Genomic DNA, 55,649 nt, shown 5'->3' with positions numbered 1-55,649 from the left:
CCGCGCTCGGCTATCCGCCCCGCGTCGAGGACGACGATCTGGTCCGCGTCCCGCACCGTCGAGAGCCGGTGCGCGATGGTGATGGTCGTACGACCCTCGGAGAGCGCGTCGATGGCCTGCTGGACCGCGTGTTCGGTACGGGTGTCGAGCGCGCTGGTCGCCTCGTCGAGCACGAGGACCGGCGGGTCGCGCAGGATGGTGCGGGCTATCGCGAGGCGCTGCTTCTCACCGCCGGAGAACCGGTATCCGCGCTCGCCGACCAGCGTGTCGTACCCGTCGGGCAGGGCGGCGATGTGGTCGTGGATCTGTGCGGCCCTGGTCGCCGTCTCGATCTCGTCGTCCGTCGCCTCCGGCTTCGCGAAGCGGAGGTTGTCGGCGACCGAGGCGTGGAAGAGATACGTCTCCTGCGACACGACGCCCACCGCGCGGGCGAGGGTGTCGAAGGTCAGGTCGCGTACGTCGATCCCGTCGAGCAGGACCCGGCCGCCCGTCACGTCGTACAGCCGCGGCACGAGATAGCTGAGGGTCGACTTGCCCGATCCGGTGGGACCGACGACGGCGAGACTGCCGCCCGGGGGGACGGTCAGGTCGAGGCCGTGGAGGGTGTTCCCGTCCTTCTCGTCGTAGCTGAAGTCGACGCCGTCGAAGCGCACTTCACCCCGGACGGGGTGAAGCGCGACCGGCCGCTCGGGTTCGGTGATGTCGACGGGCAGGTCGAGATATTCGAAGATGCGCTGGAAGAGCGCGAGCGACGTCTGCATCTGTACGCCGGTGGCGAGCAGGCTCACGGCGGGGCGGAAGAGTCCCTGCTGGAGCGAGACGAACGCGACGAGTGTGCCGATGGAGACGGCGGTGCCGCCGGACTGGAGGACGAAACCCGCCGCCCAGTAGATGACGGCGGGCATGGCGGCCATGACGATGCCGATGACGGACATCCGCCACCGCCCCGCCATGTTCGACCGCACTTCCAGGTCGACGAGTTGCTCGGACTCCTCGGCGAAGGACTTGGTGAGCGAGTCGGCGCGCCCCATCGTGCGGCCGAGGAGGATGCCGCTCACCGACAGCGACTCGGTGACCGTGGCGGCCATCGTCGCCATCTGCTTCTGCCGTTGGAGGGTGATCCGTTTGCGCTCACGGCCGACGCGGCGGCTGATCCATACGAACACCGGCAGCAGGAGCAGCGAGACGACGGTCAGCCGCCAGTCCAGCGCGAGCATCGCGACGACGGTGGCGATGACGGCGGTGAGGTTGGAGACCAGCGACGTGGCGGTGGAGGTGACCGTCGCCTGCATGCCGCCGATGTCGTTGGCGATCCGGGACTGGACCTCGCCGGTGCGGGTGCGGGTGAAGAACGCGAGGGGCATGCGCTGCAACCGCGCGTAGACGGCCGTCCGCAGGTCGTGCATGACACGCTGGCCGACCGTCGTGGAGATGAGGGTCTGGATGACGCCGAAGACGCCGCTGAGGACGGCGGTGAGGATCATGCCGAGGGCGAGCAGGCTGAGCAGCCCGGTGCGGCCCTGCGGGATCGCGGTGTCAAGGATCTCGCGCAGCATGAAGGGCGAGGCGACGGCCACGAGGGACGAGGCACCGACGAGCAGGCCGACGACGGCGAGCCGGCCGCGGTAGGGGCGGAAGAGCCGGAAGATACGGCGCAGCTGCGCCGGCGGCTCGGGCAGCGACGGATCCGCGGGTCGGGCCGAGGGCTTCCAGGTCGGCTGTTCTGACTTCATGGGCTCCTTCGAGCGGTGCGCAGGGGTACGGGAAGATCTTCGAGGAGCATAGCTCACTGTTACCTAGGTTCACAATGTACGTAGTCCTGTTATTATTCCGCCATGAGCACCCCCGACGCCGACGGCCTGCTGGCCGAACAGCTCCTGAGGCTGACCCGCCGACTCCACCGCGTCCAGAAGCGCCACCTGGAGCCGATCGGGATCACCCCGGCGCAGTCCCGTCTGCTGCGCACGGTCGCCTTCTACGACAGTCCGCCGCGGATGGCGGATCTCGCCGAGCGCCTGGAAGTGGTGCCCCGCGCCGTGACGAGCCTGGTCGACGGCCTGGAGACGAGCGGCTGCGTCCGCCGCGCCCCGGACCCGACCAATCGCCGGGTGATCCGGATCGAGCTGACCGAGACCGGCCGCGGCGTGCTGCGGGCGCTGCGCGACGCGCGCAGGTCGGCCGCCGAGGACATCCTGGCCCCGCTGACGGCGGACCAGCGCGACGTGCTCGGCGTACTGCTGTCGGCGCTGGTGGGCGGGCCGGTCGACGGTGTGCCGGAGCGGCGCCGCTGACGGACGTCGGCGAGGGGTGCCGCTGAGCGAGTTCCGGCCACCGCTCCGCCGGGTCACCCGAGGCGTGTCCCGAAGAGTCCAAGGGTCCGATCGAAGAGTCCAATCAAGGCCCCTTGCGCACCACCAGCCCCAACTACCAAGGTCCCTACCGAGGTTCAATTCCGCCGCGCACGTCAGCTCCTATGGAGGCTTCATGAACGACGCAGCACCGCAGAACCCCGGCAGGGATCAGGACGACGACAACGGCGGCTCGGTGAGCCGCCGTTCCGCTCTCCGGACGACGGCGGGTGTCGCCGGCGCCGGGCTCGGGCTCACCGCCCTGGGCAGCGGCACCGCCTCCGCCGCGCAGCCCGCCGAAGCGGCCACGGCCGCCGCCGCACAGGCCGCCCCCGACAGCGCCGAATCCGCCGTCCCCGAGCGCCAGGGCCGCACCATGGCCGGTGTGCCCTTCGAAAGACGCGCCACGGTCCGGGTCGGCATCATCGGTCTCGGCAACCGCGGCGGCAGCATGATCGATCTGTTCCTCGCGGTGCCCGGCGTCCAGGTCGTCGCCCTGTGCGACACGGTGCGGGACAAGGCCCGGAGCGCCGCGGCCAAGGTCGTCAAGGCCGGGCAGCCGGCGCCCGCCGTCTACACGAAGGACGAGCACGACTACGAACAGCTCTGCGCACGCGGCGACATCGACTTCGTCTACGTGGCCACTCCGTGGGACTTCCACTTCGAGATGGCCAAGACGGCGATGCTGAGCGGCAAGCACGTCGGCGTGGAGTGTCCGGTGGCGATGCGCCTCGACGAGCTGTGGAAGCTGGTCGACCTCTCCGAGCACACCCGGCGCCACTGCGTGCAGCTGGAGAACTGCGCGTACGGCAAGAACGAGATGCGCGTCCTACGGATGGCGCACGCGGGCCTGTTCGGCGATCTGCTGCACGGCGCCGGCGCGTACAACCACGATCTGCGCGGCCTGATGTTCGACCCGGACTACTACGAAGGCCCCTGGCGCCGGCTGTGGCACACCCGGCTGCGGGGCGACCTGTACCCGAACCACGGCTTCGGTCCCGTCGCCAACTACCTGGACATCAACCGCGGCGACCGTGCCGTCAGCATCACCAGCATCGGGACGCCCGCGCTCGCCCTCGCCCAGTACCGCGAGGAGAACATGCCGCCGGGCGACGCCAGTTGGAAGGAGACGTACGTCAACAGCGACCGGACGATCAGTCTGGTCCAGACGGCCAAGGGCCGGGCCGTCCGGCTGGAGCACGACGTCTCGACACCGCATCCCTACAGCCGTATCAACAGCCTCGGCGGCACCAGGGGCGTCTTCGAGGACTATCCCGAGCGCATCTACATCGAACCGGACCACACGAACGACGAGTGGGGCGACTTCGGCGCGTACGCCGAGTGGGACCACTGGCTGTGGAAGGAGCACGCGAATCCGCCGGGCGGACACGGCGGGATGGACTACATCATGGTCTTCCGTCTGATGCAGTGCGTCCGGCTGGGGCTCGTCCCCGACTTCGACGTGTACGACGCGGCCACCTGGACCGCCCCCGTACCGCTGAGCCACGCGTCCATCAAGGCGAACGGCAAGCCCCAGCAGATTCCGGACTTCACCCGCGGCGAGTGGAAGAAGTCCCGGCCCGGCATGGATTCCGAGAAGCCGTCGGAGAAGCGGTAGACACGGCGGACCACCGCGGAAGCACGGCAGTCCCGGTCGGCGCGAACGCGCCGGCCGGGCCTCGTCGCGTTCACTCCCACGTGGCCGAGAGGCGAATAATCGATTGCCCCGGACCGTGCCCAAAGGGCAACCTTGCACGGTTTGCGCCACTCCACCACTCACTGGGACGTCATGCAGATTCGCGATCTTCCGTATCCCGATCCGGGGAAGCCCGATGCCCGGTCAGGCCCGCGCTTCCTGTACTGGCTCGGGCGCAATCAGCTGCGTGGCCAGCTCAAATCGCTCTCCTGGGGACTGCTGCACCAACTGGGCGTCGCCGGGATGCCGGTGGGCGCGGGGCTCGCCGTACAGGCCGCCGTGGACCGCTCGGGCGGGCGGCTCGCGCTGGCCGGCGTCGTCATCGCCCTCTTCGGCGCCGCGATATCCGTCGGCGACACGATGCTGCACCGTGCGGCGGTCACCAACTGGATCACCGCGGCGTCCCGCGTCCAGCAACTGCTCTCCCGCAAGACCGCCGAGCTGGGTTCGGCGCTGACCCGCCGGGTCGCGGCCGGCGAGGTGGTCGCCGTCTCGACGGGCGACGTCGAGAAGATCGGCTGGTTCGTGGAGGCGCTGTCGCGCTTCCTGGCGGCGGCCGTCACGGTCGTCGTGGTGTGCGTCGGTCTCGTCCTGTATCTGCCGTCGATCGGCGCGATGGTGGCCATCGGAGTGCCCGTACTGGCCCTGGCCGTACTGCCGCTGCTCCCCCGCGCCACCCGGCGCGCCGACGTCCAGCGCACCAAGGCGGGCCGGGCCACCGAGCTGGCCGCCGACACCGTGGCCGGGTTGCGGGTGCTGCGCGGCATCGGCGGCGAGGAGCTGTTCCTCACGCGCTACCGCGGAGCCTCGCAGGAGGTACGCGAGGCTGCCGTCCGCAGCGCCCGCATGTGGGCACTGATCTCGGCCATTCAGGTCTTCCTGCCGGGCGTCCTGCTGATCACGGTGGTCTGGTACGGCGCGCTGCTCGCGGGCGACGGCCGGATCTCGGTCGGTGAACTGGTCACCGTCTACAGCACGGTGACCCTGCTGCTCCTGCCGCTCAGGCGCTTCGAGGAAATCGCGATGGCGTACTCCTTCTCACGCCCCTCGGCCACGCGTGCGGCCCGCGTGCTGCGGCTGGAGCGCACCTCCTACGAAGAGGAGCGCGGCGGTCTCGCCGACGCCCGGCCCACCGGCGACCTCTACGACCCGGCAACCGGTCTGCTCGCCACCGCCGGACAGCTCACCGCCGTCGTGTGCGGCGACCCGGACGCGGCCGGGCGGCTCGCCGAACGACTGGGCGGGCACGCGGCCGAGGAGGAGAAGAGCCCGTCCGTACTGCTCGGTCCGGTGGCGCTCGACGACCTCCCGATGGACGCGGCGCGCGCCTGTGTCCTGGTTCAGGACAAGGATCCGGTGCTGCTGTCCGGCACGCTCACCGAGCTGCTGGACGTGCCCGCGTCCGGCGGCGTACGGCCCCGGGACGCGCTGGACGCCGCGCAGTGCGGGGACGTACTCGCCGCACTCGTCCAGGCGTCGGTGGACGGCAGCGGCGACCCGCTGCGCTCGCGCATCACCGAGCGCGGCCGGTCACTGTCCGGCGGGCAGCGTCAGCGGCTCGCGCTGGCCCGCTCGCTGGTCGCCGACCCGCAGGTGCTGGTCCTGGACGAGCCGACGTCGGCCGTGGACTCGCACACGGAGGCACGGATCGCGGATGGCGTGCGGCGTCTGCGGAGCGGCCGTACGACGGTCGTGTTCGCGTCCTCGCCGCTGCTGCTCGACCGCGCCGACAGCGTGGTGTTCGTCCACGACGGGAAGGTCGCCGCCGTGGGGGCGCACCGGGAGCTGCTGCGGGACGATCCGCGCTACCTGAGCGTCGTCACGCGCCGGACGGACGAAGAGACGCACGACGAGACGGAGAACGGCACGGACGCCAACACGGACGCCAACACCGGCGACGGCACGGACGGCGCCGCACACGTGCCGACACCGCTGAAGACACACGAAGAGCTGGCAGAGATCGAGGAATCCGCATGATCGGCGTGGCACCACCGGCGTACGACCCGGCGGCACCGGAGGCCGCCACCACCCTGCCCGTCGCCCGCCCGGCGACCGTACGGGCCTATGTCCTTGAGCTGATACGGCGGCACCGCAAGGCGTTCGTCCTGCTCGTCGTCGTCAACGCGGTCGCGGTGATCGCCTCCATGACAGGCCCGTATCTGCTCGGCGGCGTCATCGAGGATCTGTCCGAAGGCGCCGAGGGGGCCAAGGAACTCCATCTGGAGCGCACCGCGGCCATCTTCGCGGGCGCGCTGATCCTCCAGACGCTCTTCACCCGGATGATGCGGCTGCGCGCCGCGATGCTCGGTGAGGAGATGCTGGCCGACCTGCGCGAGGACTTCCTCGTACGGGCGGTACGGCTGCCGCCCGGTGTCCTGGAGCGGGCCGGCACGGGCGATCTGCTGTCCCGGATCACCACCGACATCGACCGGCTGGCCAACGCGATGCGTGAGGCCGTGCCGCAGTTGGCGATCGGCATCGTGTGGGTGCTGCTGCTGATCGGCGCGCTGGGCGTCACGGCACCCCCGCTGGCGCTCGCGGTGATGGTGGCGCTGCCGCTGCTGGTCGTGGGCTGCCGCTGGTACTTCAAGCGGGCCCCGGCGGCATACCGGTCGGAGGCGGCCGGCTACGCGGCGGTCGCCGCGGTGCTCGCCGAGACGATCGACGCCGGCCGGACCGTCGACGCGCACCGCCTGGGCCGTCGCCGCGTGGCGCTGTCGGACCAGCGCGTCAAGGAGTGGACGGCGTGGGAGCGTTACACGCTCTGGCTGCGGTCGGTGCTCTTCCCGGTCATCAACCTCACCCACGTCACGATCTTCGCGGCGACTCTGGTGGGCGGCGGTGTCTTCGTGCTCCAGGGCTGGATCACGGTCGGGCAGCTGACCACCGGCGCGCTGCTCGCGCAGATGCTGATCGACCCGATCGGTCTCATCCTGCGCTGGTACGACGAACTCCAGGTGGCGCAGGTGTCCATCGCCCGCCTCGTCGGCGTCCGCGAGATCGAACCGGACGACGGTGACGAGAACGTCGTGCCGAACGGCAGGGACGTCAGCGCCGACCGGGTCGACTTCGGCTACCGCGAGGGCGTCGACGTACTCCACGAGGTGACGCTGGACGTCGCCCCGGGCACCCGCGTCGCACTGGTCGGCCCGTCCGGCGCGGGCAAGTCCACGCTGGGGCGGCTGCTCGCCGGGATCTACGCGCCCCGGAGGGGCCGGATCACGCTGGGCGAGGCCGAGCTGTCCCGGATGCCCGCGGAGCGGGTGCGCGGCCATGTCGCCCTGGTCAACCAGGAGCACCACGTCTTCGTGGGCTCGATGCGCGACAATCTGCGGCTCGCCCGCCCGGACGCGGCGGACGCCGAGCTGTGGGCGGCGCTCGGCGCGGTCGACGCGGACGGCTGGGCCCGCGCGCTCGACGGCGGGCTGGACACCGAGGTCGGCTCCGGCGGCACGACGCTGACGCCGGCTCAGGCGCAGCAGATCGCCCTGGCGCGGCTGGTGCTGGCCGACCCGCACACGCTGGTCCTGGACGAGGCGACGTCGCTGCTCGACCCCCGCGCGGCCCGGCATCTGGAGCGGTCGCTGGCGAAGGTGCTGCACGGCCGTACGGTCGTGGCCATCGCGCACCGGCTGCACACCGCGCACGACGCGGATGTGATCGCCGTGGTCGAGGAGGGCCGGATCAGCGAACTGGGCAGCCACGACGAGCTGGTGGCGGCGGACGGCGCGTACGCGGCGCTGTGGCGCTCCTGGCACGGCTGAGTGGTCCGGGCCGGGCGCAAGCCCGGGCTCGGTGAGCGGCGTCCGGGCGGGCGCGGGGGGCTCGCCCGGACCCGTGGGCAGGTCGTACGGTCCACTCGGTCACGGTCTGCCCGGTCGCCGTACGGGCTCCATGCTCCACGTACCGGTACGGCGACCGGTCGCCGTGGACCGGCGTTCAGATCACGTTCAGCGCCGCCGCGCCGCCCACCCCGCCGAGCAGCATGAACACCGGCATCAGCACCTTCAGCTCCACCCAGCTCCCGGCCCTGAACCGGATCGCCTTCGGCGGCCCGATCGGATACCAGCGCTTGCGCCCCACCGGGATCGGCCACAGGATCGGGCAGCCCGACACGGTCAGCGAGTCACCGATGTCGTGCACCAGCGCGCCCAGGACGATCGGCAGCCCCAGCCACAGGTACTCCTGGCCGGGCGCCGTGAAGAGCCAGTCCGAGCCGTTGCCCGGTTTGTCCAGGACGCCGGCCAGGATCCACGCGCTCGTCGCGCCGAGCAGCCACACGAGCACGTCGCTCGACACCCGCGCGGCCCGCCACAGCAGCCCCTCGACGGCGAGCACCATATGGATGAAGAGCAGCGCCAGCACCGCCCAGCGACCGCCGAGGACCGCGAGCGCGGAGGCGCCGCCGCCGATCATGACGGCCCAGAGCCAGGTGTGGGTGAGGGTGCGGTGGCCGCCGGTCCTGCGGGCGTCGGCCGGTTTCTTCGTCGCTTTGTAGACGGCGTAGGAGAGCTTGTCGACAATCTCGCACAGGGCCTTGGACACCGGACCGAACGCCCGCGAGATCGTGGCCGACTTGTGGTCCAGGTCGGGGGCGAGCGCCGCCCCCGCGCAGATCAGCGCGCCGACGACCAGCACCGGCCAGGGCATCGCGCGGTCGATCGCCGCCGCCGCGGCCCCCACCCCCAGCCAGGCCGCCGCGCCCGACAGCGAGTGCGCCGGTCCCATCATGGTCGTCCCCGCATGGTCGATCCCCGCCCCGTCGTGGCTGTGGTGGTGCTTGCTGACGAGCCCACCGGCATTGCGGCGAGGCTCAGTTGACAGGGCAGCGTACCGGTAGTGATCTTCGGCCCGTCGTCCGGTTCCGTCATCCGGGCGGAAGGCAGGCAAGATGGGGGTGTGACCCTTATTGATCAGCTGCCGCCGGATGCCGACCCCGATGCCCTCTTCGAGGCCTTCTCGTCATGGGCCGAGGGTGAGGGGATCACGCTCTATCCGGCTCAGGAGGAGGCGCTGATCGAGGTGGTCTCCGGGGCCAACGTGATCGTCTCCACCCCCACCGGCTCCGGGAAGAGCCTGATCGCGGCGGGTGCGCACTTCACGGCGCTGGCCCAGGACAAGGTCACCTTCTACAGCGCCCCGATCAAGGCGCTGGTGTCGGAGAAGTTCTTCGACCTGTGCAAGCTCTTCGGTACGGAGAACGTCGGCATGCTGACGGGCGACGCGTCCGTGAACGCCGACGCGCCGGTGATCTGCTGCACGGCGGAGGTGCTGGCCTCGATCGCGCTGCGCGACGGCAAGCACGCCGACATCGGCCAGGTCGTGATGGACGAGTTCCACTTCTACGCGGAGCCGGACCGCGGCTGGGCGTGGCAGATTCCCATCCTGGAGCTGCCGCAGGCGCAGTTCATCCTGATGTCGGCGACGCTCGGCGACATGTCGCGGTTCGAGGACGACCTGACCCGCCGCACCGGCCGGCCCACCTCCGTCGTACGGTCGGCGACCCGCCCGGTGCCGCTGAGTTACGAGTACCGCCTCACGCCGATCACCGAGACGCTGACCGAACTGCTGGAGACCCGTCAGGCGCCGGTCTACATCGTGCACTTCACCCAGGCGGCGGCCGTCGAGCGCGCGCAGTCGCTCATGAGCATCAACATGTGTACGCGCGAGGAGAAGGACCGGATCGCCGATCTGATCGGCAACTTCCGCTTCACCACCAAGTTCGGCCGCAATCTCTCCCGTTATGTGCGCCACGGCATCGGGGTGCACCACGCGGGGATGCTGCCGAAGTACCGCCGGTTGGTCGAAAAGCTCGCGCAGGCCGGTCTGTTGAAGGTGATCTGCGGTACGGACACGCTCGGCGTGGGCGTCAACGTCCCCATCCGTACGGTGCTGTTCACGGCTCTCACCAAGTACGACGGCACGCGGGTACGCACGCTGCGCGCCCGTGAGTTCCACCAGATCGCGGGCCGGGCCGGCCGGGCCGGTTTCGATACGGCGGGCTTCGTCGTCGCGCAGGCGCCCGAGCACGTGGTGGAGAACGAGAAGGCGCTCGCCAAGGCGGGCGACGACCCGAAGAAGCGTCGCAAGGTGGTCCGCAAGAAGGCCCCCGAGGGCTTCGTCGCCTGGTCGGAGACAACGTTCGACAAACTGATCGGCTCCGATCCGGAGCCGCTGACCTCCCGTTTCCGGGTCACCCACACGATGCTGCTGTCGGTCATCGCGCGGCCCGGCAACGCCTTCGAGGCGATGCGCCATCTCCTGGAGGACAACCACGAGCCGCGCAAGCAGCAGTTGCGGCACATCAGGCGCGCGATCGCCATCTACCGGTCGCTGCTGGACGGCGGTGTGGTGGAGCGTCTTGAAACGCCGGACGCCGAGGGCCGCGTCATCCGGCTCACCGTCGACCTCCAGCAGAACTTCGCGCTCAACCAGCCGCTGTCGACGTTCGCGCTGGCCGCGTTCGAACTGCTGGAGCCGGGTTCGCCCTCGTACGCGCTCGACATGGTCTCCGTCGTGGAGTCGACGCTGGACGATCCCCGGCAGATCCTCGCCGCGCAGCAGAACAAGGCGCGTGGCGAGGCGATCGGCCAGATGAAGGCCGACGGTGTCGAGTACGAGGAACGGATGGAGCGGCTCCAGGAGTTCACGTATCCCAAGCCGCTCGAAGAGCTGCTGTGGCACGCGTACGAGGTCTACCGCACCAGCCACCCGTGGGTCGGCGACCACCCGGTGTCGCCGAAGTCCGTCATCCGTGACATGTACGAACGGGCCATGACCTTCACGGAGTTCACGTCCCACTACGAGCTGGCCCGCACCGAGGGCATCGTGCTGCGCTATCTCGCCGGCGCGTACAAGGCGTTCGAGCACACCATCCCCGACGATCTGAAGTCGGAGGACCTGGAGGATCTGATCGCCTGGCTCGGCGAGATGGTGCGGCAGGTCGACTCCAGTCTCCTGGACGAGTGGGAGCAGCTGGCCAACCCCGAGGTGGAGACCGCCGAACAGGCGCAGGAGAAGGCCGACCAGGTCAAGCCGGTCACCGCCAACGGCCGCGCCTTCCGGGTGCTGGTGCGCAACGCGATGTTCCGCAGGGTGGAGCTGGCGGCGCTCGACAAGGTGAACGTACTGGGCGAGCTGGACGCCGATTCGGGCTGGGACGCGGATGCCTGGGGCGAGGCGATGGACGGCTACTGGGACGAGTACGAGGAGCTGGGCACCGGTCCGGACGCGCGTGGCCCGAAGCTGCTGGCCATCGAGGAGGACCCGGACCACGGCCTGTGGCGGGTACGGCAGTCGTTCGCCGATCCGAACGGCGACCACGACTGGGGCATCAGCGCGGAGGTCGACCTCGCCGCGTCCGACGAGGAGGGCCGGGCCGTGGTCCGTGTCACCTCCGTGGGCCAGCTGTCCGGCGCCTGAGCCCCCGGCCTGAGGACGGCCCGGCGTACCGATCGTCTACCAGGTCGAACGGGTGCGGGACGGCCGGTCGTTCACCAGCCGCCGGGTCACGGCGGTGCGGGAGGGCCGGACGATCTTCAACCTGACGGCGTCCTTCCACCAGGCGGAGGAGGGCGGCTTCGAGCACCAACTGCCGCCGCGTCAGGACTTATCGGACCCCGAGTCGCTGCCGACGGTGGCCGACGAGGTCCGCGAGCATCTGGGCGGCCTGCCCGAGACGTTCGAGCGGATGGCGCGCCGTCAGCCGTTCGACATCCGCTACGCGGACCGGCCGCGCTGGACGGCGGAGGAGATCCAGGGCGCCGATCCGCGCAGCGCGGTGTGGATGCGCGCGGTGGGCCCGCTGGGCGACGACCCGCTGGTGCACACCTGCGCGCTGACGTACGCGAGCGACATGACGTTGCTGGACGCGGTCCGCATCCCGATCGAGCCGCTGTGGGGGCCGCGCGGGTACGACATGGCGTCGCTGGACCACACGATGTGGTTCCACCGGCCGTTCCGGGCCGACGAGTGGTTCCTTTACGACCAGGAGTCGCCGATCGCGACCGGCGGGCGGGACCTGGCCCGGGGCTGTATCTACGACCGCTCGGGCCGGCTGCTGGTCTCGGTCGTCCAGGAGGGGCTGTTCCGTAAGCTCGGCGGCTGAAGCGCGACAATGGACGCGATAGCGGTACCGATCGCTCCGAGGAGACCTTGATGACTCTGTACGACATCCCGCTGCGCACCCTCACCGGTGAGCCCACGTCCCTGGCCGCGTACAAGGGCCGGGCGGTGCTGGTGGTGAACGTCGCGTCGAAGTGCGGCCTCACTCCGCAGTACGAGGGCCTGGAAAGGCTTCAGCAGACGTACGGCGACCGTGGTCTGACGGTCGTCGGCGTGCCCTGCAACCAGTTCGCGGGCCAGGAGCCGGGCAGCGCCGAGGAGATCGAGACGTTCTGCTCCACGACGTACGGCGTCAGCTTCCCGCTGCTGGAGAAGTCCGAGGTCAACGGCGAGAACCGGCATCCGCTGTACACGGCGCTGACCGCGCGGGCCGACGCGGCGGGCGAGGCGGGCGACGTGCAGTGGAACTTCGAGAAGTTCCTGATCTCCCCCGACGGCGAGGTCGTGGACCGCATCCGTCCGCGCACGGAGCCGGAGGCGCCGGAGGTCATCACCGCGATCGAGGCCCAACTCCCCGCGTAGCGCGAGCTCTTCACACACGTGCCCGGCCCCTCGGCGTTTGCCGCCGAGGGGCCGGGCACCTGTGTGCCACGACCCGTCACACGTTCACACACCATGCATTCACGCCTTCATCACGGTTACGCCACAACCGGAACGAGGATCGTACGAGGGGGCAAGTCACGTCGCTACGTTCATCCCTCACGAAGCAGCCCTTGGGGGACACATGAGCTTTTCACCGCCTGCCGCGCCCGGTCCGAACCCTTACGTCGGGCCTCCGACGCCGCCGAGCCGTCCGAAGTGGACCCGGAAGCGGGTGCTCCTGCCGTCCGTGGCGGTGCTGTTCCTCCTGGGCGTCGCCATCGGCGGGGCGGACGGCGAGAAGAGCGACAAGACGAAGAACACGGCCGACGCGAAGCCCGGCCCAGCGGCGACGGTGACCGCGACGTCCACCCCCGAACCGGCGGTGACCGAGACGGTGACGGCCGCCCCGAAGCCGGCGCCCACCGTGACCAGGACGAAGACCGTGCGGGTCACGGTCGCGCCCGCCGCGGACGACAACGACGGCTCGGGCACGGGCGACTCGGGCGGCGGCTCGACGTACTACGCCAACTGCACGGCCGTCCGCGCTGCGGGCGCCGCCCCGATCCGCTCGGGCGACCCGGGGTACGGCTCACACCTGGACCGCGACGGGGACGGCGTCGCCTGCGAGTGACGCGGGCGTGTCGGTGTCCGCCAGGCCGTGTGTGAGAAGTCCCGCCTGCCTCGCGGCACCCGGACGCCCGCTCTCCCTCGTAGCCCTTCGGGGTACGGGGGTGCCCCCCTGCGTTGTATTCAGTCGCCCGAGTACGGCCGGGCCATCCACAACTCGAATCCTCCGCCCTGCGATCGCGCGCACCAGACGCCGTCGGCCCCGCACTTCGGGCGGACGGCGCTCCTTTCGCAACACGCCCTAGCGGATCGGCATCCCCGACAGCGTGCGGGCGATCACCAGGCGCTGGATCTCGCTCGTGCCTTCGAAGATCGTGTAGATCGCGCTGTCGCGGTGCATCCGCTCCACCGGGTACTCCCGCGTGAAGCCGTTGCCGCCCAGGATCTGCACCGCCCGCGCGGTGACCTCCTTGGCCGTCTCGCTCGCGTACAGCTTCGACATGGAGCCCTCCGCCGCCGTGAAGGGCTTGCCCGTGGCGGCCATCCAGGAGGCGCGCCAGACGAGCAGGCGGGCCGCGTCGATGCGGGTGCGCATGTCGACGAGCTGGAAGGCGATGCCCTGGTTGTCGATGATGGGGCGGCCGAACTGGCTGCGGGTCTTGGCGTAGTCGAGTGCCACCTCGTACGCGGCGCGGGCCGTGCCCACGGCCATGGCGCCGACCGCCGGGCGTGACGCCTCGAAGGTCGCCATGGCCGCGTTCTTCACGCGTTCACCGCCGGCCCCCTTGGCCGTCTTCGCCTCGCGGGCGCGGGCCAGCCGCTCGTCCAGCTTCTCCTTGCCGCCGAGCAGGCAGTGACCGGGGACGCGGACATCCTCCAGGACCACCTCGGCGGTGTGCGAGGCACGGATGCCGTGCTTCTTGAACTTCTGTCCCTGGGACAGACCGGGTGTGGCGGGCGGGACGATGAACGAGGCGTGTCCCTTGGAGCCCGCCTCGGGGTCCACGACGGCGACCACGACGTGCACGTTGGCGATACCGCCGTTGGTCGCCCAGGTCTTGGTGCCGTTCAGCACCCACTCGTCCGTGGCCTCGTCGTGGACCGCACGGGTGCGCATCGCGGCGACGTCCGATCCGGCGTCGGGCTCGGACGAGCAGAACGCGGCGACCTTCACATCGTCCACGTCGCCGTACATCTGCGGGATCCAGGTGCCGATCTGCTCGTCGGTGCCGTTGGCGAGGACGCCGACGGCGGCGAGTCCGGTGCCGACGATCGACAGGCCGATGCCGGCGTCGCCCCAGAACAGTTCCTCCATCACCATGGGGATGGAGAGGCCCGTGGGGTCGAAGTACTGCTGTGCGTAGAAGTCGAGGGAGTAGACGCCGACCTTGGCGGCTTCCTGGATGACGGGCCACGGAGTCTCCTCCCGCTCGTCCCACTCGGCTGCCGCCGGGCGGATGACGTCGGCCGCGAACCCGTGGAGCCAGTCGCGCACCTGCTTCTGGTCGTCGTTGAGTTCGAACGTGAACTCGGCCATCGTCAATCCTCCAGCACTGCTGTTACTTACGGTAACAACAGTCTGTTACCGGCAAGTAGAGGATGTCAACCTGCGGAGGGCTGATCCGCGTCGGCGGCGGGCGGGGTGTTACGTTGCCGGGGCGTCACGGAATCGCTCGGGCGGGGAGACACCCATGGGGACCACACAGCAGGCCGACCAACACCGCTCGGCCCATCAGCGGCGCCGCCAACTCCTGGAGGCCGCCGACCGGGTCGTCCTGCGTGACGGACCGAAAGCCTCCATGAACGCCATCGCGGCCGAGGCCGGTATCACCAAGCCCATCCTCTACCGCCACTTCGGCGACAAGGGCGGGCTCTACCGCGCCCTGGCGAAGCGTCATACGGACGCGCTGCTCAGCGCGTTGAAGGTGGCGCTCGACGCGCCCGCCGACCGGCGTGCGCGCGTGGAGGCCACGCTCGACACGTACCTCGCGGCGATCGAGGCGCGCCCCCAGGTGTACCGCTTCCTCATGCACCCCGCGGACGGTGCGGCCACCGCCGACACCCAACTCCCCGAGCAGGGCTTCGACGTGGGCCGCCACTCGGCCCCGCTGCTGCGCCGCCTCGGCGAGGAGCTGGCCACCGTCATCGAGGAGCGGGTCGACCTCGGTCCGGACAGCGCGCAACTGGCCCGCGTCTGGGGCCACGGGATCGTCGGCATGATGCACGCGGCCGGTGACTGGTGGCTAGGCGAACGCCCTTGCTCGCGGGCCCAGTTGGTGAGCAGCCTGGCCGACCTGCTGTGGGGCAGGCTGTCGCTGGTGGCCGACCGGGCGGGCAGCCCGGGGTTCTGACGCGCCGCACGCCCTACCGGCTCCAGGACGCGCGGCGCGCCGCGCGCAGTACCTTGGCCTTGCGCCGGCCTGTCAGCCGGTCCGGATAGACCAGCCCCTCCAGGTGGTCGCACTCGTGCTGGAGACAGCGGGCGAAGAATCCGGTGCCGTCGATCCGGACGGGTGCGCCGTCCACCGTCACGCCCTCCACCACCGCGTGGTCGAGCCGCTCCGTGCCCGCTTCGAGGCCCGGCAGCGAGAGACAGCCCTCGGCGCCCCGTACGGTGACGCCGTCCGCCTCCACCAGGCGGGGATTGACGACGTGTCCGAGATGGCGGACGTCCTCGTCGTCGGGGCAGTCGTACACGAACACCCTTAGCGGCACGCCGATCTGATTGGCCGCCAGACCGACCCCGCTCGCCCGGTACATCGTCGCGAACAGATCCTCGACCAGCCGGGCCAGCGGCGGCCCGAAGTCCGTGACGGGCGCACAGGCGGCGTGCAGGGTGGAGTCGTCGAGCAGCCGCAGGGGGCGAACCCGCCCGGTGCTGCCGGGGATCAGCCGGTTCCGCATGGTCGCGCCGTCTGCCGCCTTCGCCGGCCCCGCGATACCGCCACCGCCACCACCGCCCGCGCTCGTCACCATCGCGCCAGCGTACGCCGGGCCGGCTCCTTTATCCGAACGTGATGCACATGTCTGGTTTTCGCCGGTCGTCTGTGATTAAAGTAGCGCCACCGAATTAGTCTCAGAGTGAGAGGAATTGTGGCAACTACCTCGCTCCCCCGCACCTCCAACCGCAGCGCCGTGATCGCGGCCCTGCTTTCCGGCGCGGACGTGGACCGTCAGCGGCTCATCGCGGACACCGGCCTGAGCCGGGCCACGGTGTTCCGCATCGTGGACGACCTGATGGCCGAATCACTCGCGCTGGAGGGTTCCCGGGTGCTCCGGGAAGGCCCCGGCAGACAGTCGACGTCCGTGAGTTTCAACCACCGCTCCGCTCTCGTCTGCGGAGTCGACCTCGGCGGCACCAACTGCCGGGTCGTGGTGGCGGACGCGCTCGGCCGCGCCGTCATCCGGAGCCGGGACACCACACCGCGCGACGCGACGGCGGACGAACTCGCCGCCTGGGTCGCGGGCAAGGTCGCCGACCTGGTCTCCCGGCACGGCGACGGCGTACCCCTGCACACCGTCACGATCGGCCTGCCGGGTGTCGTCACCGGCGACGGACGGTCCGTCGTGGCATCGCACAATCTCGGCCAGATCAAGGGCACCGGATTCATCGAGAAGGTCTCCGAACTACTGGGTGTGGAGACCGCGGTCGGCAACGACTCCAACCTCGCCCTGCGCGGCGAACTCCAGTACGGATCACTGCCGGACCGGGAGACCGCCGTCCTGCTCGCCATGGGCACCGGCCTCGGTTCCGCCGTCTCCATAGACGGACAGGTCCTGCTCAGCAGGACGGGCCTGCTCGGCGAGTTCGGCCGGCTTCCGCTGCCCGGCCGCGAGGAGCGGCTGCGCGATCTGCTGTCCGGTGCCGACCTGGTGGCGTACGCACGCGGCCGGGGGGTGCACGTGCCGACGGCGCGGGCGCTGTTCGCGGACCCGGAGGCGTACGCGACGGTGCTGGCCGAGGTGCACGGCGCCCTGGCCCATCTCGTCACCGTGGTCGCGCTCGCCTACGAGCCCGGCACGGTGGTCCTGACCGGCGGCTTCTCGGAGTCGTTCGACACCGCGCGGCTGACCGCCATCAGCGACCAGGTCGCCGACACGGTCGGGGTCCACAGCGTGGTGCGCCGCTCCGATCTCGGCGACTCGGCGGGCCTGCTCGGCTCGATGGCGACCTCGCTCGGCCGTCTCTACGACTCGCTCGGCGTGCGCGCGGAAGACGCCGCCTCCGTGGCCGTCGACCGCGATCTGATCGTCCGCCGCCTCGCGGAATGCCCCACCGCACCCACCGCACCCGCCACACCCACCGAACCCACGGCCCCCACGGCCGCCTCCGGCACCACTGATGAGCACGACACAGCCCCCCACACCAGGCACGACGAGCAGATGGCAGAAGGGTGACAACGATGAACAGATCACGGACCCGGTCCGCACTCGCGGCGCTTCCGGTTCTCGCGCTCACGCTGACGGCGTGCGGCGGTGGCGGGGTGGCGAAGTCCGACTCCGACAACAAGCTGACGATCTGGATGATGACCGGCGGGCCGGGCGACAACCCGCTGATCAAGGAGGTGACCACCCAGTTCGAGAAGGACCACCCGGACATGGAGGTCGACATCCAGATCCAGCAGTGGGACGGCGTGGCGACCAAGCTCACCACCGCGCTGGCCAGCGGCAACCCGCCGGACATCGTCGAGATGGGCAACACCCAGACCCCGCTCCAGACCTACTCGGGCGGCCTGGCCGACCTCACGGCGAGCAAGAAGTCCTTCGAAGGGTCCGACGGCTGGCTCACCGGCCTCTCCGGTCCCTCCGAGTACGACGACAAGCTCTTCGCCGTCCCGCTCTACGGCGGCACCAAGGTCGTCATGTACAACAAGAAGATGTTCGCTGACGCGGGCATCACGACACCGCCGAAGACCCTCGCCGAACTCCAGAAGCACTGCGGCACGCTCGCCGAGTCCAACGCCGGCACGGCCAACTTCTCCGGCTTCTACGTGCCCGGCCAGTACTGGTTCAACGGCATGCCCTTCCTCTTCGCCAAGGGCGGCAAGATCGCCACGCAGAAGGACGGCAAGTGGCAGGCCGAGATGTCCTCCCCGGCCAACCAGGCCGGTCTCAAGGCGTGGAAGTCCTTCCAGAACACCTGCTCCACCCCCTCGTCCGTCGGTGTCAACACCGACAGCCCCGACCAGGCCCAGCTGTTCGCCGACGGCAAGGCCGCCATGGCGTACGTCAAGGCGTGGGAGCCGGCCGCCGTCATCGAGAAGAACCCGAAGATGAAGGACAACATCGGCTTCTTCGCGCTGCCCGGCTACACCGCCGACAGCACGATGCCCGTGATCGTCTCGGGGTCGACCATCGGCATCGCCGCGGGCAGCCCCGACCGGGATGCGGCCGAGGACTGGCTGCGTGTCGTCACCGGTGAGAAGTTCCAGCAGCGGATGGCGACGGAGCTGAACCTGCTGCCGATATCGCCGTCCTTCACCCCGGCCGGCGTGCCCGAGCAGCTGACGGTCGCCTCGCAGGCGAGCAAGGTGAGCCAGCCGCTGCCCAACAGTCCCGGCGAAGCGACTCTGGAGACCGAGCGCTACAACGAACAGTTCTTTTCGAAGATCGCGAGCGGTGCCGACATCGCCTCGTCGTCGGCCGCGTACGACAAGCACGCGACGGACGCCTTCAACTCGCTGACCGACTGACACCCCTGGACGCCTGATGGCACTCACTGAGAAGCACCGTCCGGTGCGCGCACCGGACCGGGACCGCCGCACCCGGCCGCCGGGCCGGCGTCCCCGGACACAGCGGTCCCGGATGCTGCCCTGGGCGATGCTCGCCCCGGCCCTGGCCGCGCTCCTGCTGATCCAGGGTTATCCCCTGCTTCGGCTGCTCACCCTGTCCACGCAGGAGTTCGGCCCCCGGTCGCTGTTCACGGGGCAGTCGGACTTCATCGGGCTGGACAACTTCACCCGGATCTTCACGGACGCCGACTTCCTGGCCGTCCTGTTGCGGACCGTGGTGTTCACGCTGGTGTGCGTGACTCTGCTGATGGTGCTGGGATTCCTCATCTCGCACCTGCTGATGGGTGTCTCGCCGTGGGCCCGTGTCGTCCTCACCATGTGCCTGGTGCTGGTGTGGGCGATGCCCATGGTGGCGGCGACCCTGGTCTGGCAGTGGATGTTCCAGCCGCAGTACGGCGTCGCCAACTGGCTGCTCACCCAGTTCCGGGTCTTCGGCGACATGTCGGCCTACGACTGGTTCTCCCATCCCACCCAGGCGCTGGGTCTGATCATCCTGCTGACGGTCTGGAAGGGACTGCCGTTCGTCGCGCTGACCCTGTTCGCGGCGCGCGGTCAGATATCCGAGTCCCTGTACGAGGCGGCCCGCCTCGACGGTGCGGGAACGCTCCAGATGTTCCGCCACATCACCATCCCGATCATGCGGCCCGTCCTCGCGATCCTCACCATTCTCGAAGTGATCTGGTCGGTCAACTCCTTCACCCCGATCTGGGTGCTGACGCAGGGCGGCCCCGACGGGGCGACCACCACGCTCGGCGTGTACGCGTACATCACCGCGTTCAGCCGTAACGAGTACGGGAGCGGCGCGTCGGTCGCGGTGGTGACCGTGATGATCCTCGCCCTGTTCTCCGTCGCCTACATCCGCAGGCTGTCCCGGCAGGGAGATGTCGTATGAGCGCCCCGACGCCGGCCCCGACCCCGGCGCTGAAGACAGCACCGGAGTCACCGGCCCCGAAGAAGCCGCGCACACACGCGCAACGACGGCGCACCACCAACAACGTCATCGCGATGGCGGTGTCCGCCGTGATGGTGTTCCCCGTCTACTGGATGGTGGCCACCGCGCTCAAACAGCGGTCCGACATCCTCAGCTCCGTACCGAAGTTCATCCCCTGGCCGATGAGCCTGGAGAACTTCACCCGGGCGCTGGACAAGGCGGGCTTCTGGACGTTCGTCCGCAACTCCCTGACGGTCACGGTCTCCTCGGTCGTCCTGTCGCTGATCATCTCGCTGTTCGCGGCGATCGCGATCGCGCGGTTCCGGTTCGCCGGCCGCAAGGCGATCCTGACCATCCTGGTGCTGGTGCAGATGGTCCCGGCGGCGGCCATGGTCATCCCGGTGTATCTGATGCTCCGGTCGGTGGGCGGACTGGACTTCCTGCCGGGCCTCGTCTTCACCTATATGACCTTCGTGCTGCCGTTCACGATCTGGACGCTGCGCGGGTTCGTGGACGGTGTCCCCGTCGAGCTGGAGGAGGCCGCGCTCGTCGACGGGTGCGGGCGGTTCCAGATGTATGTACGGGTGCTGCTGCCCCTGTTGATGCCCGGCATCGTGGCGACCTCGATCTTCGCCTTCGTCAACGCGTGGGACGACTACATCTTCGCCTACGTGATCATGAAATCGCAGGACAACTACACGCTGCCGGTCTGGCTCGTGTCGTTCAAGACATCGGAGAGCGTCGACTACGGCGCGATGATCGCCGCGTCGACCATCTTCTCCATCCCCGTGCTCGTCTTCTTCCTGCTGGTGCAGCGCCGTCTCGTGGGCGGCATGACCAGCGGCGCGGTGAAGGGCTGATCCGGGCGCCGCGCGCAGTCGACCACTCGGCCCCGCGCGGCGCCCCCGGCACACCCACCCCGTGCCCACGACCGCACGACCACCGCACGACGACCCATCGCAACAGGTATCGCAACAGCTATCGCAACAGGTGAGGAATCGAATCATGACCGAGCTGTCCCGGCTCGCCCACGGCGTGCTGTTCCCCGCGCTCGGACGCGGAACCGTCCCCAAGTGGGTGCGCGCCCGGGTCGCCGAAGGACTCGGCGGCTTCGTCCTGTTCGGCAAGGACATCGCCTCCGCCGAGCAGGTACGGGAGCTGACCACGGCCCTGCACGGCCTCCGTGACCACGTGCTGCTCTCCATCGACGAGGAGGGTGGCGACGTCAACCGCCTGGAGGACCACGGCGGTACGTCCGTACCGGGCAATCACGCCCTGGGCCGCCTCGACGACCCCGAGCGGACCCGCGAGGCCGCCTACCAGATCGGCCTCTCGCTGGTGGAGGCCGGCGTCGACTGGGATCTGGCGCCCGCCGTCGACGCGGCCGTCAACCCCCTGTCCCCCAACGGCATCCGCACCTTCGGCGCCGATCGCGCGCTGGTCGCCAAACACGCGGCGGCCTGGGTGGAGGGGCTGCAGGCCGCCGGGGTGAGCGCCTGCGCCAAGCACTTCCCCGGCCACGGGCTCAGCTCCACCGACGCGCACCTCGGCACGCCCACCGTGGACCTGTCCCGGCGGGAGCTGGTGGACCACTACCTCGACCCGTTCCGCGCGGCCATCGCCGCCGGCGTCGACAGCATCATGGTGTCGCACGTCCACCTCAGCCAGTTGGACGACGTGCCCGCCACCATCAGCCCCGCCGTACTCACCGGGCTGCTCCGCGACGAGCTGGGCTTCGACGGCGTCGTCATCACCGACGCGCTGGAGATGCGCGGCATCGCCGACGTGGCCGCCCTGCCCGAGGCGGCGGTGCGGGCGATCGCGGCCGGCGCGGACGCGCTGTGCCTGGGCGCGTGGGCGTTCGGGGACGACGTGGACGCGGCGGCCGCCGCGCTGGTGGCCGCCGTGGAGAACGGCACCCTGCCCCTGGAGCGGCTGCGCGAGGCGAACGCCCGACTCGCGAAGCTCGGCACCCGGCCGCGTGCCACCGGCATCGCGCACGACGACGCCGTCGGCGAGCGCCAGGCCCGCGACGTCCTGGAGGTGCGCGGCGACGCGGCGCTCAAGGGAAGCCGCGCCCTGGTCGTACGGCTCGACCCGACGCACTCCCCCGCGCAGGGTGGCGCCGCCTGGGGCGTGGAGGCGCCGCTGCGCGCGGCGGGCATCGACGTCGAGGCGCTCGCGGTGGCGGGCGACACGTACAACGCCGAGGGCATGATCAAGGCCGAAGTCGGCCTGTATCTGGACGAGTTCGGGCCGGACGCCGATGTGATCCTGCTGGTACGCAGCTCGCACCGGTTCCCCTGGCAGCGGCCGGTCCTGGACGAGCTGCTGGAGCGGTATCCCGGCTGTGTGGTGGTCGACATGGGCGTGCCCGGCGACGACTTCGACGGCTTCCGGGGCTGGGTGCGTACCTTCGGCGCGTCGCGCGTGTGCGCGCGGGCGGCGGTGGGCGCGCTGCTGGGCACCCGGTGAGCGCGGGCCGTCCGGCACGGGGGCCGGCCGGTGGCGGGCGGCTCTTCACCGGCGGCAGGTTCGCGACGGCGGACGCCGGTGTCATGGACGGGTGGCTGCTCGTACGGGACGGGCTCATCCACTCGCTGGGGACGGGCGCCCCGCCCGGCGGGGCGGACGCCGTCGTGCGGCTGGGCGGCCGGCTCGTCGTGCCGGGATTCGTGGATCCGCACTGCCACGGCGGCGCCGGCCACTCGGTCTACACCGGCGACCCCGCCGCCGTACGGGGGGCGGCGGCGGGGCATCTCGCGCGGGGTACGACCACGATGCTGGCGTCCGTCGCGACGGTCGAGCCGCGCGCCATGGAGGCGGCCGTACGCGCGATCGCTTCGGTCATCGACGACGGGTCCGCACCCAACCTGGTGGGGATCCACTTCGAGGGGCCGTTCCTGTCGCCCGCGCGGCGCGGCGCGCAGACCCGCACCGCGCTGCGCGACCCCGACCCGGACCTGATGGCGCGGCTGCTCGACGCGGCGGGCGGGCACGCGATGTCGATGACCGTGGCGCCCGAACTGCCGGGCGCGCCGGAGCTGATCCGACGGTACGCGGACGAACTGCTGTGCTGCCTGGGCCATACCGACGCGGACGCGGCCCAGTTCGCGCGGGCCGCCGGTCTCGGAGCCCGCGCGGTGACGCACCTGTTCAACGCGATGCCGCCGCTGCACCACCGGGAACCGGGCCCGGTCGCCGCCGCGCTGCTGGATCCGCGGCTGGTGTGCGAACTGGTCCTGGACGGGCACCACTTGGCCGACGACACCGTACGGCTGGCGCACCGGATCGCGGGCCCCGACCGGCTGATGCTGGTCAGTGACGCGATGCCGGCGGCGGGCATGGCGGACGGGGACTACGCCTTCGCGGACCGCGAGGTGACCGTCGCGGGCGGGGTGGCCCGGCTGCGCGGCACCGACACGCTCGCCGGGTCGACGCTGTTCGTGGCGGAGGCGTTCCGCCGGGCGGTGTCCGTGTCCGTGTCCGAGGGCGGGTCCGTGGCCGAGCCGTCGGTGGGGATCCCGTTGCCGGACGCGGTGCGGATGACGTCCGGCACGGCCGCCCGGCTGCTGGGACTGCGCGACCGGGGGGAGCTGCGGCCCGGACTGCGGGCCGATCTGGTCGAGTTGGACGCGGCCCTGCGGCCCGCCCGGGTGTGGCTCGGCGGTGTGGCGGTGGGGTGAGCCCCGTGTGTCCTTCGGATCGGGCCGCCGCGCATCCAAGCCCGTCCGGCGATTGAGGACGGACCGGCCCACCGGACGGACCCGGTGAACGCGAACCCTTGCGGTCACCGCGCCCGGCGACGCCCCGGCCCCGGCGGGGATGTGAAGGACCGTCGGGGGCCGCGTGGCGGTGGTGTGCGGGCCACGTGGCGCGGGTGGGCGTGGGGAACGCCACTCGTCCCGGCCGCGACATCCGCCACCCGGCGGCCGGAGCGGTGGGACCGGGGTCGTACAACCGGCGCGAAAGCCCCGTCGTCGCGGATACAGCCCGTCCCTCCGGCGCGCGATCCGTCCCCGGCGCCCCGGCAGCCGCCCTGGAAACGCCCGTCCGGTGCGGTCGTTCAGGCGTACGTGTGACAACGATCAGCCCCTTCTCCGGTGCCGTGGTTCGGGCCTGTGCGCGTATCTCGATAGGCTGAGCACGGACCGACGCGAGGAGGATCAAGGACGATGGCAGGCAACACGGACCCGCTGTCGCCACGGGCCAAGCTGGCCGTGACGGCAGGCAAGGCCGCAGCGGCGGTGTCACGCGCTGCGGGGCGCGGCAGCGGATCGGTGATCGGCGGCAAGGTGGCGTTGCGGCTCGACCCGGATCTGCTGGCGGCTCTCGCGCAGCATCTGGACGTCGTGCTGGTGTCGGCGACGAACGGCAAGACGACCACGACACGGCTGATCGCCGAGGCCCTGCGGGCCAGCGGCCCCGTGGTGTCGAACGCGCTGGGCGCGAACATGCCGGCCGGCATCACGTCCGCCCTCGCGGGCGGTTCGGACGCCAAGTACGGCGTGATCGAGGTGGACGAGAAGTACCTCGCCGGTGTCGCCCGCGACACCACGCCCAAGGCGATCGCCCTGCTCAATCTCTCCCGCGACCAGCTGGACCGCGCCGCGGAGACCCGCATGCTCGCCGAGCACTGGCGCGAGGGGCTGGCCGGCACGAAGGCCGTGGTCATCGCCAACGCCGACGACCCGCTGATCGTGTGGGCCGCGTCGTCGTCCCCGAACGTGGTGTGGGTCGCGGCCGGCCAGGAGTGGAAGGACGACGCCTGGTCGTGCCCCTCCTGCGGCGGTGTGATGCAGCGTCCGGGCGACGACTGGTTCTGCGGCCAGTGCGGTTTCCGCAGGCCCGCCCCGAGCTGGGCGCTGCACGGCGACCATGTGCTGGACCCGCACGGCTCCGCCTGGCCGATCCACCTCCAGCTGCCCGGCCGCGCGAACCGTGCGAACGCCGCCACCTCCGCCGCCGTCGCCGCCACCTTCGGGGTGCCCCCGCAGGTCGCCCTGGAGCGCATGTACCAGGTGCAGGCCGTCGCCGGCCGGTACGACGTGGTGTCCTTCCTCGGCCGTGACCTGCGGCTGCTGCTGGCGAAGAACCCGGCGGGCTGGCTGGAGACGTTCTCGCTCATCGACCCGCCGCCCACCCCCGTCATCCTCGCGGTCAACGCCCGTGGCGCCGACGGCACGGACACCTCGTGGCTGTGGGACGTGGACTACACCCGGCTGGCCGGTCACCCGATCTTCGTCATCGGTGACCGCAAGCTGGACCTGGCCGTGCGGCTGGAGGTCGCGGGCCTGGACTTCCGGGTGTGCGAGAACGCCGACGAAGCCGTGCGGATGGCGCCGCCCGGACGTATCGAGGCGATCGCCAACTACACGTCGTTCCAGGACCTGCGCCGCCGCGTGGGCAATTGAGACGGACCAAGAGGGAGAGGGACGAGCGAGCGATGAGTGACAACAGTCTGCGGCTGGTGTGGATCTACCCGGATCTGCTGAGCACGTACGGAGACCAGGGCAACGCCCTGGTGGTGGAGCGCCGGGCCCGGCAGCGCGGTCTCGACGTCACCCGCGTGGACGTGCGCAGCGACCAGCCCGTGCCGACCTCCGGCGACATCTATCTCATCGGCGGCGGCGAGGACCGGCCGCAGCGGCTGGCGGCCGAGCGGCTGCGCCGTGACGGCGGCCTCAACCGGGCGGTGTCCAACGGCGCCATCGTGTTCTCGGTCTGTGCCGGCTACCAGATCCTGGGCCACGAGTTCGTCAACGACCTGGGCGAGCGCGAGGGCGGTCTCGGGCTGCTCGACGTGATCTCCAACCGTGGTGAGGGCGAGCGGTGTGTCGGAGACGTGCTGGGCGACATCGATCCGCATCTGGGGCTGCCGCCGCTGACCGGTTTCGAGAACCACCAGGGCATCACCCATCTCGGCCCGACCGCCCGGCCGTTCGCGCGGGTGTCGCTCGGCCGGGGCAACGGCACGGGTGACGGCACCGAGGGCGCGTACAACGACACGGTGTTCGGTACGTACATGCACGGCCCGGTCCTGGCCAGGAACCCGCTGATCGCCGACCTGCTGCTGAAGCTGGCACTCGACGTGAACGCGCTGCCGCCGGCGGACGACCGGTGGTACGAGGCGCTGCGCGCCGAGCGCATCGCCGCCGCGACCCAGCCGGCCTGACCCACCGGCCCGGCCCGGCGCACCCCGTTCGACCGGGGGCGTCCAGCAGGCGGACGCCTGGTTCGGTCCCGCCACCCCGCGCCGGTAGGGTGGCGGGGATTCAGCCGGACGACGTGGTCCGGCCGTCGGCACACGTTGCAAAGGTTCTCCGGGCAATGCGAATTGGTGTACTCACCTCCGGCGGCGACTGCCCCGGTCTCAATGCGGTGATCCGGTCCGTGGTGCACCGCGCCGTCGTCGACCACGGTGACGAGGTCATCGGCTTCCACGACGGCTGGAAGGGCCTGCTGGAGTGCGATTACCGCAAGCTCGACCTCGACGCGGTCGGCGGCATCCTGGCCCGTGGCGGCACGATCCTCGGCTCCTCCCGCGTCCAGCCCGCGCATCTGCGTGACGGTGTGGAGCGCGCGAAGGGGCATGTGGCCGACCTCGGTCTCGACGCGGTCATCCCGATCGGCGGCGAGGGCACCCTCAAGGCGGCCAACCTCCTCTCCGAGGCGGGGCTGCCGATCGTCGGCGTGCCGAAGACCATCGACAACGACATCTCCTCCACGGATGTGACCTTCGGCTTCGACACCGCCGTCGGTGTCGCCACGGAGGCACTGGACCGGCTGAAGACCACCGCCGAGTCCCACCAGCGCGTGCTCATCGTCGAGGTCATGGGCCGTGAGACGGGCTGGATCGCGCTGCACTCGGGCATGGCCGCCGGTGCGCACGCCATCGTCGTCCCGGAGCGCCCCTTCGACATCGGGGAGCTGACCGAGCTGGTCGGCAAGCGGTTCTCGGCGGGCAAGCGCTTCGCGATCGTCGTGGTCGCCGAGGGCGCCAAGCCCCGTGAGGGCTCCATGGAGTTCGATGTCGGCGGCAAGGACATCTACGGGCACCAGCGCTTCGCGGGCGTGGCCAGGCAGCTCTCCGTCGAGCTGGAGGAGCGCCTGGGCAAGGAGGCGCGGCCGGTGATACTGGGCCATGTCCAGCGCGGCGGGACCCCCACCGCGTACGACCGGGTGCTGGCGACCCGCTTCGGCTGGCACGCGGTGGAGGCCACGCACCGCGGCGAGTTCGGCATGATGACGGCGCTGCGCGGCACGGACATCGTGATGGTGCCGCTCGCGGAGGCCGTCGAGACGCTGAAGACGGTGCCCGCGGAGCGGTACGCCGAGGCGGAGTGCGTGCTCTGAACCCCACTCGCCCGCGTTGGTACGACGAACCGCCCCCGGCCGCGAACGGCGCCGGGGGCGGTTCTACTCTGGTTCCGGGTGCGGACACATCGCACCGATCAGGATCGTCCTGGATCGTCCCGGCGGGAGAGCACGTATGGATCACGGCGGGCACGGCACGACGATGGATCTGCCGCCGTTCACGCTGAGCCGCGCGCTGGAGTTCTCACCCGACGCGTTCTTCCTCGTGGGCTGTCTGCTGGCGCTCGCGCTGTACGGCTGGGGTGTGCTGCGGCTGCGGGCGCGGGGCGACAGCTGGTCGCCGGGCCGCACCATCGCCTTCGTGCTCGGCGTGCTGAGCGTGGCACTGATGATGTGCACCGCGCTGAACGACTACGGCATGGTCATGTTCAGCGTGCACATGGTCCAGCACATGGCGATCAGCATGGTGTCGCCGATCCTGCTGCTGCTCGGCGCCCCGGTGACGCTGGCGCTGCGGGCGCTGCCGGTCGCGGGCCGGGGGCGCAAGGGGCCACGTGAGCTGCTGCTGGCGGTGCTGCACAGCCGGTTCCTGCGGTTCGTGTCGCATCCCGTCTTCACGATCCCGCTGTTCATCGCGAGCCTCTACGGCCTCTACTTCACCCCCCTCTTCGACTTCCTCATGGAGTCGAAGCCGGGGCACATCGCGATGATGGTGCACTTCCTCTCCGTCGGGCTGATCTTCTTCTGGCCGATCATGGGCGTGGACCCGGGGCCGCACCGGCCCGGCTATCTGATGCGGATGCTGGAGCTGTTCGCCGGGATGCCGTTCCACGCGTTCTTCGGGATCGCGCTGATGATGGCGAGCGAGCCGATGGTGCGGGCGTACGGGAATCCGCCGGCGTCCCTGGGTATCGACCCGCTCGAAGACCAGAACGCCGCCGGCGGCATCGCCTGGGCGTTCAGCGAGATCCCGTCCGTCCTGGTGCTGGTCGCGCTGGTGTACCAGTGGTACCGGTCGGACCAGCGCCAGGCCAAGCGCTCGGACCGGGCCGCCGACCGGGACGGCGACAAGGAGCTGGCCGCGTACAACGCCTACCTCGCGTCGTTGCGGGCACGCGGACAGTAGCGCGGACAGTAGCGCGGAACGCCCCTTTCGGGTGACGATGGTCTTCACGGTCACGGCCGGGGCCACGGTCACGGCCAGGAGGAGGACTACATGTCCGGATCCGGATCCACGAAGACGATGGGAATACTCACCGTCGGTGCGCTGGTGGTCGTGACGGCCTACACGGCGGCGCTGGGGAGCAACGGCTGGCTCTGGTTCGGGTGGGTGGTGCTGGGTCTGGTGACGGTCGCGATGGTCGCCTCGCGCGGCAACTGACGTCGTCGGTCGCGGCGCCGGGGAGTACCTTTTCGGGGGCGAAGATCCACCGCACTCTTTCAGGAGCCTTGACCGACATGAGCAGTGAGCCGACCATGCGTGCCATCACCCAGGACTCCCTCGGCGGCCCCGAGGTACTGCGCCTCCGCGACCTGCCGCGGCCCCGGCCGGTGCCGACCGAGGTGCTGGTACGGGTACACGCGGCGGGCGTGAACCCGGTGGACTGGAAGTCCCGCGAGAGCGGTGGCATAGCCGGTCTCCTGGGCGAACCGCCGTTCGTCCTGGGCTGGGACGTGTCCGGCGTCGTGGCGGAGGTCGGCTTCGGGGTGCACACGCTGAAGGTGGGTGACGAGGTGTACGGGATGCCGTGGTTCCCGCGGCCGGCCTCCGCGTACGCCGAGTATGTGACCGCGCCCTCACGGCAGTTCGCTCCCAAGCCCCGCACCATCGGCCACGACGCCGCCGCGGCCGTGCCGCTGGCCGGGCTGACCGCCTGGCAGTCGCTCGTGGACGCGGCGCGCGTCGAGGCGGGGCAGCGGGTGCTGATCCACGCGGCGGCGGGCGGTGTGGGGCACCTGGCGGTGCAGTTCGCCAAGCATCTCGGGGCCCATGTCATCGGCACGGCGAGCGCCGCCAAGCACGACTGGCTGCGGGAGCTGGGCGCGGACGAGCTCGTGGACTACACGAAGGTGCGCTTCGAGGACGTGGTGAGCGACGTCGACGTCGTCATCGACCTGGTGGGCGAGGCGCAGGACGCGACGACCAGCCGCTCGCTGAAGACCCTGCGGCCCGGTGGCACGATCGTCGCCGTCCCGTCCGGTGTCGCGCCGGAACTGCTGGAGGGCGCCCGCGCGCAGGGGCTGCGCGCGACCGCCTTCCTGGTGGAGCCGGACGGCACGGCCCTCACCCGGATCGCCGGACTGATCGACCAGGGCGCGGTGCGCGTCGAGGTGGCGGACGTCCTGCCGCTGGCGGACGCGGCCGAGGCGCACCGCCGGGTCCGGGAGGGCCGCACGCGGGGGAAGATCGTACTGCGCGTGAGTGACTGACCGGGCGTCAACTGCCTTCGCATGGGGGTGTGTTGACCCGTCGGCGAAGCAGGGGCGGCTTGCCGACGAGATCCCCCCGGCGGCCGGCGGCAGCGAAGGCGTAGGGCGCGCCCCGGAACGTCGGAGCGCGCCCTCGGCGCGTGGCAGGTGCGTGGCCGAGCGTGGTCAAGCGGCCTTGTCCACCCGCGCCGGTGCCTTTCCGTTCATCTTCGACGCCGGGTCCTGGTTCGTGTCCCTGTCCTCGCCGTCGTCGGCCGGCGACCGGGTCGAACCGGAGCCCCGTTGCAGCGAGTTGAGAATGGTCATGCCCTGGCCGACCAGCCCCGCCGCCATCTCGTTGACACCGTCGGTGCCATTGAGGACGGTGAGGTTGGAGGCCGCCAGCCCCTTGGCCGCCGAGTCGGCCAGCTCCGGCAGCACCTCCACGACGCGGTTGGCCGCGAGGAGTTCCTGGTTGCCTTCCCGCAGGGACAGGGCACGCGCGGTGTTCGCGTCGGCCTCGCCCTGTGCGAGAGTCCGCCTGCGGTACGCCTCCGCGTCCGCCGGGCGCCTGACCTCCGCCTCCAGCCGCTGGGCCGCCAGCATGGCCTGCCGCTCGGCCAGCGCCGTCTGTTCCTCGATGACCTCCTGCGAGGCCTTCGCCTGGGCGAGCGGTCCCGCCTGGGAGGCGCGCGCCCGTACCTGCTCGGTCTCCGCCTCGAAGCCGGCGCGCTTGATCGAGGTGTCCCTCTCGTACTCGGCCTTCAGCGCCGCCGCCTGCTGCTCCCGCTCGGCGGCTTCCTGGTCCGCCCTGGCCGCGGCGATACGGGCCTGGCTCGCGACTGCCGCGGCGTGCGGCGCCGCCAGGTTGTTGATGTAGCCGGTGGCGTCCTCGATCTCCTGGATCTGGAGGGCGTCCACGACGATGCCGAGCTTCTCCATCTCGCTGTGGCTGCCCGCCTTCACTTCCTGGGCGACCCTGTCCCGCTCGCGGATGATCTGTTCGACGGTGAGTCCGCCGATGATGGACCGCAGGTGACCGGCGAAGATCCGGCCCACCAGCTCTTCCATCTTGTCCTGCTCGGCGAGGAAGCGCCGGGCGGCGTTGGCGATCGACACGGCGTCGTCGCCGACCTTGAACACGGTCACCGCGCGTACGGTCAGCCGGATGCCCTGCTGGGTGACGCAGTCCTCGGCTATCTCCGCCTCCCGCAGCGCCAGGGACAGCATGCGGGCCTTCTGTTTGATGGGAAGAACGAAACTGCCGTGACCGGTGACGATCCGGAACTGGGTGTCCTGGACCTGCCGTTTGGAACCGGAGATGAGCATCGCCTCGTTCGGTGCTGGAACACGCCAGAACAACATGAGGGAACTCCCGTCCTCATACACACTCACACGACGTGCACCGCGATGTGGTTTCGCGATACACGCGTATTCGGATGCGAGTGGGCCTCACTCGGGAAGAGGCTCCACCATCACCGAGCGGGCCGAGACCCGGTCGGTCACCAGCACCTGGACGTTGGTGCCGATCGGCCGGTCTGACCAGGCCGCGTACGCCTCGGAGCCGCCACGCACGGCCACCAGCACTTCCCCGGGGCCGTCCGGCGGGATCGGGACGGTGATCCGTCCGACAGCTCCCACCGGGCTCTGTCCGGAGTCATCTGTGACGGACATGAATCGTCGCCCTCACCTCCAGCGCTCAGCACGCCCCCGCTCACTTCAGATTACTCCGGGGACGGAAAAGCAGCAGATAGACCGTGGCGACGACGGCGACCGCCTGGGCCACCACGGTGGTCCGCTTGTCGCCGTACCAGATCGGCTCGTACATGTTCGGCAGCGGTCCGAGCGTGCCGACGTTCACATAGCGGTAGATGAGCAGGAGCGCGAGCCCGCCGGCCGCCACCGACCAGGCGAAGAGATCGCTCGGCCAGCGGCGCCACACGAGGACGAGCAGCGCGGCCAGCGCCGCCAGTCCGGCCTCGATCCGGAAGAGGGTGCCCTGGCTGATGCTCGCCGATACGGCGTCGTACTGGTCGGCGAGATGCGCGTGCATGTACGCGTCGACGGCGAGGCCGGCCGCGGCGAGCAACCGGGCCACGCCCCGCAGGAAGTGGCCGGCCCCGCGCCGGTGCGTGGGCGCGGCGGACGAGGCGGTGGGCTCTGCTGACATTGGGGGGTCTCCATTCGCGCCGCGGACGGAGCCGCCGGCCGGGACTCACTTGACGGTGAGTGTGCCCGTCATGAACGGGTGGATCGTGCAGTCGTACGGGAAGGCGCCGGGCTTCGACGGGGCGGTGATGGTGGCGCTCTTGCCCGGCGCGATGTCACCGGTGTCGAAGGACGCGCCCTTGGTCGCCGTCAGGGTGTGGGTCGTCGTGTCCTTGTTGACCACGGTGATCTTCGCCCCGGGTGCGACGGTCAGGGAGGCCGGCTGGAACTTGAAGTTGTCGATGGTGACCTGGGTCTGTCCACCGGTCGTGGGGCTGGCGGCCGACGTCGTCGCGCTGCCGCCGCCACCGCCTCCGCCGCCGTCCGAACAACCGACGAGGGTCGTCAGAGCGACGGCGCAGGCAGCGGCGGCCACGGCGAGCCGCGTCCGGCCGGTACGGATCGAGAGCGGCATCGCGTCTCCGAGCGTTCGTGGGCCGGACCGGCCGATGATCAGTAACCGCCGCCGTTGTTCGTCTGGGGCTGGGTGGTGATCTTCTTGCCGGCGGGGTCCATGATGAACCACTTGGCGCCGAAGGCGTTGACGTCCTGGCCGTGGATGTCACCGGGCTTCTTGTCCGCCTCGAACCGGTACAGCGGGCGCCCGTTGTACGTCACCTGCTCGCTGCCGTCGGAGCGCTTCGTGGTCTTGAGCAGATCGGCCTTGATCCCGCTGCCCGCGGCCGGCTTCGTCTTGACGGTGAAGGGCGGCCATGCCTGGGCGCAGTTGCCCGTGCACATCGACTTGTCCTTGGTGTCCTTGTCGAACTCGTAGAGCGTCCGGCCCTGCTCGTCGACCAGCATCTTGCCGAAGGAACCGTTCTTCACGTCGACGGCGGGTGCTGCCGACGACGAGGGCGACGGGGACGCTGACGCCGAGGCCGAAGCCGCCGGGACCACATCGACGTCGACCTTGCCGCTGTCGGCGCGGCTGCCGCTGTCCGTACCACTGGCGCTGCCCTGGTCGCCGCCGTTCGAACACCCGGCTGCCGCGGTGGCGACCAGCAGGGCTGAGGCCAGTGCGGTGACTGTCCTGGTGTGCCGTCTCATCAAGGACTCCTCGGTCGTCGGCCGCCCATGCGGGCAGCACGCGGCCCGCCCGTTCGGGGCCGCCAGCCCCAAGTGCACAGGAGGGCCGACGGACCGGCCACCTGGGCGGGGCCGTCCGGAGTGCGGCCCGGACGGGACCGAGGAATCAGGAGATACGCGGCGCGGTCAGGCTTCTTCGAAGTAGGCGTCCAGCACCACGTCGAGTTCGGCCGTCCACTCCTTGAGGCTGCTCCGGGAAGGCGCGTCGACCTCCGACCGGTAGTGGCGGCGGCCGGTCGTGTGCACGGTGACGGTGAACCGGCGACCGAATCGGGGGGTCTCGACCTCCACGGCGCCGATCTCGCCCCAGCCGAAGTCCGCCTCCTCCTCGTCCAGCGTGAGCCGGATGCCGGTGCGGTCGGCGGTCATCGAGGCGCGGCGGTCGCTGACCTCGAAGACGGGGCCGTCGGTGTCGCCGTCGCCGGTGCCGGTCTCGGCGTCGTCGGGCTTCGCGTCGGCCTTCGCGTCGGGTGATTCGGCCTCGTCGACGGCCGGCGCGTCCGGCGCCTGCGCGGTCACCTCTTCGGCCGCCTCGTCGGTCACCTCGTCGTCGGCGGTCTCCTGAGGAACGTCCTTGGTGGCGTCGTCAGGCTCCTTCACGAGGCGGGGTGCCATGAGCCCAGGGATGTATCCGGGATCGGTCCCCGCGGCGGGTACGGGCTGGATTATCGGATCGATGCGCTCCACGGCTGGCAGTATGGCCGATAAACCTGTGCGAGGAACACTCGGTCCACCCGGGAACACAGAAACCTCCGTTACGGGGGCGGATGTTGCGGGCCGCCGGCCGTGGTCCGGCCGGGTGGCGGTCTCCGTCATCCGCACGCGCGTCGAGATGTCTCCGCGTCATGCCCACACCGCACACAGGAAGCGCACAGAACCGCCGGAAAGGGAGCCAGGAACGGCGGTCTCAAGGATCGCCGCGCACTTCACACGGCGCGTCGCCGAGAACAACGAAAGCCGATGCATTCCGGGGCTCTCCGCGGGAGCGGGCCCAGGCTACGATCGATCACCGAACACGGATACGGAAGACAAGCCCGGTCACCATTCAGCGAAGTGACGAATCGTCAGTAACGCGCGCAAGGAGTCCGTATGAGTCCGACCAGCACTGACCAGGCGCGACCGAGCTCGCCGATCAGCTGATCCCTCCGCCCGCGTGCCGTGACCAGGCTGAACACCGGCACACCGACACAGCGACACGCGGCCGACCCGGCAGAGTTGGAGAAACGCCGTGTTCTATTACGTACTGAAGTACGTGCTCCTGGGGCCCCTGCTGCGACTGCTCTTCCGGCCCCGGATCGAGGGACTCGAACACATCCCGGCGGACGGCGCCGCCATCGTCGCGGGAAATCATCTCTCGTTCTCCGATCATTTCCTGATGCCCGCCATCATCCGGCGGCGGATCACCTTCCTCGCGAAGGCCGAGTACTTCACCGGGCCCGGCGTCAAGGGACGCCTCACCGCCACGTTCTTCCGCAGCGCCGGTCAGATCCCCGTCGACCGGTCCGGCAAGGAGGCCGGGCAGGCGGCGATCCGCGAAGGGCTCGGGGTGCTCGGCAAGGGTGAGTTGCTGGGGATCTACCCGGAGGGCACGCGCTCGCACGACGGGCGGCTGTACAAGGGCAAGGTCGGGGTCGCGGTGATGGCCATCAAGGCGCAGGTCCCGGTGGTGCCGTGCGCGATGGTCGGCACGTTCGAGATCCAGCCTCCCGGCCAGAAGATCCCGAACATCCGGCGGGTCGCGATCCGTTTCGGTGAGCCACTGGACTTCTCGCGCTACGCGGGTCTGGAGAACGAGAAGGCGGCGGTCCGCGCGGTGACCGACGAGATCATGTACGCGATCCTCGGGCTGTCCGGTCAGGAGTACGTGGACCGGTACGCCGCCGAGGTGAAGGCCGAGGAGGCCGCGCGGGCACCGGCGAAGAGGTTCCCACGGCTGCGACGCTGACATGAGGCAGGGGCGGCGGCCCTTGTCGGCCGTCGCCCCCTGTCACCGCTGCTTCCCGCGCCCGACGACCCGGCGGGTCGTCACGGCTTGGGTGTGGCGTGCGGTGCGCACGTCACGTCGCGGCGGTCCAGCTCGCCGCTGAGCAGATACGACTCGACCCGGTCGTTGATGCACGGGTTCGCCACATTGGTGATGCCGTGCGAACCGGCGTCCCGCTCGGTGATCAGGCGTGAGCCCTTGAAGCGCTTGTGCAGCTCGACGGCGCCCCCGTACGGGGTGGCGGCGTCGCGCGTGGACTGCGCGATCAGTACGGGCGGCAGGCCCCGGCCCGTCCTGACCTCGACCGGTGTCTGCTGCTCCACGCCCCAGGTGGCGCAGGGCAGGTTCATCCAGGCGTTGGACCAGGTGAGGAACGGGTGGTCGCGGTGGAGCCGGGTGTTGTCCCGGTCCCAGGTGCGCCAGTTGGTGGGCCACTTGGCGTCGGCGCACTCGACGGCGGTGTAGACCGCGTTGCTGTTCTCCGCGCGGGCGTTGCCCACCGTGTCGAGAAGGTCGGGCGCGGCGGCGTCGACGAGCGCCTGGGTGTCTCCGGCCAGGTACTTGCTCCAGGTGTCGGCGACCGGCACCCAGCTGGAGTCGTAGTACGGGGCGCTCTGGAACAGGCCGAGGAGTTCGGCCGGTCCCACGACGCCCCCGATCGGGTCCTTCTTGGCGGTGGCGCGCAGCGTGTCCCACTGCTTCTCGACCTTCGCGACGGTGTCGCCGATGTGGAACGCCGCGTCGTTCTCGGCGACCCACTTCTTCCAGTCGTCGAAGCGTGTCTCGAAGGCGACGTCCTGGTCCAGGTTGGCCTGGTACCAGATCTTCTCCTTCGACGGGTTGACCACGCTGTCCAGCACCATGCGTCGCACATGGGACGGGAAGAGCGTGCCGTAGACGGCGCCGAGGTAGGTGCCGTAGGAGACACCCACGTAGTTGAGCTTCTTGTCGCCGAGCGCGGCCCGCAGGACGTCCAGGTCACGCGCGGTGTTGGGCGTCGTCATGTGCGGCAGCATCCAGCCGCCGCGCTCCTTGCAGCCGTCCGCGTACTCGGCCGCGAGCTTGCGCTGGGCGCGCTTGTCGGCCTCGCTGTCGGGGACGGGGTCGGCCTTGGGGGCCTTGACGAACTCCTGCGGGTCGACGCATGAGATGGGCGTCGAGCGGCCGACTCCGCGCGGGTCGAATCCGACGAAGTCGTACGCCTTGGCCGCGTCCGCCCAGATGGCGTTCTTGGTCACGACGCGGCGCGGGAACGCCATGCCGGAACCGCCGGGGCCACCGGGGTTGTAGACGAGGGAGCCCTGACGCTCGCTCGCGCCGCCCGTGTTGCCTATCCGGTCGACGGCGATCTTGATCTGCTTGCCGTCCGGACGGGCGTAGTCGAGCGGGACGTTCACGTAGCCGCACTGGATCGGCTTCTCCAGGGCCCAGTCGGCCGGGCAGTCCGCCCAGTCGATGCCCTTCTTCGCGGCCCGCTCGGCGGCGGCCTTGACTCCGTTGGCCTGAGCGCTGAGGGTCTTCTGTTCCTTGCTCCGCGCCGTCGAGCCGCTGTCCGCGTGGCCGTCGGCGCTCGCCGACGAGGCGGCGAGCGTGGTCGCTATGAGCGTGCCCGCGAGCAGAGTGCCGGCCGAGCCGAGTACTGCTGTGCGTCTCAAGTGGTACCTCCCCCTGTGTGCGCGCCGCACGCTGCGGCGCTGTTCGTAGGGTTACCGGGGGGATCCTTTCGTCTGTGAGTGGGTGGCGAACAGGCCGCAGCCCTGTTTCTTTGCCGAACCGATAGCCGGTGAGTCCGGTTCCGCTCAGCGGTACACGTCCGCCAGGGCGTCGTCCAGGACCCGCCGCAGCGCTCGCGCGTCGGGGGCGAGGGCGGTCACCAGCGCGCCGGGACCGGCGAGCGGGGTGCGTACGGCGGTTTCGCCGAGCAGCCGCACGGTGACCGGTGTCTCCTCGAACTCCGGTGCCACCACGAGGAGTTGGCCGACTGCCCGATGTCCGCCGAGGACCGCTCCGCCGTCCCATCCGCCGGGTGCGCCGGGACCGAGGGCGAGTTGCTGGTCCAGCAGCGGGCGGCCCGCGCGGTGCACGGTGAGCCGGGTGGTGACGGTGCCGGGCGGTTCGCCGTGCCGGCCGAGGATCTGTTCCTCGCGCAGCACCAGCCGGGCGGTGGGGGCGAGTTCGACGCGGGTGCGCGACCGCAGGTCGCTGCCGGCGACGGAGATGAGCTGTTCGGGCAGCCAGTGCAGCACGGCGCCGTCGCCGACCGTCAGGCGTACGTCGTAGCCCGCGTGGTCGGCGGGCTCCTCGCCGCTGCGGTGGCCGGGCAGCGCGATCATGGCCGCCGCCGCGTCCACGGTGAGCGCGGCCCCGTCCCGTACGACCGCCTCCAGGGCGAGCCGGTCCCCGCCGAGGGGCGCGCTCATCGCGCCGACGACGGTGACGCGGGCGGGCGCGACGGTACGGGCGCCCGGGGCGTCCGTACCGACCGCCCGCGTACGGCGCAGCGCCAGCGGGCCGGCGCTTTCCAGTACGGGCAGGGCGGTGCCGCCGCGCCCGTCCGGCGCGGCGGTGATCCGGGCGGTGGCGTGGACGCTCATGCGGTCCAGGCGGTGAACCGTGCGCGTACCCAGTCGGCCACCGGGGCCACCCCGGCCGGGCCGGTGAGCGAGGTGAACAGGACGGGCAGGTCGCCGCGTTGCTCCTTGGCGTCGGACGCCATGCGCCCGAGGTCCGCGCCGACGTACGGCGCGAGGTCGGTCTTGTTGATCACCAGCAGGTCCGATGTGGTGACGCCGGGGCCGCCCTTGCGGGGGATGTCGTCGCCGCCGGCGACGTCGATGACGAAGATCTGCGCGTCCACGAGTCCTTTGGAGAAGGTGGCGGTGAGGTTGTCCCCGCCGGACTCGACCAGGATCAGGTCGAGCTGCCCCACGGCGTCCTGAAGATCCTCGACGGCTTCGAGGTTGGCGGAGATGTCGTCGCGGATCGCGGTGTGCGGGCAGGCGCCGGTCTCGACTGCCCTGATCCGCTCGGCCGGCAGCACGGCGTTGCGCAGCAGGAACGCCGCGTCCTCGCGGGTGTAGATGTCGTTGGTGACGACGGCGATGGACAACTGGTCGCGCAGTGCCCGGCACAGGGCCGCGACGGTCGCGGTCTTGCCGGAGCCGACGGGCCCGCCGAGTCCGACGCGCAGGGCGCGCCGGGAGCCGTCGGGGCGCACGGCCCCGGCGCCGTGACCGTGCGGGTCCAGGTACGGGTCGGTGTACGGGTCGGCGTGGTCGAGGTGCACGGTGCGGCTCCTTCGGGGGCGTGCGGCGGGGCGGGGGTGGTCACGGTGCGGTGGTCACGAGGCAGTGGTCACTAGGCAGTGGTCACGAGGCGGTGGTCACGAGGCGGTGGTTACGAGGCGGTGGTCACGAGGCGGTGGTCACGAGGCGAAGAGGCGCACCGCCCAGGCCGCGTGCGCCTCGGCGGTGATGTCGAGCAGCGGCGCCGACGCGGCGGGCAGCGCGCCGCCCGAGTGGGCGTGGCCACCGGCCGGAAACCGGCCGTCGGCGAGGACGAGCAGCGCGGCGCGGCTCATCAGAAGAGGAAGTAGCGCTGGGCCAGGGGCAGTTCGGCGGCGGGCGCGGGTTCGACCACATCGCCGTCGATCGTCACCGTGAAGGTGTCGGGATCGACCTGGACGCGCGGCAGGGCGTCGTTCTCCCGCATGTCGGCCTTGCCGACGGAGCGGGTGTTCTCGATCGCCACGAACCGTTTGCCGAGGCCGAGGCGTTCGGGCAGCGCGTCCTCGATGGCCTCCTGGGAGACGAAGTTGAACGAGTTGGCCGTGGGGGCGGTGCCGGTCGCGCCGAACATGGGCCGGGGCATGACGGGTTGCGGCGTGGGGATGGACGCGTTGGCGTCGCCCATCTGCGCGTACGCGATCTGGCCGCCCTTGATGACCAGTTGGGGCTTGACGCCGAAGAACGCCGGGTCCCACAGGACGAGATCGGCGAGCTTGCCGGTCTCGACGGAGCCGATCTCGTGGCCGAGTCCCTGCGCCACGGCCGGGTTGACGGTGTACTTGGCGACGTAGCGCCGGACCCGGTGATTGTCGGCCCGGCCGTCGCCGGGCAGGGCGCCCCGGCGCTTCTTCATGACGTGCGCGGTCTGCCAGGTCCGCAGGACGACTTCGCCGATACGGCCCATGGCCTGCGAGTCGGAGGAGATGATCGAGATCGCGCCGAGGTCGTGCAGGATGTCCTCGGCCGCGATGGTCGACGGCCTGATCCGTGATTCGGCGAACGCCAGATCCTCGGGGACGGCCGGGTTGAGGTGGTGGCACACCATCAGCATGTCGAGGTGTTCGTCGATGGTGTTGACGGTGTGCGGCCGGGTCGGGTTGGTCGAGCTGGGCAGGATGTACGGCTCCGACACGACCGTGATGATGTCGGGCGCGTGGCCGCCTCCCGCGCCCTCCGAGTGGTACGCGTGCAGGGTCCGCCCGGCGACGGCGGCGAGTGTGTCGGCGACGAATCCGGCCTCGTTGAGGGTGTCGGTGTGGATGGCGAGCTGGACGCCCGTCTCCTCGCAGACGCCGAGGCAGGCGTCGATGACGGCCGGGGTCGCCCCCCAGTCCTCGTGGATCTTGAACCCGAGTGCGCCGCCGCGCAGCTGGGAGTACATGGCGTCGCGCGACATCGTGTTGCCCTTGCCGAGCAGTCCGATGTTGACGGGCGACGACTCCAGGGCGGCGAACATCCGGGCCAGGTGCCAGGGGCCGGGCGTGACGGTGGTGGCCTTCGTCCCCTCGGCGGGTCCCGTACCGCCGCCGACGAGGGTGGTGATGCCGGAGGAGAGCGCCTGGTCGATCAGGGTCGGTGAGATGAAGTGGACGTGGGCGTCGACGGCTCCGGCGGTGAGGATCTTCCCGTTGCCCGCGATGATCTCGGTCTCGGGTCCGATGACGAGGTCGGGGTGGACGCCGTCCATGGTGTCCGGGTTGCCGGCCTTGCCGATGCCGGTGATCCGGCCGTCCCGGATGCCGATGTCGGCCTTGACGACGCCCCAGTGGTCGATGACCACGGCGCCGGTGATCACGGTGTCGGGCGCGCCTTCGGCCCGTGTCGTACGGGACTGGCCCATCGACTCGCGGATCACCTTGCCGCCGCCGAACACCGCCTCGTCCCCGGCGAGTCCGGGGCCGCCGGATCGGTCCTCCTCGATCTCGACCAGGAGGCCGGTGTCGGCGAGCCGGACGCGGTCGCCGGTGGTGGGGCCGAAGAGGTCGGCGTGGACGGCTCGGTTCAGCTCAGGCATCGAGGGCTCCTCCGACCTCGCCGCGCAGCCCCGGTACGGTGCGGCGCCCGGCGAGCGGGACGAGTTCGACGTCGACGGGGACGCCGGGTTCGAACCGTACGGAGGTGCCTGCGGCGACGTTCAGCCGCAGGCCGCGCGCCGCCGCGCGGTCGAACCGCAGGCCGGGGTTGGTCTCGGCGAAGTGGTAGTGGGAGCCGATCTGGACGGGCCGGTCGGCGGCGTTGAGCACGGTGAGGCGGGTGACGGGGCGGCCCTCGTTGAGGGGCACGGGGTCCTCCGCGTACAGGATCTCTCCGGGAATCATCGGCGGCGCTCCCCCGTCAGACGATCGGGTCGTGGACGGTGACGAGCTTGGTGCCGTCCGGGAAGGTGGCCTCCACCTGGACGTCGTGGATCATCTCGGGGATGCCCTCCATGACGTCGTCGCGGGTGAGCACCGTGCGTCCGGACGCCATGAGTTCGGCGACGGTACGGCCGTCCCTGGCGCCTTCGAGGAGGTGCGAGGTGATCAGGGCGACCGCTTCGGGGTGGTTGAGTCGCACCCCGCGCTCCAGCCGTCTTGCCGCCACGTCGGCGGCCACATGGACGAGCAGCCGTTCCTGCTCGTGCGGGGTCAACTGCACGCTTCCACCTCACTGTTAAGCCGGTCCGGCCTGGACCCTGTCCTCGCCCGCATCGAGTTCAACACGCTGTTGAACGCGAGCAGGGGCTTCACGGCCGGCCGTCGCACGTTACGGCGGAAGTTTTTCCGGCAGGTTAACCGGGCCTTTGCTCGCCCATGGACATCAGTCCGCGCAGGCCGTTCTGCACGACCTCGACGGGAACCGCGCCGAACAGCACCTGCTGGGCGGCGAAGCCCTGGGCGGTGGCGATCATCGTGCGGGCGACATGCTCGGCCGGGATGTCGGCGCGCATCAGCCCCGCCGCCCGGTACGCCTCGACGACCCGCACCCAGGCGGCGACCACGGCCTCGAACCCGGTACGGATCAGCGCGGAGAGCTCCTCGTTGCGCAGGATCTCCGTCCACACCTGCACCATCATCCGGGGGAGCTGGGTACTGCCGTCGACACCCTGGGCGAACCCCCTGCCCAGCACGCGCTCCATCACCTGACCGATCAGCACGTCGGGCGGCTCGGGAGGGCTCTGGCGCGCGGCGTCCTCGAACGCCTCCCTGACGGTGTCGAGAACCTCGTTGACGATGGCCGCGATCAGCTCCTCCTTGCCGCTGAAGTAGCGGTAGACGGCGCCGGCCGAGAGATCGGCCTCGCGCAGCACGTCCTGCATGGAGGTGGCGTGGAAGCCGTTGCGCGCGAAACAGCGCGTGGCGCCGTCGAGGATCTGTCGCCTGCGGGCGTCCAGGTGCTGCTGCGATACACGGGCCATGCGATCAATCTAAAACGAACGTTCCTTCTTGACAACCTTCCGGCTCCCCGGCGACAGTGGCCGCATCCCCAAAACGAACGATCCTTCTTTTTAGAGTCCGGCTTCTGAATCTCCCGTATCCAACTCCCGAATCCGACTCCACCGACCGTGGACCGAAACGAGGACGCGATGTCCGCCACTCCCACCCGTCGCATGATCGGCGTCATGCTCCTGATCCCCCTGATCGCCGCAGTGGCGCTGGCGGCTTTCGCCTGGCCCGCCGCCCGCACCGCACCGCGCGATCTGCCGGTCGGCGTCGCCGGACCAGCCTCGGCGACCGCGCCGCTCCAGCGGGGATTCGAGCGGCAACCGGACGCCTTCGAGGTGCACCGGTACGACGACGAGGCAGCCGCCCGCGCGGCGATCGAGGACCGGGACGTCTACGGGGTCGTGGTCGCCACCCCTCAGGGGCCGCACCTGCTGACGGCGTCGGCGGCCGGACCGGCCGTCGCCCAGCTGCTCAGGGAGGCCGTGACCGCGCAGGCGCCGGCCGGCACCGAAGTGCCCGTGACCGACGTGGTCGCCACGCCCCCGGGCGACCCGCGCGGCGGCGCGTTCGGCGCGAGCATGCTTCCGCTGACCCTGGGGGGTGTCGCCACCGGCGCGCTGGTGAGCCTGCTGGCGCTGCGCGGAGTCCGCGCGCTGGGCGCGCTGCTCGGGGCGGCGGCGCTGGCGGGCCTCACCGCCACCACCCTCGCCCACAGCTGGCTGGACGTGCTCGCCGGCAACTGGTGGGCGGAGGCAGGGGTGTTCGGGCTCGCCGTACTGGCGATCGGGGCCACCGTGACGGGGCTCGCCTCGCTCGTCGGCCGGGCCGGAATCGGCCTCGGCGCGCTGCTGATGGTGCTGCTCGGCAATCCGTTCTCCGGAGTGTCGAGCGCGCCCGAACTCCTGCCGGAACCGTTCGGCGCGATCGGTCAGTTGCTGCCGCCGGGCGCGAGCGGTTCGCTGCTCCGCTCGGTCGCCTACTTCGACGGCAACGGGGCGGGGACGCCCGCGCTGACGCTGACGGTCTGGGCCGCCCTGGGCGTGACCGCGGTGCTGGTGGGGGCGCGCCGTACGGGTGCGACACCCGAGCCAACCGAGACCCCGGCCCGTACGCGGGAGCCGGCCCGCGCCGCCTGATCGGCCGCGCGGCCCGTGGGCCGCGCTCCTCCGTGAATCGCCGGACGGACCGCACACGCGGTCCGTCCGGCGATTTCGCGCGACATGCCTCAGCGCCTCTCCGGCGGCTCGTGCTTCGCCACGATGCCGAAGTTCGCGCGTTCGCCCGGAGCGGACGACACCGACCCGAGCGCGCTCACCGACGCGATCACGCGCTCCTCGACCGCGGCGGCCTCCGAGGCCTCCTCGGCCTTCAGGCTCTCCAGTCGTTCCAGGTCAGCGGCCGACACCAGCGCGACGAGCGGCTTGCCGTGGCGTGTGACGACCACGCGTTCCTCGCCGTAGACGACCCGGTTGATCAGGTCGGCGAACTCCGCCCGCGCTTGCGTCACCGGAATCTCGTAGGCCATGCTCACCATCTTACGGCCTGTACATCCTGTACATTTTGTACCGACGGACGAGAGCCCGTCCGGCACCCGAGGAGAGGCACGCCATGAACCGTCCTTCCGCGCGCCCGCGCCGCCCGCCCACGCACGTCCTGCCGGAGTTCACCGAGCGGACCACCACCGGGACCCGGTCCCTCGACCCGTACTCCAAGCTCTTCGAAGGACGGATCATCTTCCTCGGCACCGCCCTGGACGACACCTCGGCGAACGACGTGATCGCCCAGCTGCTCCATCTCGAATACGCGGCGCCCGACCAGGACATCGCCCTCTACATCAACTCCCCCGGCGGCTCCCTCAGCGCCATGTCCGCCGTGTACGACACGATGCGGGTCATCGGCTGCGACGTGGCGACCACCTGCCTGGGTCAGGCGGTGTCGACCGCCGCCGTCCTGCTGGCCGCCGGGGCGCCCGGCAAGCGGATGGCACTCCCAGGGGCACGCGTCGTCCTCCAGCAGCCGGGGATCGAGGAGCCCGTACGCGGCCAGCCGTCCGATCTCGCCATCCAGGCCGAGGAGTTGCTGCGGTCGCGGGCCCTGATGGCGCGGACACTGGTGCGGCACACCGGACAGAGCGCCGAGCGGATCGACACCGACATCGACCGGGACACGATCTTCGACGCGACGGCCGCCAAGGAGTACGGCCTGGTGGACCAGGTCACACAGGACCGCCGGGCGTCCCTCGGCTTCAACGACCCCCGGTGAAGCGCCGATGCTGCCACCGGAGCTGCCGCCGCTGCCCGCGCTGACCCGCGCCGAGGGCGACTTCGTGGACTGCTATCTCCAGGTCGTCGACCTGGTGGGCCGGATCAACCCGGCGCGCGCCGACGACACGTACGGCGCGCTGCGCGCCGCACAGGCCCTGGTGGCCAGGGCGGCCGAACTTCGCGACGCGCTCGCGCTGATGCACGCCAGAGGCGAGACCGAGCTGCACACACCGACCCTGGACCGCACCCTGCGGGTGCTGGACGGGGAGCGCAGGGCCGGGCGGGTCACCATGCCGCCCGGACCCGCGACTTGATGCGGACCCGGCTCGCCAACCCCGGCCCTCGGACCCGACCCATGAACCCGGCGCGCGGACCCGGCGCGCGGACCCGGCGCGCGACGAACCGGCGGCCGGCCGTCCCGTACGGACGCGTCCGTACGGGATTTGCCCGCTCGTTCGGCGTATCGACGCGCCCGCCGCGACCGGGGCGGCGACTTGCGACGGACGATCGGCCGTCCGGCCGTAACGCTTCGCTACGTCGCAGGTACAGCGCGTGAGCGATCATATGAGCCGTTCGCCGAATCGGCCTTACCAACCCAAATGGGCCATAAGTGACGAGAGTCACATCTAGCCGTTTCGGCTCGGAATTGCGCTGAGGCCGCGTCAAGATCCGTGTGACGACAAGCCCCCGCCACCTCGGCGGGGCGGTCCGGGTGGACGCCGAGTCCTGCCGCCGCTCCGGATGCCTGGTCGACACGAGTGGATCGGCAGGAGTGGAGGACCCGAGCAGTTCGGGGCGGCCCGACCATGGACCGCTCCTCGGGGTGAAGCCGCACACGCGGCCGGGCATCTTCGCCAGCCCGAACCCGACAGGTCATCCTTCACAGGCGGCTGACGAAGGGTGTCGCATGTTCGCGCTGACGCATGTCCCGTCGCTGTTCTCCCGGGCCGGTACCGCATCGGTCCTCCTCGCCGCCGTCGGCGGCACGATGCTGGCGCCCGGCGCCGTGTCGGAGGCCCACGCCGCACCGGCCGCCTCCAAAGCCCTCAATGTGGCCGCTTCCAAGAAGGGCGCGCCCTACAGGTACGGGGCGACAGGTCCGCACCGGTTCGACTGCTCGGGGCTGACGCTGTTCTCCTACAAGAAGGCCGGCAAGTCCCTGCCGCGCACGGCGCAGCAGCAGTACAACAAGTCGCGCCACATCTCGGCCTCCAGCCGCAAACAGGGCGACCTGGTCTTCTTCCACTCCGGAAACAGCGTCTACCACGTCGGCATCTACGCCGGCGGCGGCAAGATCTGGCATTCGCCGAAGACGGGTCAGGTGGTACGGCTCCAGCGCATCTGGTCCAAGAGCGTCTGGTACGGCCGGGTCCGCTGAGGCCCGGCGGGTGGCGGGCAGCGGGTGGCGGGCCGGGCGCGGCCCGGCGGGTCAGCCCTGGGGCCGCGGCGTCCAGGGCAGGGTGATCCACACCGTCTTGCCGCCGTCCTCGGTGGGTGTGACGGTCAGTCGGCCGCCGTACTCGGCGGTCAGCGAGCGGATGATGACCATGCCGCGGCCGTTGTCCTGCTGGACCGCGGCCGGGAGCCGCTTCGGCCACCGCGGGTGGCTGTCGGTGACTCCGACACGTAGCTGTTCGTCGCGCTCCAGGGTGACGTCGACCGTGAAGGTCGGCGATCTGCCGAAGGTGTGCTGCACGGCGTTGGTCGCGAGCTCCGAGATGATCAGGCGAACCGTTTCGGCGGTGTCGGCGTCGCCCGGCAGGCCCCATTCGGCGAGGACACGCGCGACGTATCTGCGCGCCTCCGGTACCGAGGCCGGATCGCTCGGCAGGGTGACGGATGCTTCTTGACGGTCTGCCATGACGACGCTGTCCCTTTCCCACCGGGACGCAGACCGACCTACGGCAGATGCCCGCGAGTACGTCCCCGGATTGCGCTTCGCGCCACACTGCCATCAACAGCGCCCGGCGCACGGGCGATCCGCAGGGATATGGCCCCGTCTGTCGCTCTAAGCGGTGAACCCTGCTACGCGAGACCGTATTTGAGGGGACTCAAGTTTCCCGTCCCGGCGACCGAGAGGGGACGCGGGGGGCCTACGTATGTGCTCAGCCAACCGGCGCCGCGGCCCCGGCGGGCGCGGTCGCGACGATCGTCGCCAGCGCCGTCCCGACCTGCCGGTCCGTCAGGTCGGCGCGGGCCGTAAGCCTGATCCGGGAGATCCCGTCCGGCACCGACGGCGGCCGGAAACAGCCCACCACCAGCCCCGCCGCCCGGCAGTCGGCGGCCCAGCGCACGGCCGCGTCCGGAGACGGCGCCCGGACGGAGACGACGGCCGCGTCCGGGCGTACGGCGGTGAGCCCCGCCCCGGTCAGCCCCCGGTGCAGCGCGTGCGCCACCGCCCGCGCCCGGACGGCCAGCGACGGGTCCGCGCGCAGCAGCCGCAGGCTCGCGAGCGCGGCGCCGACGGCGGCCGGCGCGAGGCCGGTGTCGAAGATGAACGACCGTGCGGTGTTGACGAGTTGGTCGATGACCCGGGCCGGGCCGAGGATCGCGCCGCCCTGGCTGCCCAGCGACTTGGAGAGGGTGACGGTGGCGACGGTTCCCGCCTCGCCCGCCAGGCCCGCCGCGTGGACGGCGCCGCGGCCGCCGTCGCCGAGCACGCCGAGCCCGTGGGCGTCGTCCACCAGCAGCGCGGCACCGCGCGTACGGCACACCTCGGCCAGTCGCGCGAGCGGCGCCGCGTCGCCGTCCACCGAGAACACGGAGTCACTGACCGCGAGAGCCCTCGAACTCCCGTGCGCTTCCAGCGTCTTGTCCACAGCCGCCGGGTCGGCGTGCGGGACGACCACGGTCTCGGCGCGGGAGAGACGGCAACCGTCCACGATGGAGGCGTGGTTGGCGGCGTCCGACACGACGAGCGAGCCGCGTGCGGTCAGCGCGGTGAGGGCGGCGAGGTTCGCGGCGTACCCGGACGACAGCACGAGCGCGGCCTCGAAACCGCAGAACTCCGCCAGTTCACGCTCCAGTTCGGCGTGCAGGGCGGTGCTTCCGGTGACCAGCCGGGAGCCGGTGGCCCCCGCGCCCCAGCGGCGCGCCGCGTCGGCCGCCGCGCCCGTCGTCACCGGGTGGTGCGTGAGCCCCAGGTAGTCGTTGCTCGCGAGATCCAGCAGCGTCGATTCGGCGTCGCGGGGCCGCAGCGTACGGACGAGACCGGACCGCTCGCGCCGGCGCGCCTCGTCGTCGATCCAGCGGAAGGGATCCGGCGTCGGCGGGGACATGGAGGGGGGCGGGGACGTGGAGGGCGTGCTCGGCACGGGCGGCTCGGTTGGCACGGCTCAGGTCCTTTTGTAGGCAGCCCACAGACCCTAACCGGGGCCGGACCCGCTTCGGGTGTGGTCATACACACACCTGAATGCACCTGTCTTGTAGGGTTCATCCTTGGCCCGGAGGCCCGCCGTAGGCCAGGATCGGCCCCATGGACCTGCTGAACACACTGGTGGAGAAGGGCCTTCGGCGCGAGCTGCCGTCGCGCGAGGAAGCGCTCGCCGTGCTGGCGACATCCGACGACGATCTGCTCGACGTGGTGGCCGCGGCCGGGAAGGTGCGCCGCCAGTGGTTCGGGCGGCGGGTCAAGCTCAATTACCTGGTCAACCTCAAGTCCGGGCTCTGCCCCGAGGACTGCTCGTACTGCTCGCAGCGGCTCGGGTCCAAGGCCGAGATCCTCAAGTACACCTGGCTGAAGCCCGATGAGGCGTCAAAGGCCGCCGCGGCCGGAGTGGCCGGCGGCGCGAAGCGGGTCTGTCTGGTCGCGAGCGGCCGGGGCCCGACGGACCGGGACGTCGACCGGGTCTCGGAGACCATCGGCGCGATCAAGGAACAGAACAGGGACGTCGAGGTCTGCGCCTGTCTCGGGCTGCTCTCGGACGGTCAGGCGGAGCGGCTGAAGGCGGCCGGCGCCGACGCGTACAACCACAACCTCAACACGTCCGAGGCGACGTACGGCGACATCACCACCACCCACACCTACGCGGACCGGGTGGAGACGGTGCGGCACGCGCAGGGCGCGGGTCTTTCGGCCTGTTCCGGGCTGATCGCGGGCATGGGCGAGAGCGATGCCGACCTGGTGGACGTGGTTTTCGGACTGCGCGAGCTGGACCCGGACTCGGTGCCGGTCAACTTCCTGATCCCCTTCGAGGGCACACCGCTGGCCGACGAGTGGAATCTGACGCCGCAGCGGGCGCTGCGCATTCTGGCGATGGTGCGCTTCGTCTGCCCCGATGTGGAGGTCAGGCTCGCGGGCGGGCGTGAGGTCCATCTGCGGACGATGCAGCCGCTGGCGCTGCACCTGGTCAACTCGATCTTCCTCGGCGACTACCTCACCAGCGAGGGCCAGGAGGGCAAGGCGGATCTGGACATGATCGCGGACGCCGGGTTCGAGGTGGAGGGCGCGGGCACGACGACGCTGCCCGGACACCGGGGCGGTGGCTGCGACAGCCCGTGCGGTGGCGGGGCGGTGGACGGTGCCAAGGTGGACGAGGCGTCCGCGCGTACGGACCTGGTGACCGTACGGCGGCGCGGTGCCGGCACCGACCTGGCGCCCAATGCCTGACACACCGGGCGCGTTCGACGTGGGGGCGCTGGATCCGGGCGCGCTGCTGGCGCTGGACCGGGCCCATGTCTGGCATCCGTACGGTCCCATGCCCGGCCGCACCGACCCGCTGGTCGTGGAGTCCGCCTCCGGTGTACGGCTGCGCCTCGCCCAACCGGCCCACGGGCAGAGCGAGTTGGTCGACGGCATGTCGTCCTGGTGGTCGGCGATCCACGGCTACAACCACCCGGTCCTCAACGAGGCGGCACACGGCCAGCTCGCGCGGATGAGCCATGTGATGTTCGGCGGGCTCACCCATGAACCGGCCGTCCGGCTGGCGGCCCGGCTCGTGGAGATCACCCCCGAACCGCTGCGGCACGTCTTCCTCGCCGACTCGGGTTCGGTGTCGGTGGAGGTCGCCGTCAAGATGTGCCTCCAGTACTGGCGTTCGCTGGGCCGCCCGGCCAAACAGCGGCTGCTGACCTGGCGCGGCGGCTACCACGGCGACACCTGGCAGCCCATGTCGGTGTGCGACCCCGAGGGCGGTATGCACGGGCTCTGGTCGGGTGTGCTGCCGCGCCAGATCTTCGCCGAAGCGCCGCCGGCCGACTTCGAGCCGTACGACGAGACGTACGCGGACGCTCTGCGCGCCCTCGTCGCCCGCCACGCCGACGAACTGGCCGCCGTGATCGTGGAACCGGTGGTCCAGGGCGCGGGCGGCATGCGCTTCCACTCCCCCGCGTACGTGCGGGTGCTGCGCGAGGCCTGCGACGAGTACGGCGTGCTGCTGATCCTCGACGAGATCGCGACGGGCTTCGGCCGCACGGGCGCGCTGTTCGCCGCCGGGCACGCGGGGATCTCGCCGGATGTGATGTGCGTGGGCAAGGCGCTGACCGGCGGTTATCTCACGATGGCCGCGACGCTCTGCACGTCGGCGGTGGCCGAGGGCATCTCGCGCGGTGAGGTGCCCGTACTGGCCCACGGGCCGACCTTCATGGGCAATCCGCTGGCGGCGGCCGTGGCGTGCGCCTCGATCGACCTGCTGCTCGGCCAGGACTGGCAGGGCGAGATCAGACGGATCGAGGCGGGGCTGCGCGACGGCCTCGCCGAGACGACGGCACTGCCCGGCGTGAAGGACGTGCGTGTGCTCGGCGCGATCGGCGTCGTGCAGCTGGACCGCGAGGTGGACATGGCGGCGGCGACCCGGGCGGCGGTGCGCGAGGGCGTGTGGCTGCGGCCGTTCCGCGATCTCGTGTACACGATGCCGCCGTACGTCACGGGCGACGACGACATCGCCCGGATCTGCCGCGCGGTGGCGGCGGCGGCGCGGGAGGCCTGAGATGCCGGTACTGATCGTCTCCGGGACCGGGACGGAGATCGGCAAGACCGTCGTCACGGCGGCCCTCGCCGCGACCGCGCTGGCCCGGGGCCTCGACGTCGCGGTGCTGAAGCCCGCGCAGACCGGGGTCGCCGCCGGGGAGCCGGGGGACGTGGACGAGGTGATACGGCTGGCGGGCGGCGTCACCACGGTCGAACTGGCCCGTTTCCCCGAGCCGTTGGCGCCCGCCACGGCGGCAGGGCGGGCAGGTGCGCCGCCCGTACGGCCCGAGGAGATCGCCGAGGCGGCCGGGAAGCTGGCGACCGAGCACGACCTGGTGCTGGTCGAGGGCGCGGGCGGACTGCTCGTACGGTTCGACCACGAGGGCGGCACGCTCGCGGACGCCGCCCGGCTGCTCGCCGCCCCGGTGCTGGTGGTGGCGCCCGCCGGGCTCGGCACGCTCAACACGACCGCGCTGACGGCCGAGGCGCTGCGGGCGCGCGGCCTCACGGCGCTGGGGGTGGTGATCGGCAGCTGGCCCGTCGTGCCGGATCTGGCGGCACGCTGCAATCTGGCCGATCTGCCGGACGTCGCGGGCGCCCCGCTGCTCGGGGCCGTACCGCACGGCGCGGGGGCGCTCGCCCCGGCACGGTTCCGTGCGCGGGCGGCCCACTGGCTGGCTCCGGCGCTCGGCGGGGGCTGGGACGCGTCGCGGTTCGCGGCGGGCGCCGTGTCGCGAGCCGTAACAGGCGCCGTGTCGGGCGAACGGTAACGAGTTCCGCTCCGTGAGCTGCTGAGCGGAGCCGTACGGGGAAGAATCACGGTGCCGCCCCGTACGCCGGAGGAGATCCGCGAAATGCATCTGCGCAACCGCAAGGTCACCCAAGCCACCCAGGACTCAGTGCACCACCCCCTCTTCGCGCGCTTCTACGCGCGGATGAGCGTCGCCGCCGACCGGGGCGGTATCGCGGCCCACCGCGCGGAGTTGCTGGCCGGTCTGTCGGGACGGGTCGTCGAGATCGGCGCGGGCAACGGGCTGAACTTCGCGCACTACCCGCCCGCCGTCTCCGAGGTCGTGGCCGTCGAGCCGGAGCGCAGCCTGCGGCAACTGGCGGTAGGGGCGGCGATGCGGGCCGAGGTCTCGGTGGATGTGCGGCCCGGCACGGCGGAGGCGCTGCCCGTCGAGGACGAGGGTTACGACGCGGCCGTCGCCTCCCTGGTGCTGTGCACCGTACGGGACGTGCCACGGGCGCTCGCCGAGCTCCGCCGGGTCCTGCGCCCCGGCGGTGAGCTGCGCTTCTTCGAGCACGGGCTGGCGCGGGAGCGTGGTCTGGCGACGGTGCAGAAGGCGCTGGACCGTACGGTGTGGCCGATGCTCTTCGGCGGCTGCCACGCGGCGCGGGACCCCCTCGCGGCGATCGGCGAGGCGGGCTTCGAGTTCGGCACCTACCGCTCACTGCGGGTGCCGGACTCCGGGCCGCGGACACCGACCTCACCGTGCGTGCTCGGCGTGGCGTACCGGCCGAGGGCGGACCTGGTCTGACGGGTTCGAAAGCCCGCCCGGGGCTGAGGACACAACACAGCAGCCCGCCCGGCGGCCGGTTGTGTCGACACTCCCTACAGGCTCCAGCCCCGCAGTTCTGCCGCGATGGCGCGTACGTCGGCCCTGCCGTCCTTGACCAGCTTGGCCAGGTCTCTGACCTGTTCGGGCGAGGTGACGACCTTCAGGCCGCTCGCGACGAGATAGCCGTACGCGACGGCCGAGGCGTACATGGCGTTGGACCGCTCCAGCGCCGGTACGTGCAGGAGGCTCTGGAGCAGGGCCGCCGCGCGGCTGTGCGGGTCGCTGTAGACGGGGGTGCCGAATATCTCCGCCTCGTGCCGGCTGACGGCGGCCACCAGGGCGCCCCAGTCGGTGACTTGGGGATCGCCGGGCATCTTGTGCTCGGCGACCAGGAGCAGCCACGACAGGTCGATCCGCAATGTGGGGTCGGCGCGTGACGGTGGTTCAGGGGTATCGGCGTTTTCCATGGTGGCAGCTGTCTCGGTAGGGGGTGGGCGTGAGGGGTTCCCGATGATCAGTATCCCCGACGTGGATGAGCAGTGCGGTGATGTTGTCCTGCCCGCCCGCGTCCATGGCGTACCCGATCAGCGCCCGCGCATCCTCAAGAAGGCCGTGGTAGGCAGATGTTGGGGGCGCGCGGCGGGCGAGCAGGGACCGCAGGGCATCGGCGTCGGACTGATGGCTCGTCAATCCGTCCGTGCACAGCAGCAGTCGGCCCGGTCCCGGCGGCCGGTAGCCGCGGACCCGCGCGGCCGGTTCGGTCGGTTCGTCGGCGGAGGCGCCCAACCACGCGGTCAGGGCGCCGTGTTGGCCCGAGTCGTCCTCGGTCAGCACCATGCACGTTCCGTCGTCGGGCAACCAGTACGCGCGACTGTCGCCGATCCAGGCGCACCAGATGCCCTCGGGGCCGGCGATGCCCGCGACGTACGTACAGGCCGGGGCCTCGGCCGCGGAGGCGGCCAGGGCGCTGACGGCGCGACCCGCGCGGACGGCGGCGTCGGCGAGGGCGGTCTCCGGCAGCGTGCCCGCGCGCAGCCCCGCCCTCAGGTGGGCCGCGCCGACGTCGGCCGCGACCCGGGCGGCCCGCTCCGCGCGAGGCGACATGGACACTCCGTCGCACACGACGCCGATCGTCCAGTCACCGCTCGTGGTCAGCGCCATGGCGTCGGCGTTGAGGCCGCGCCGCTTGCCGCGGTCGCTCACGCCGGCGGCGCCGGTACCGAGGGTGGTCTCAAGGTGCGAGCGGAAGGCGGGCTGCGGCCGGCCGCAGTCCCAGCAGTGGCCGTCGGGGGCGACGGTCCCGCCGCACGCGACGCAGTCCGGTGGTTCGGGTGTGCCGGTCAGCGCGTGCCCTCGCGCTCGGTGTCCTGGTCCGCGCCCCGCTCCGTGCCCCGGTCCGTGGCGGCGGTCTCCGCGCCGAACTCCTCCGTGAACACGGACTCGTACTGCTTCATGAAGTCGGCGGCCGACTCGACGAAGGTCTTCCCGACCTCGCCCGTGTCCTGCTTGACCAGCTCTTCGATGTAGCGGTTCACGCTCATGCCGCGCCGCCCCGCCTGCCGCCGGGCGGCCTCCGCGGTGGTCTCGTCCACGCGTACGTTCAGCTGGGTCTTCGCCACCCCAACAAGCTAGCGCGCCGACGCTAGCGTCGGCAAGTGTACTGAGTTCCCGGAGGAACGGCCGGTTCCCCCGTTAGCGTCAGGACCGCACCCCCCGTCAACCGTTCGCCGTCACACACCGACGAGGAGACCTCATGACAAGGCCGTTCCGTTTCGGAGTGAACATGGTGACGCCCGCGTCGGGCGCCGACTGGCGCAAACGCTGTGCGAGAGCCGAAGAGCTGGGATACGACGTCATCCTGGTGCCCGACCATCTCGGTATGGTCGCCCCCTTCCCCGCCCTGGTGGCGGCGGCCGAGGCCACTCAGCGGCCCCGGCTTGGCACCTTCGTACTCAACTGCGCCTTCTGGAACCCGGCGCTGCTCGCCCGCGAGATCGCCACGACGGACGCGCTGACGCGGGGGCGGCTGGAGATCGGACTCGGAACCGGTTACGTGCGCGAGGAGCACGAGCGGGCCGGGCTCGCGTTCCCGCCACCCGGCCGACGCGTCGACCATCTCGTCGGCACGGTCGACGCGCTGGACGAACTGCTGGGCGACGAGGACCATCTCCCCCCGGTCCGAGCAGCGGCCCCGGCCGCCGCTGCTGATCGGCGGCAACGGTGACCGGATGCTGCGGCTGGCCGCCGAACGCGCGGACATCGTCGCCTTCACCGGCGCGAAGGCGAACGCGGAGGCGATGACCGCCCTCTCGGCAGGGGAACTGGACGAACGCGTCGCCGCCTACCGGGGATTCGCCGCCGGGCGCGAGACACCCGCCGAGATGAGTCCGCATCTCCAGCTCGTGGCCGTGACCACGGACCGCGCGGCGGCGGTGCGGCCTCTGCTGCCGTACCTGCCGAACACGACGGAGGACGAGTTGCTGACGCTGCCGATGATGGTCGTCGGCACGCTGCGGGAGGTCGTGGAGCAGTTGCGCGAGCAGCGCGAGCGGTACGGCTTCACCTACCTCACGGTCAACGACCCGTACATGGAGGCTTTCGGCACGGTGATCGAGGAGCCGCACGGGGCCTGACGGGGCGTCAGAGGTGCCCGCTACCCGCCGGACCGGAAGCCCCGCCTGTTCTTGCGGCCGAGCGCGCCGTCCGCCACGAGCTGTTCGAGCAGCGCGGGCGGCGCGGGCGGCGCGAAGGCGGTCCCGCCGAACTCGTCGTGGAGCCGGCGTTCGATGAACAGGGAGACGTCGAGACCGATGGTGTCCAGGAGGGCGAACGGCCCCATGGGGTAGCCGTAACCGGCTTCCACCGCGGCGTCCGTCTCGGCGATGTCCGTGCCGGGCCGGTCCAACAGCCTTATGGCGTCGTTGAGATAGGGAAACAACAGGTAGTTGACGATGAAGCCGGCGCGGTCGTGGCACCACCGGCGCCGGCACGGCCGCGCCCTCCCCCACTGCCCTTAGCGCGCCTTTAGTCAAATTCATTGGCGTCACGCGTAAACGATTCACAAAGTGAACTACTCACCGGTGGATGGAAATGACAGCGGCCGAATATATATCAATTGACGAACGCGCGCTCGAAGTGGGAACCGAGTCTCTCCGCGAGGCCCCGGACCCGGGTCCGTTGAATATCCGGGCGTTGGCGGTGGCCGCGGCCACCGAGGCCGGTCAGCACACCCCGGGAGTCGACTCCGAGGACGACGCGGTCGCCAAGTGTCTCGTCCGCTCTCTGACCGAGATGGCGGAGAAGCTGACGGTCAGCCACCCTCCGGAGGAGGCGGGGCCGGGCACCACCGTGGAATATGTCGAGGCCTTTGTCGACGAAGACGGAGAGCGGGTCGGCACGATGACGGGAAATTCCGTCGTGCTGACGATGACCCCGCACATGTGGCAGTTCCACCGGGGCACGACCGAATTCGAGGACGGCCCTCTCGAACACAGCGCGATGCCGGACTGCACCGCGCTGATGCGCAGCATGACGCAGATCCACCGTGTGAAGGGTACGAGCGGTGTGTACCTCGGGAAGTCGGGTTACATGGCCTTCGAGATCAGCGACCCCACGCAGACGCCGCCGCACTTCAGCTCGACGTTCGTCGTCTGCTGACGTCGCCCCCGGTCGGCCGGGTGGGCGCAAACACGTTCGCCGAACCGGCGCGCGCTCTGCTTGGCTCTCCCCATGAGCGATCTCCACCTCCGCGGCGCCACCCTCGCGGACGTCGGCACAGTACTGCGGTTCTGGAGCGAAGCCGCCGAGGGAACGAGCATCAGCGACGACCACGACGGAGTGGCCCGGCTCGTCACCCGGGACCCCGAGGCCCTGATCCTCGCCGAGCGCGACGGCCGCCTCGCCGGGACGGTCATCGCCGGCTTCGACGGGTGGCGCTGCTGCGCCTATCGACTGGCCGTGCACCCGTCCTGCCGCCGGCAAGGCGTGGCCACCGCCCTGCTGGCGGCGGCGGAGCGGCGGTTCCGCGCGCTGGGCGGGCGCCGGGTCGACGCCATGGTGCTGGAGGACAACGATCGGGCCCAGCGCGCCTGGGCGGCGGCGGGCTACGATCGCGAGGACCACTGGCGCCGCTGGGTGAAGCCGCTCGCCGCCCCGC

Annotated in this window: 53 protein-coding genes, 6 pseudogenes and 1 riboswitch (1 of these 60 running past the window's edge); of the genes and pseudogenes, 33 read left to right on the top strand and 26 right to left on the bottom strand. The window is 71.0% G+C overall.

The genetic code is table 11. The annotated features are described in order from the left end of the window. On the bottom strand, positions 1-1,733 hold the 5' portion of the coding sequence (locus OG700_RS34865) for a NovA family novobiocin export ABC transporter (protein WP_405620650.1). The gene continues 109 nt to the left of window position 1, outside the view; the window shows 1,733 of its 1,842 coding nt (coding positions 1-1,733); it begins with the start codon at positions 1,731-1,733; the stop codon falls past the left edge of the window. A gap of 102 nt (positions 1,734-1,835) precedes the next feature. Here OG700_RS34865 and OG700_RS34860 point away from each other — a divergent pair, with 102 nt between their 5' ends. The 4 genes from OG700_RS34860 (at position 1,836) to OG700_RS34845 (ending at position 7,808) form a co-directional block, all read left to right on the top strand. Then, positions 1,836-2,291 carry a MarR family winged helix-turn-helix transcriptional regulator gene (locus OG700_RS34860; protein ID WP_405620648.1) on the top strand — a complete coding sequence of 152 codons (456 nt, stop codon included), beginning with the start codon at positions 1,836-1,838 and terminating at the stop codon, positions 2,289-2,291. Between the two features lie 193 nt (positions 2,292-2,484). Beyond that, positions 2,485-3,966 carry a Gfo/Idh/MocA family protein gene (locus OG700_RS34855; RefSeq protein WP_405620646.1) on the top strand — a complete coding sequence of 494 codons (1,482 nt, stop codon included), beginning with the start codon at positions 2,485-2,487 and terminating at the stop codon, positions 3,964-3,966. Positions 3,967-4,137: 171 nt separating this feature from the next. Beyond that, positions 4,138-6,021 carry an ABC transporter transmembrane domain-containing protein gene (locus tag OG700_RS34850; protein WP_405620644.1) on the top strand — a complete coding sequence of 628 codons (1,884 nt, stop codon included), beginning with the start codon at positions 4,138-4,140 and terminating at the stop codon, positions 6,019-6,021. Continuing rightward, positions 6,018-7,808, top strand: a complete 1,791-nt coding sequence (locus OG700_RS34845; protein WP_405620642.1) for an ABC transporter ATP-binding protein — start codon at positions 6,018-6,020, stop codon at positions 7,806-7,808. The genes OG700_RS34850 and OG700_RS34845 overlap by 4 nt, the downstream gene beginning before the upstream one ends. A 175-nt stretch (positions 7,809-7,983) precedes the next feature. Here the strand turns inward: OG700_RS34845 and OG700_RS34840 are convergent, their stop codons facing one another. Continuing rightward, positions 7,984-8,775: a metal-dependent hydrolase gene (locus OG700_RS34840; protein WP_405620640.1), complete on the bottom strand. Its 792-nt coding sequence runs from the start codon at positions 8,773-8,775 to the stop codon at positions 7,984-7,986. A 168-nt stretch (positions 8,776-8,943) separates the two neighbouring features. Here OG700_RS34840 and OG700_RS34835 point away from each other — a divergent pair, with 168 nt between their 5' ends. The 4 genes and pseudogenes from OG700_RS34835 (at position 8,944) to OG700_RS34820 (ending at position 13,381) form a co-directional block, all read left to right on the top strand. Then, positions 8,944-11,466: a DEAD/DEAH box helicase gene (locus OG700_RS34835; RefSeq protein WP_405620638.1), complete on the top strand. Its 2,523-nt coding sequence runs from the start codon at positions 8,944-8,946 to the stop codon at positions 11,464-11,466. Positions 11,467-11,479: 13 nt separating this feature from the next. Then, positions 11,480-12,151, top strand: a pseudogene (locus tag OG700_RS34830) (acyl-CoA thioesterase); the annotation flags it as partial. A gap of 50 nt (positions 12,152-12,201) precedes the next feature. Beyond that, positions 12,202-12,690, top strand: a complete 489-nt coding sequence (locus tag OG700_RS34825; RefSeq protein WP_405620636.1) for a glutathione peroxidase — start codon at positions 12,202-12,204, stop codon at positions 12,688-12,690. A gap of 292 nt (positions 12,691-12,982) precedes the next feature. Next, positions 12,983-13,381 (top strand): excalibur calcium-binding domain-containing protein, encoded by a 399-nt coding sequence (locus OG700_RS34820; RefSeq protein WP_405620634.1) that lies wholly within the window; start codon positions 12,983-12,985, stop codon positions 13,379-13,381. A 237-nt stretch (positions 13,382-13,618) separates the two neighbouring features. Here OG700_RS34820 and OG700_RS34815 read toward each other — a convergent pair whose 3' ends face one another. After that, positions 13,619-14,854, bottom strand: coding sequence for an acyl-CoA dehydrogenase family protein (locus tag OG700_RS34815; protein WP_405620632.1), 1,236 nt, complete (start codon positions 14,852-14,854; stop codon positions 13,619-13,621). 154 nt (positions 14,855-15,008) lie between these two features. Between OG700_RS34815 and OG700_RS34810 the strand changes: the two genes are divergently transcribed. After that, on the top strand, positions 15,009-15,668 hold the full coding sequence (locus OG700_RS34810; protein ID WP_405620630.1) for a TetR family transcriptional regulator: 660 nt from the start codon (positions 15,009-15,011) through the stop codon (positions 15,666-15,668). A 13-nt stretch (positions 15,669-15,681) separates the two neighbouring features. Here OG700_RS34810 and def read toward each other — a convergent pair whose 3' ends face one another. Continuing rightward, positions 15,682-16,221 carry a peptide deformylase gene (gene def, locus OG700_RS34805; RefSeq protein ID WP_405622195.1) on the bottom strand — a complete coding sequence of 180 codons (540 nt, stop codon included), beginning with the start codon at positions 16,219-16,221 and terminating at the stop codon, positions 15,682-15,684. 189 nt (positions 16,222-16,410) lie between these two features. On the opposite strand from def, the gene OG700_RS34800 reads away from it, so the two are divergent. The 12 genes from OG700_RS34800 (at position 16,411) to OG700_RS34745 (ending at position 29,787) form a co-directional block, all read left to right on the top strand. Continuing rightward, positions 16,411-17,715 (top strand): ROK family protein, encoded by a 1,305-nt coding sequence (locus OG700_RS34800; protein WP_405620628.1) that lies wholly within the window; start codon positions 16,411-16,413, stop codon positions 17,713-17,715. 5 nt (positions 17,716-17,720) lie between these two features. Continuing rightward, positions 17,721-19,010, top strand: coding sequence for an extracellular solute-binding protein (locus OG700_RS34795; RefSeq protein ID WP_405620626.1), 1,290 nt, complete (start codon positions 17,721-17,723; stop codon positions 19,008-19,010). Positions 19,011-19,026: 16 nt separating this feature from the next. Continuing rightward, complete coding sequence (locus tag OG700_RS34790; protein WP_405620624.1) at positions 19,027-20,001, top strand: carbohydrate ABC transporter permease; 975 nt, start codon at positions 19,027-19,029, stop codon at positions 19,999-20,001. Further along, complete coding sequence (locus OG700_RS34785; RefSeq protein WP_405620622.1) at positions 19,998-20,900, top strand: carbohydrate ABC transporter permease; 903 nt, start codon at positions 19,998-20,000, stop codon at positions 20,898-20,900. The genes OG700_RS34790 and OG700_RS34785 overlap by 4 nt, the downstream gene beginning before the upstream one ends. Positions 20,901-21,045: 145 nt before the next feature. Next, a complete protein-coding gene (locus OG700_RS34780) occupies positions 21,046-22,515 on the top strand; it encodes a glycoside hydrolase family 3 protein (protein WP_405620620.1) in 1,470 nt (489 codons plus the stop codon). Further along, positions 22,512-23,726: an N-acetylglucosamine-6-phosphate deacetylase gene (gene nagA / locus OG700_RS34775; RefSeq protein ID WP_405620618.1), complete on the top strand. Its 1,215-nt coding sequence runs from the start codon at positions 22,512-22,514 to the stop codon at positions 23,724-23,726. Before OG700_RS34780 ends, nagA begins: the two co-directional genes overlap by 4 nt. A gap of 489 nt (positions 23,727-24,215) precedes the next feature. Continuing rightward, positions 24,216-25,454 carry a MurT ligase domain-containing protein gene (locus tag OG700_RS34770; RefSeq protein ID WP_405620616.1) on the top strand — a complete coding sequence of 413 codons (1,239 nt, stop codon included), beginning with the start codon at positions 24,216-24,218 and terminating at the stop codon, positions 25,452-25,454. A 32-nt stretch (positions 25,455-25,486) separates the two neighbouring features. Further along, positions 25,487-26,215: a type 1 glutamine amidotransferase gene (locus tag OG700_RS34765; protein ID WP_405620614.1), complete on the top strand. Its 729-nt coding sequence runs from the start codon at positions 25,487-25,489 to the stop codon at positions 26,213-26,215. Between the two features lie 155 nt (positions 26,216-26,370). After that, entirely contained in the window at positions 26,371-27,396 is a 1,026-nt protein-coding gene (locus OG700_RS34760; protein WP_363241926.1) for a 6-phosphofructokinase, read from the top strand. Positions 27,397-27,532: 136 nt separating this feature from the next. Further along, entirely contained in the window at positions 27,533-28,483 is a 951-nt protein-coding gene (locus OG700_RS34755; RefSeq protein ID WP_405620612.1) for a cytochrome c oxidase assembly protein, read from the top strand. Between the two features lie 90 nt (positions 28,484-28,573). Then, entirely contained in the window at positions 28,574-28,738 is a 165-nt protein-coding gene (locus OG700_RS34750) for a hypothetical protein (RefSeq protein WP_405620610.1), read from the top strand. A gap of 77 nt (positions 28,739-28,815) precedes the next feature. After that, positions 28,816-29,787 carry an NADP-dependent oxidoreductase gene (locus OG700_RS34745; protein WP_405620608.1) on the top strand — a complete coding sequence of 324 codons (972 nt, stop codon included), beginning with the start codon at positions 28,816-28,818 and terminating at the stop codon, positions 29,785-29,787. A 165-nt stretch (positions 29,788-29,952) separates the two neighbouring features. On the opposite strand, the gene OG700_RS34740 is transcribed toward OG700_RS34745, so the two are convergent. The 6 genes from OG700_RS34740 to OG700_RS34715 form a co-directional block, all read right to left on the bottom strand. Further along, entirely contained in the window at positions 29,953-31,131 is a 1,179-nt protein-coding gene (locus OG700_RS34740; protein WP_405620606.1) for an SPFH domain-containing protein, read from the bottom strand. A gap of 87 nt (positions 31,132-31,218) precedes the next feature. Continuing rightward, positions 31,219-31,440, bottom strand: coding sequence for a hypothetical protein (locus OG700_RS34735; RefSeq protein ID WP_405620604.1), 222 nt, complete (start codon positions 31,438-31,440; stop codon positions 31,219-31,221). A gap of 40 nt (positions 31,441-31,480) precedes the next feature. Beyond that, complete coding sequence (locus OG700_RS34730; protein ID WP_405620602.1) at positions 31,481-31,936, bottom strand: hypothetical protein; 456 nt, start codon at positions 31,934-31,936, stop codon at positions 31,481-31,483. Between the two features lie 45 nt (positions 31,937-31,981). Further along, positions 31,982-32,389: a cupredoxin domain-containing protein gene (locus OG700_RS34725; protein WP_405620600.1), complete on the bottom strand. Its 408-nt coding sequence runs from the start codon at positions 32,387-32,389 to the stop codon at positions 31,982-31,984. Between the two features lie 38 nt (positions 32,390-32,427). After that, complete coding sequence (locus OG700_RS34720; protein ID WP_405620598.1) at positions 32,428-33,024, bottom strand: hypothetical protein; 597 nt, start codon at positions 33,022-33,024, stop codon at positions 32,428-32,430. A 165-nt stretch (positions 33,025-33,189) separates the two neighbouring features. Further along, positions 33,190-33,678 (bottom strand): hypothetical protein, encoded by a 489-nt coding sequence (locus OG700_RS34715; protein ID WP_405620596.1) that lies wholly within the window; start codon positions 33,676-33,678, stop codon positions 33,190-33,192. A 613-nt stretch (positions 33,679-34,291) separates the two neighbouring features. Here OG700_RS34715 and OG700_RS34710 point away from each other — a divergent pair. Beyond that, the gene (locus OG700_RS34710) at positions 34,292-35,008 is read left to right on the top strand and encodes a lysophospholipid acyltransferase family protein (protein ID WP_405620594.1); all 717 of its coding nucleotides are present in this window, start codon (positions 34,292-34,294) and stop codon (positions 35,006-35,008) included. An 80-nt stretch (positions 35,009-35,088) separates the two neighbouring features. Here the strand turns inward: OG700_RS34710 and OG700_RS34705 are convergent, their stop codons facing one another. The 9 genes and pseudogenes from OG700_RS34705 to OG700_RS34665 all read right to left on the bottom strand — a co-directional run bounded on the left by OG700_RS34705 (position 35,089) and on the right by OG700_RS34665 (position 41,731). Continuing rightward, positions 35,089-36,702, bottom strand: coding sequence for an alpha/beta hydrolase (locus OG700_RS34705; protein WP_405620592.1), 1,614 nt, complete (start codon positions 36,700-36,702; stop codon positions 35,089-35,091). Positions 36,703-36,846: 144 nt separating this feature from the next. Further along, the gene (locus tag OG700_RS34700; RefSeq protein ID WP_405620590.1) at positions 36,847-37,641 is read right to left on the bottom strand and encodes an urease accessory protein UreD; all 795 of its coding nucleotides are present in this window, start codon (positions 37,639-37,641) and stop codon (positions 36,847-36,849) included. Further along, positions 37,638-38,333 carry an urease accessory protein UreG gene (gene ureG, locus OG700_RS34695; RefSeq protein WP_405620588.1) on the bottom strand — a complete coding sequence of 232 codons (696 nt, stop codon included), beginning with the start codon at positions 38,331-38,333 and terminating at the stop codon, positions 37,638-37,640. The genes OG700_RS34700 and ureG overlap by 4 nt, the downstream gene beginning before the upstream one ends. 138 nt (positions 38,334-38,471) lie before the next feature. Then, positions 38,472-38,555 (bottom strand): annotated as a pseudogene (locus OG700_RS34690) (urease accessory protein UreF); the annotation flags it as partial. Continuing rightward, positions 38,543-38,627, bottom strand: a pseudogene (locus OG700_RS34685) (urease accessory protein UreF); the annotation flags it as partial. The pseudogenes OG700_RS34690 and OG700_RS34685, both read right to left, overlap by 13 nt. Then, positions 38,627-40,348 (bottom strand): urease subunit alpha, encoded by a 1,722-nt coding sequence (locus OG700_RS34680; RefSeq protein WP_405620586.1) that lies wholly within the window; start codon positions 40,346-40,348, stop codon positions 38,627-38,629. The gene OG700_RS34680 and the pseudogene OG700_RS34685, both read right to left, overlap by 1 nt. Beyond that, the gene (locus OG700_RS34675) at positions 40,341-40,652 is read right to left on the bottom strand and encodes an urease subunit beta (protein WP_405620584.1); all 312 of its coding nucleotides are present in this window, start codon (positions 40,650-40,652) and stop codon (positions 40,341-40,343) included. The genes OG700_RS34680 and OG700_RS34675 overlap by 8 nt, the downstream gene beginning before the upstream one ends. Before the next feature lie 16 nt (positions 40,653-40,668). Then, entirely contained in the window at positions 40,669-40,971 is a 303-nt protein-coding gene (locus tag OG700_RS34670; protein WP_405620582.1) for an urease subunit gamma, read from the bottom strand. A gap of 133 nt (positions 40,972-41,104) precedes the next feature. After that, positions 41,105-41,731 (bottom strand): TetR/AcrR family transcriptional regulator, encoded by a 627-nt coding sequence (locus OG700_RS34665; protein ID WP_405620580.1) that lies wholly within the window; start codon positions 41,729-41,731, stop codon positions 41,105-41,107. 168 nt (positions 41,732-41,899) lie between these two features. Here OG700_RS34665 and OG700_RS34660 point away from each other — a divergent pair, with 168 nt between their 5' ends. After that, complete coding sequence (locus OG700_RS34660; RefSeq protein WP_405620578.1) at positions 41,900-42,895, top strand: ABC transporter permease; 996 nt, start codon at positions 41,900-41,902, stop codon at positions 42,893-42,895. A gap of 89 nt (positions 42,896-42,984) precedes the next feature. Here the strand turns inward: OG700_RS34660 and OG700_RS34655 are convergent, their stop codons facing one another. Next, the gene (locus OG700_RS34655; protein WP_405620576.1) at positions 42,985-43,284 is read right to left on the bottom strand and encodes a type II toxin-antitoxin system Phd/YefM family antitoxin; all 300 of its coding nucleotides are present in this window, start codon (positions 43,282-43,284) and stop codon (positions 42,985-42,987) included. A gap of 83 nt (positions 43,285-43,367) precedes the next feature. On the opposite strand from OG700_RS34655, the gene OG700_RS34650 reads away from it, so the two are divergent. The 3 genes from OG700_RS34650 to OG700_RS34640 all read left to right on the top strand — a co-directional run bounded on the left by OG700_RS34650 (position 43,368) and on the right by OG700_RS34640 (position 45,401). Continuing rightward, on the top strand, positions 43,368-44,021 hold the full coding sequence (locus OG700_RS34650; RefSeq protein WP_405620574.1) for an ATP-dependent Clp protease proteolytic subunit: 654 nt from the start codon (positions 43,368-43,370) through the stop codon (positions 44,019-44,021). Between the two features lie 7 nt (positions 44,022-44,028). Further along, positions 44,029-44,337, top strand: a complete 309-nt coding sequence (locus OG700_RS34645; protein WP_405620572.1) for a hypothetical protein — start codon at positions 44,029-44,031, stop codon at positions 44,335-44,337. 418 nt (positions 44,338-44,755) lie between these two features. Further along, positions 44,756-44,927: riboswitch (cyclic di-AMP (ydaO/yuaA leader) on the top strand. Positions 44,928-44,930: 3 nt separating this feature from the next. Continuing rightward, positions 44,931-45,401, top strand: coding sequence for a C40 family peptidase (locus OG700_RS34640; RefSeq protein WP_405620570.1), 471 nt, complete (start codon positions 44,931-44,933; stop codon positions 45,399-45,401). Between the two features lie 51 nt (positions 45,402-45,452). Here OG700_RS34640 and OG700_RS34635 read toward each other — a convergent pair whose 3' ends face one another. Together OG700_RS34635 and OG700_RS34630 are read right to left on the bottom strand one after the other, a co-directional pair. Then, positions 45,453-45,884 (bottom strand): ATP-binding protein, encoded by a 432-nt coding sequence (locus tag OG700_RS34635; protein ID WP_405620568.1) that lies wholly within the window; start codon positions 45,882-45,884, stop codon positions 45,453-45,455. A 244-nt stretch (positions 45,885-46,128) separates the two neighbouring features. Then, positions 46,129-47,301, bottom strand: coding sequence for an 8-amino-7-oxononanoate synthase (locus OG700_RS34630; protein WP_405622193.1), 1,173 nt, complete (start codon positions 47,299-47,301; stop codon positions 46,129-46,131). Between the two features lie 197 nt (positions 47,302-47,498). Here OG700_RS34630 and bioB point away from each other — a divergent pair, with 197 nt between their 5' ends. The 4 genes from bioB (at position 47,499) to OG700_RS34610 (ending at position 51,472) form a co-directional block, all read left to right on the top strand. Then, complete coding sequence (bioB, locus tag OG700_RS34625; protein ID WP_405620566.1) at positions 47,499-48,632, top strand: biotin synthase BioB; 1,134 nt, start codon at positions 47,499-47,501, stop codon at positions 48,630-48,632. Then, positions 48,625-49,950, top strand: a complete 1,326-nt coding sequence (locus tag OG700_RS34620) for an adenosylmethionine--8-amino-7-oxononanoate transaminase (protein WP_405620564.1) — start codon at positions 48,625-48,627, stop codon at positions 49,948-49,950. The genes bioB and OG700_RS34620 overlap by 8 nt, the downstream gene beginning before the upstream one ends. 1 nt (position 49,951) lies before the next feature. Beyond that, positions 49,952-50,701: a dethiobiotin synthase gene (bioD, locus tag OG700_RS34615; RefSeq protein ID WP_405620562.1), complete on the top strand. Its 750-nt coding sequence runs from the start codon at positions 49,952-49,954 to the stop codon at positions 50,699-50,701. 84 nt (positions 50,702-50,785) lie between these two features. Continuing rightward, complete coding sequence (locus tag OG700_RS34610) at positions 50,786-51,472, top strand: class I SAM-dependent methyltransferase (protein ID WP_405620560.1); 687 nt, start codon at positions 50,786-50,788, stop codon at positions 51,470-51,472. Positions 51,473-51,546: 74 nt separating this feature from the next. Here the strand turns inward: OG700_RS34610 and OG700_RS34605 are convergent, their stop codons facing one another. From OG700_RS34605 to OG700_RS34595, 3 genes are all read right to left on the bottom strand, one after another. After that, a complete protein-coding gene (locus tag OG700_RS34605; protein ID WP_405620558.1) occupies positions 51,547-51,960 on the bottom strand; it encodes a fic family toxin-antitoxin system, toxin component in 414 nt (137 codons plus the stop codon). Further along, entirely contained in the window at positions 51,938-52,696 is a 759-nt protein-coding gene (locus OG700_RS34600) for a PP2C family protein-serine/threonine phosphatase (protein WP_405620556.1), read from the bottom strand. The genes OG700_RS34605 and OG700_RS34600 overlap by 23 nt, the downstream gene beginning before the upstream one ends. A 137-nt stretch (positions 52,697-52,833) precedes the next feature. Then, complete coding sequence (locus OG700_RS34595) at positions 52,834-53,112, bottom strand: toxin-antitoxin system HicB family antitoxin (RefSeq protein ID WP_405620554.1); 279 nt, start codon at positions 53,110-53,112, stop codon at positions 52,834-52,836. A 134-nt stretch (positions 53,113-53,246) separates the two neighbouring features. On the opposite strand from OG700_RS34595, the pseudogene OG700_RS34590 reads away from it, so the two are divergent. After that, a pseudogene (locus tag OG700_RS34590) lies at positions 53,247-54,126 on the top strand (TIGR03621 family F420-dependent LLM class oxidoreductase). A 20-nt stretch (positions 54,127-54,146) separates the two neighbouring features. Here the strand turns inward: OG700_RS34590 and OG700_RS34585 are convergent. Next, positions 54,147-54,467: pseudogene (locus OG700_RS34585) on the bottom strand (3-hydroxyacyl-CoA dehydrogenase family protein); the annotation flags it as partial. A 110-nt stretch (positions 54,468-54,577) separates the two neighbouring features. Here OG700_RS34585 and OG700_RS34580 point away from each other — a divergent pair. Then, positions 54,578-55,150 carry an allene oxide cyclase barrel-like domain-containing protein gene (locus OG700_RS34580; RefSeq protein WP_405620552.1) on the top strand — a complete coding sequence of 191 codons (573 nt, stop codon included), beginning with the start codon at positions 54,578-54,580 and terminating at the stop codon, positions 55,148-55,150. A 72-nt stretch (positions 55,151-55,222) separates the two neighbouring features. Then, positions 55,223-55,639, top strand: a pseudogene (locus OG700_RS34575) (GNAT family N-acetyltransferase); the annotation flags it as partial. Positions 55,640-55,649: the final 10 nt, after the last annotated feature.

Origin of the sequence: Streptomyces sp. NBC_01508, from assembly GCF_045040315.1 — a bacterium.
GTDB lineage: Bacteria > Actinomycetota > Actinomycetes > Streptomycetales > Streptomycetaceae > Streptomyces.
The sequence above is the reverse complement of the archived record's forward strand: the minus strand, read 5'-3'. Positions and strand labels throughout refer to the sequence as shown.

Bases quoted from the DNA above. Each gene is read 5' to 3' on its own strand.
- OG700_RS34860 (WP_405620648.1), top strand. From the start codon at position 1,836: ATGAGCACCCCCGACGCCGACGGCCTGCTGGCCGAACAGCTCCTGAGG.
- OG700_RS34855 (WP_405620646.1), top strand. From the start codon at position 2,485: ATGAACGACGCAGCACCGCAGAACCCCGGCAGGGATCAGGACGACGAC.
- OG700_RS34850 (WP_405620644.1), top strand. From the start codon at position 4,138: ATGCAGATTCGCGATCTTCCGTATCCCGATCCGGGGAAGCCCGATGCC.
- OG700_RS34845 (WP_405620642.1), top strand. From the start codon at position 6,018: ATGATCGGCGTGGCACCACCGGCGTACGACCCGGCGGCACCGGAGGCC.
- OG700_RS34840 (WP_405620640.1), bottom strand. From the start codon at position 8,775: ATGATGGGACCGGCGCACTCGCTGTCGGGCGCGGCGGCCTGGCTGGGG.
- OG700_RS34825 (WP_405620636.1), top strand. From the start codon at position 12,202: ATGACTCTGTACGACATCCCGCTGCGCACCCTCACCGGTGAGCCCACG.
- OG700_RS34815 (WP_405620632.1), bottom strand. From the start codon at position 14,854: ATGGCCGAGTTCACGTTCGAACTCAACGACGACCAGAAGCAGGTGCGC.
- OG700_RS34810 (WP_405620630.1), top strand. From the start codon at position 15,009: ATGGGGACCACACAGCAGGCCGACCAACACCGCTCGGCCCATCAGCGG.
- def (WP_405622195.1), bottom strand. From the start codon at position 16,221: ATGCGGAACCGGCTGATCCCCGGCAGCACCGGGCGGGTTCGCCCCCTG.
- OG700_RS34795 (WP_405620626.1), top strand. From the start codon at position 17,721: ATGAACAGATCACGGACCCGGTCCGCACTCGCGGCGCTTCCGGTTCTC.
- OG700_RS34790 (WP_405620624.1), top strand. From the start codon at position 19,027: ATGGCACTCACTGAGAAGCACCGTCCGGTGCGCGCACCGGACCGGGAC.
- OG700_RS34785 (WP_405620622.1), top strand. From the start codon at position 19,998: ATGAGCGCCCCGACGCCGGCCCCGACCCCGGCGCTGAAGACAGCACCG.
- OG700_RS34780 (WP_405620620.1), top strand. From the start codon at position 21,046: ATGACCGAGCTGTCCCGGCTCGCCCACGGCGTGCTGTTCCCCGCGCTC.
- OG700_RS34770 (WP_405620616.1), top strand. From the start codon at position 24,216: ATGGCAGGCAACACGGACCCGCTGTCGCCACGGGCCAAGCTGGCCGTG.
- OG700_RS34765 (WP_405620614.1), top strand. From the start codon at position 25,487: ATGAGTGACAACAGTCTGCGGCTGGTGTGGATCTACCCGGATCTGCTG.
- OG700_RS34760 (WP_363241926.1), top strand. From the start codon at position 26,371: ATGCGAATTGGTGTACTCACCTCCGGCGGCGACTGCCCCGGTCTCAAT.
- OG700_RS34755 (WP_405620612.1), top strand. From the start codon at position 27,533: ATGGATCACGGCGGGCACGGCACGACGATGGATCTGCCGCCGTTCACG.
- OG700_RS34750 (WP_405620610.1), top strand. From the start codon at position 28,574: ATGTCCGGATCCGGATCCACGAAGACGATGGGAATACTCACCGTCGGT.
- OG700_RS34745 (WP_405620608.1), top strand. From the start codon at position 28,816: ATGAGCAGTGAGCCGACCATGCGTGCCATCACCCAGGACTCCCTCGGC.
- OG700_RS34740 (WP_405620606.1), bottom strand. From the start codon at position 31,131: ATGTTGTTCTGGCGTGTTCCAGCACCGAACGAGGCGATGCTCATCTCC.
- OG700_RS34735 (WP_405620604.1), bottom strand. From the start codon at position 31,440: ATGTCCGTCACAGATGACTCCGGACAGAGCCCGGTGGGAGCTGTCGGA.
- OG700_RS34730 (WP_405620602.1), bottom strand. From the start codon at position 31,936: ATGTCAGCAGAGCCCACCGCCTCGTCCGCCGCGCCCACGCACCGGCGC.
- OG700_RS34725 (WP_405620600.1), bottom strand. From the start codon at position 32,389: ATGCCGCTCTCGATCCGTACCGGCCGGACGCGGCTCGCCGTGGCCGCC.
- OG700_RS34720 (WP_405620598.1), bottom strand. From the start codon at position 33,024: ATGAGACGGCACACCAGGACAGTCACCGCACTGGCCTCAGCCCTGCTG.
- OG700_RS34715 (WP_405620596.1), bottom strand. From the start codon at position 33,678: ATGGCACCCCGCCTCGTGAAGGAGCCTGACGACGCCACCAAGGACGTT.
- OG700_RS34700 (WP_405620590.1), bottom strand. From the start codon at position 37,641: ATGAGCGTCCACGCCACCGCCCGGATCACCGCCGCGCCGGACGGGCGC.
- OG700_RS34680 (WP_405620586.1), bottom strand. From the start codon at position 40,348: ATGCCTGAGCTGAACCGAGCCGTCCACGCCGACCTCTTCGGCCCCACC.
- OG700_RS34675 (WP_405620584.1), bottom strand. From the start codon at position 40,652: ATGATTCCCGGAGAGATCCTGTACGCGGAGGACCCCGTGCCCCTCAAC.
- OG700_RS34665 (WP_405620580.1), bottom strand. From the start codon at position 41,731: ATGGCCCGTGTATCGCAGCAGCACCTGGACGCCCGCAGGCGACAGATC.
- OG700_RS34660 (WP_405620578.1), top strand. From the start codon at position 41,900: ATGTCCGCCACTCCCACCCGTCGCATGATCGGCGTCATGCTCCTGATC.
- OG700_RS34655 (WP_405620576.1), bottom strand. From the start codon at position 43,284: ATGGCCTACGAGATTCCGGTGACGCAAGCGCGGGCGGAGTTCGCCGAC.
- OG700_RS34650 (WP_405620574.1), top strand. From the start codon at position 43,368: ATGAACCGTCCTTCCGCGCGCCCGCGCCGCCCGCCCACGCACGTCCTG.
- OG700_RS34645 (WP_405620572.1), top strand. From the start codon at position 44,029: ATGCTGCCACCGGAGCTGCCGCCGCTGCCCGCGCTGACCCGCGCCGAG.
- OG700_RS34640 (WP_405620570.1), top strand. From the start codon at position 44,931: ATGTTCGCGCTGACGCATGTCCCGTCGCTGTTCTCCCGGGCCGGTACC.
- OG700_RS34635 (WP_405620568.1), bottom strand. From the start codon at position 45,884: ATGGCAGACCGTCAAGAAGCATCCGTCACCCTGCCGAGCGATCCGGCC.
- OG700_RS34630 (WP_405622193.1), bottom strand. From the start codon at position 47,301: ATGTCCCCGCCGACGCCGGATCCCTTCCGCTGGATCGACGACGAGGCG.
- bioB (WP_405620566.1), top strand. From the start codon at position 47,499: ATGGACCTGCTGAACACACTGGTGGAGAAGGGCCTTCGGCGCGAGCTG.
- OG700_RS34620 (WP_405620564.1), top strand. From the start codon at position 48,625: ATGCCTGACACACCGGGCGCGTTCGACGTGGGGGCGCTGGATCCGGGC.
- bioD (WP_405620562.1), top strand. From the start codon at position 49,952: ATGCCGGTACTGATCGTCTCCGGGACCGGGACGGAGATCGGCAAGACC.
- OG700_RS34610 (WP_405620560.1), top strand. From the start codon at position 50,786: ATGCATCTGCGCAACCGCAAGGTCACCCAAGCCACCCAGGACTCAGTG.
- OG700_RS34605 (WP_405620558.1), bottom strand. From the start codon at position 51,960: ATGGAAAACGCCGATACCCCTGAACCACCGTCACGCGCCGACCCCACA.
- OG700_RS34580 (WP_405620552.1), top strand. From the start codon at position 54,578: ATGGAAATGACAGCGGCCGAATATATATCAATTGACGAACGCGCGCTC.